This is a genomic window from Aeribacillus sp. FSL K6-8394, assembly GCF_038008865.1.
Classification (GTDB): domain Bacteria; phylum Bacillota; class Bacilli; order Bacillales; family Aeribacillaceae; genus Aeribacillus; species Aeribacillus composti.
In genome coordinates, this window is the sequence record NZ_JBBPAA010000004.1 from 1 (window position 1) to 57,671 (window position 57,671).

Annotated in this window: 56 protein-coding genes and 4 pseudogenes (1 of these 60 running past the window's edge); 28 read left to right on the forward strand and 32 right to left on the reverse strand. The window is 40.6% G+C overall.

Translation table 11 applies throughout. The features are described 5' to 3' along the window. The first annotated feature begins 42 nt into the window (after positions 1-42). Positions 43-1,047 carry a RepA protein gene (locus NSR00_RS17290; protein WP_340789967.1) on the forward strand — a complete coding sequence of 335 codons (1,005 nt, stop codon included), beginning with the start codon at positions 43-45 and terminating at the stop codon, positions 1,045-1,047. A 76-nt stretch (positions 1,048-1,123) separates the two neighbouring features. Here the strand turns inward: NSR00_RS17290 and NSR00_RS17295 are convergent, their stop codons facing one another. Together NSR00_RS17295 and NSR00_RS17300 are read right to left on the reverse strand one after the other, a co-directional pair. Then, a complete protein-coding gene (locus NSR00_RS17295; protein WP_340789968.1) occupies positions 1,124-1,543 on the reverse strand; it encodes an endonuclease domain-containing protein in 420 nt (139 codons plus the stop codon). Then, a complete protein-coding gene (locus NSR00_RS17300) occupies positions 1,540-1,770 on the reverse strand; it encodes a helix-turn-helix domain-containing protein (RefSeq protein WP_042409949.1) in 231 nt (76 codons plus the stop codon). Before NSR00_RS17300 ends, NSR00_RS17295 begins: the two co-directional genes overlap by 4 nt. Before the next feature lie 357 nt (positions 1,771-2,127). Between NSR00_RS17300 and NSR00_RS17305 the strand changes: the two genes are divergently transcribed. The 4 genes from NSR00_RS17305 to NSR00_RS17320 all read left to right on the forward strand — a co-directional run bounded on the left by NSR00_RS17305 (position 2,128) and on the right by NSR00_RS17320 (position 4,875). Next, positions 2,128-2,460, forward strand: coding sequence for a hypothetical protein (locus tag NSR00_RS17305; protein WP_289666614.1), 333 nt, complete (start codon positions 2,128-2,130; stop codon positions 2,458-2,460). 13 nt (positions 2,461-2,473) lie between these two features. Continuing rightward, positions 2,474-3,631 (forward strand): FtsK/SpoIIIE domain-containing protein, encoded by a 1,158-nt coding sequence (locus NSR00_RS17310; RefSeq protein ID WP_289666615.1) that lies wholly within the window; start codon positions 2,474-2,476, stop codon positions 3,629-3,631. A gap of 1 nt (position 3,632) precedes the next feature. Then, the gene (locus NSR00_RS17315) at positions 3,633-4,361 is read left to right on the forward strand and encodes a replication-relaxation family protein (RefSeq protein WP_340789969.1); all 729 of its coding nucleotides are present in this window, start codon (positions 3,633-3,635) and stop codon (positions 4,359-4,361) included. Between the two features lie 106 nt (positions 4,362-4,467). Further along, positions 4,468-4,875 carry a CopG family transcriptional regulator gene (locus tag NSR00_RS17320; RefSeq protein ID WP_340789971.1) on the forward strand — a complete coding sequence of 136 codons (408 nt, stop codon included), beginning with the start codon at positions 4,468-4,470 and terminating at the stop codon, positions 4,873-4,875. A gap of 45 nt (positions 4,876-4,920) precedes the next feature. On the opposite strand, the gene NSR00_RS17325 is transcribed toward NSR00_RS17320, so the two are convergent. Then, positions 4,921-5,292 (reverse strand): hypothetical protein, encoded by a 372-nt coding sequence (locus NSR00_RS17325; protein WP_340789973.1) that lies wholly within the window; start codon positions 5,290-5,292, stop codon positions 4,921-4,923. A gap of 18 nt (positions 5,293-5,310) precedes the next feature. Next, on the reverse strand, positions 5,311-6,462 hold the full coding sequence (locus tag NSR00_RS17330; RefSeq protein WP_340789976.1) for a ParM/StbA family protein: 1,152 nt from the start codon (positions 6,460-6,462) through the stop codon (positions 5,311-5,313). 510 nt (positions 6,463-6,972) lie between these two features. On the opposite strand from NSR00_RS17330, the gene NSR00_RS17335 reads away from it, so the two are divergent. Next, positions 6,973-7,518 carry a cupin domain-containing protein gene (locus NSR00_RS17335; protein WP_008881732.1) on the forward strand — a complete coding sequence of 182 codons (546 nt, stop codon included), beginning with the start codon at positions 6,973-6,975 and terminating at the stop codon, positions 7,516-7,518. Positions 7,519-7,579: 61 nt separating this feature from the next. On the opposite strand, the gene NSR00_RS17340 is transcribed toward NSR00_RS17335, so the two are convergent. From NSR00_RS17340 to NSR00_RS17350, 3 genes are read right to left on the reverse strand one after another with little or no spacing between them, the layout of a single operon-like run. After that, positions 7,580-8,227, reverse strand: coding sequence for a hypothetical protein (locus NSR00_RS17340; protein WP_340789979.1), 648 nt, complete (start codon positions 8,225-8,227; stop codon positions 7,580-7,582). A 16-nt stretch (positions 8,228-8,243) separates the two neighbouring features. Next, the gene (locus NSR00_RS17345; protein WP_042385881.1) at positions 8,244-8,498 is read right to left on the reverse strand and encodes a hypothetical protein; all 255 of its coding nucleotides are present in this window, start codon (positions 8,496-8,498) and stop codon (positions 8,244-8,246) included. Further along, positions 8,473-8,724, reverse strand: coding sequence for a hypothetical protein (locus NSR00_RS17350; RefSeq protein WP_340789984.1), 252 nt, complete (start codon positions 8,722-8,724; stop codon positions 8,473-8,475). Before NSR00_RS17350 ends, NSR00_RS17345 begins: the two co-directional genes overlap by 26 nt. 226 nt (positions 8,725-8,950) lie before the next feature. Here NSR00_RS17350 and mobQ point away from each other — a divergent pair, with 226 nt between their 5' ends. From mobQ to NSR00_RS17385, 7 genes are read left to right on the forward strand one after another with little or no spacing between them, the layout of a single operon-like run. Continuing rightward, positions 8,951-10,882, forward strand: a complete 1,932-nt coding sequence (mobQ, locus tag NSR00_RS17355) for a MobQ family relaxase (protein WP_340789985.1) — start codon at positions 8,951-8,953, stop codon at positions 10,880-10,882. Between the two features lie 18 nt (positions 10,883-10,900). Next, on the forward strand, positions 10,901-13,036 hold the full coding sequence (locus tag NSR00_RS17360; protein WP_340789987.1) for a VirD4-like conjugal transfer protein, CD1115 family: 2,136 nt from the start codon (positions 10,901-10,903) through the stop codon (positions 13,034-13,036). Positions 13,037-13,057: 21 nt separating this feature from the next. After that, a complete protein-coding gene (locus NSR00_RS17365) occupies positions 13,058-15,178 on the forward strand; it encodes a type IA DNA topoisomerase (RefSeq protein WP_340789989.1) in 2,121 nt (706 codons plus the stop codon). Positions 15,179-15,211: 33 nt separating this feature from the next. Next, positions 15,212-15,406 (forward strand): hypothetical protein, encoded by a 195-nt coding sequence (locus NSR00_RS17370; RefSeq protein WP_041265042.1) that lies wholly within the window; start codon positions 15,212-15,214, stop codon positions 15,404-15,406. After that, positions 15,403-16,395 (forward strand): ArdC family protein, encoded by a 993-nt coding sequence (locus tag NSR00_RS17375; RefSeq protein WP_044736726.1) that lies wholly within the window; start codon positions 15,403-15,405, stop codon positions 16,393-16,395. Before NSR00_RS17370 ends, NSR00_RS17375 begins: the two co-directional genes overlap by 4 nt. Before the next feature lie 16 nt (positions 16,396-16,411). Beyond that, positions 16,412-16,768 carry a hypothetical protein gene (locus NSR00_RS17380; protein WP_033017425.1) on the forward strand — a complete coding sequence of 119 codons (357 nt, stop codon included), beginning with the start codon at positions 16,412-16,414 and terminating at the stop codon, positions 16,766-16,768. After that, positions 16,761-17,603 (forward strand): hypothetical protein, encoded by an 843-nt coding sequence (locus NSR00_RS17385; RefSeq protein WP_340789996.1) that lies wholly within the window; start codon positions 16,761-16,763, stop codon positions 17,601-17,603. The genes NSR00_RS17380 and NSR00_RS17385 overlap by 8 nt, the downstream gene beginning before the upstream one ends. 711 nt (positions 17,604-18,314) lie before the next feature. Here NSR00_RS17385 and NSR00_RS17390 read toward each other — a convergent pair. Both NSR00_RS17390 and NSR00_RS17395 read right to left on the reverse strand, forming a co-directional pair. Then, a complete protein-coding gene (locus NSR00_RS17390) occupies positions 18,315-19,553 on the reverse strand; it encodes an esterase/lipase family protein (RefSeq protein WP_445659543.1) in 1,239 nt (412 codons plus the stop codon). 30 nt (positions 19,554-19,583) lie between these two features. After that, positions 19,584-20,023 (reverse strand): annotated as a pseudogene (locus NSR00_RS17395) (site-specific integrase); the annotation flags it as partial. Between the two features lie 85 nt (positions 20,024-20,108). On the opposite strand from NSR00_RS17395, the gene NSR00_RS17400 reads away from it, so the two are divergent. Continuing rightward, a complete protein-coding gene (locus NSR00_RS17400; protein WP_340789998.1) occupies positions 20,109-20,837 on the forward strand; it encodes a M48 family metallopeptidase in 729 nt (242 codons plus the stop codon). A gap of 24 nt (positions 20,838-20,861) precedes the next feature. Here the strand turns inward: NSR00_RS17400 and NSR00_RS17405 are convergent, their stop codons facing one another. The 3 genes from NSR00_RS17405 to NSR00_RS17415 are packed head-to-tail and all read right to left on the reverse strand — an operon-like array spanning position 20,862 to position 26,561. Further along, positions 20,862-23,792 carry a type I restriction endonuclease subunit R gene (locus NSR00_RS17405; RefSeq protein WP_340790000.1) on the reverse strand — a complete coding sequence of 977 codons (2,931 nt, stop codon included), beginning with the start codon at positions 23,790-23,792 and terminating at the stop codon, positions 20,862-20,864. Beyond that, entirely contained in the window at positions 23,789-25,075 is a 1,287-nt protein-coding gene (locus tag NSR00_RS17410) for a restriction endonuclease subunit S (protein WP_340790001.1), read from the reverse strand. The genes NSR00_RS17405 and NSR00_RS17410 overlap by 4 nt, the downstream gene beginning before the upstream one ends. Next, complete coding sequence (locus tag NSR00_RS17415) at positions 25,065-26,561, reverse strand: class I SAM-dependent DNA methyltransferase (RefSeq protein ID WP_340790002.1); 1,497 nt, start codon at positions 26,559-26,561, stop codon at positions 25,065-25,067. Before NSR00_RS17415 ends, NSR00_RS17410 begins: the two co-directional genes overlap by 11 nt. Positions 26,562-26,860: 299 nt before the next feature. Between NSR00_RS17415 and NSR00_RS17420 the strand changes: the two genes are divergently transcribed. From NSR00_RS17420 to NSR00_RS17435, 4 genes are all read left to right on the forward strand, one after another. Continuing rightward, on the forward strand, positions 26,861-27,091 hold the full coding sequence (locus tag NSR00_RS17420) for a hypothetical protein (RefSeq protein WP_340790004.1): 231 nt from the start codon (positions 26,861-26,863) through the stop codon (positions 27,089-27,091). Continuing rightward, positions 27,045-27,611, forward strand: coding sequence for a hypothetical protein (locus NSR00_RS17425; protein WP_340790006.1), 567 nt, complete (start codon positions 27,045-27,047; stop codon positions 27,609-27,611). Before NSR00_RS17420 ends, NSR00_RS17425 begins: the two co-directional genes overlap by 47 nt. Positions 27,612-27,725: 114 nt before the next feature. Next, positions 27,726-28,907: an IS701 family transposase gene (locus tag NSR00_RS17430; RefSeq protein WP_108898838.1), complete on the forward strand. Its 1,182-nt coding sequence runs from the start codon at positions 27,726-27,728 to the stop codon at positions 28,905-28,907. A gap of 205 nt (positions 28,908-29,112) precedes the next feature. Then, positions 29,113-29,775: a hypothetical protein gene (locus NSR00_RS17435; RefSeq protein ID WP_340790009.1), complete on the forward strand. Its 663-nt coding sequence runs from the start codon at positions 29,113-29,115 to the stop codon at positions 29,773-29,775. 922 nt (positions 29,776-30,697) lie between these two features. On the opposite strand, the gene NSR00_RS17440 is transcribed toward NSR00_RS17435, so the two are convergent. The 3 genes from NSR00_RS17440 to NSR00_RS17450 all read right to left on the reverse strand — a co-directional run bounded on the left by NSR00_RS17440 (position 30,698) and on the right by NSR00_RS17450 (position 34,349). Beyond that, complete coding sequence (locus tag NSR00_RS17440; RefSeq protein WP_340790011.1) at positions 30,698-31,666, reverse strand: IS4 family transposase; 969 nt, start codon at positions 31,664-31,666, stop codon at positions 30,698-30,700. A gap of 488 nt (positions 31,667-32,154) precedes the next feature. Continuing rightward, the gene (locus NSR00_RS17445; protein WP_445659544.1) at positions 32,155-32,853 is read right to left on the reverse strand and encodes a hypothetical protein; all 699 of its coding nucleotides are present in this window, start codon (positions 32,851-32,853) and stop codon (positions 32,155-32,157) included. Positions 32,854-32,945: 92 nt separating this feature from the next. After that, positions 32,946-34,349 carry an alkaline phosphatase gene (locus NSR00_RS17450; protein WP_340790015.1) on the reverse strand — a complete coding sequence of 468 codons (1,404 nt, stop codon included), beginning with the start codon at positions 34,347-34,349 and terminating at the stop codon, positions 32,946-32,948. A gap of 593 nt (positions 34,350-34,942) precedes the next feature. Here NSR00_RS17450 and NSR00_RS17455 point away from each other — a divergent pair. Then, a complete protein-coding gene (locus tag NSR00_RS17455; RefSeq protein ID WP_340790017.1) occupies positions 34,943-35,473 on the forward strand; it encodes a helix-turn-helix domain-containing protein in 531 nt (176 codons plus the stop codon). 20 nt (positions 35,474-35,493) lie between these two features. Further along, positions 35,494-35,751, forward strand: coding sequence for a transposase (locus tag NSR00_RS17460; RefSeq protein ID WP_340790019.1), 258 nt, complete (start codon positions 35,494-35,496; stop codon positions 35,749-35,751). Positions 35,752-35,913: 162 nt separating this feature from the next. Here the strand turns inward: NSR00_RS17460 and NSR00_RS17465 are convergent. Together NSR00_RS17465 and NSR00_RS18200 are read right to left on the reverse strand one after the other, a co-directional pair. Continuing rightward, positions 35,914-36,210: pseudogene (locus NSR00_RS17465) on the reverse strand (tyrosine-type recombinase/integrase); the annotation flags it as partial. Next, positions 36,150-36,329 carry a DNA-damage repair protein gene (locus NSR00_RS18200; protein ID WP_012301082.1) on the reverse strand — a complete coding sequence of 60 codons (180 nt, stop codon included), beginning with the start codon at positions 36,327-36,329 and terminating at the stop codon, positions 36,150-36,152. The gene NSR00_RS18200 and the pseudogene NSR00_RS17465, both read right to left, overlap by 61 nt. Positions 36,330-36,822: 493 nt before the next feature. Here NSR00_RS18200 and NSR00_RS17470 point away from each other — a divergent pair, with 493 nt between their 5' ends. Both NSR00_RS17470 and NSR00_RS17475 read left to right on the forward strand, forming a co-directional pair. After that, positions 36,823-38,721 carry a Dam family site-specific DNA-(adenine-N6)-methyltransferase gene (locus NSR00_RS17470; RefSeq protein WP_340790021.1) on the forward strand — a complete coding sequence of 633 codons (1,899 nt, stop codon included), beginning with the start codon at positions 36,823-36,825 and terminating at the stop codon, positions 38,719-38,721. A gap of 21 nt (positions 38,722-38,742) precedes the next feature. Further along, positions 38,743-40,437, forward strand: a complete 1,695-nt coding sequence (locus NSR00_RS17475) for an AlwI family type II restriction endonuclease (protein WP_340790022.1) — start codon at positions 38,743-38,745, stop codon at positions 40,435-40,437. A gap of 88 nt (positions 40,438-40,525) precedes the next feature. Here the strand turns inward: NSR00_RS17475 and NSR00_RS17480 are convergent, their stop codons facing one another. The 4 genes from NSR00_RS17480 to NSR00_RS17495 form a co-directional block, all read right to left on the reverse strand. Then, on the reverse strand, positions 40,526-42,292 hold the full coding sequence (locus NSR00_RS17480) for an ImmA/IrrE family metallo-endopeptidase (protein WP_340790023.1): 1,767 nt from the start codon (positions 42,290-42,292) through the stop codon (positions 40,526-40,528). A 19-nt stretch (positions 42,293-42,311) separates the two neighbouring features. Then, a complete protein-coding gene (locus tag NSR00_RS17485) occupies positions 42,312-42,848 on the reverse strand; it encodes a hypothetical protein (protein ID WP_011229485.1) in 537 nt (178 codons plus the stop codon). 183 nt (positions 42,849-43,031) lie between these two features. After that, complete coding sequence (locus NSR00_RS17490; RefSeq protein WP_012301086.1) at positions 43,032-43,286, reverse strand: hypothetical protein; 255 nt, start codon at positions 43,284-43,286, stop codon at positions 43,032-43,034. A gap of 38 nt (positions 43,287-43,324) precedes the next feature. Then, positions 43,325-44,239 carry a tyrosine-type recombinase/integrase gene (locus NSR00_RS17495; protein WP_340790024.1) on the reverse strand — a complete coding sequence of 305 codons (915 nt, stop codon included), beginning with the start codon at positions 44,237-44,239 and terminating at the stop codon, positions 43,325-43,327. A 348-nt stretch (positions 44,240-44,587) separates the two neighbouring features. Between NSR00_RS17495 and NSR00_RS17500 the strand changes: the two are divergent. Next, positions 44,588-44,707: pseudogene (locus NSR00_RS17500) on the forward strand (helix-turn-helix domain-containing protein); the annotation flags it as partial. A gap of 102 nt (positions 44,708-44,809) precedes the next feature. On the opposite strand, the gene NSR00_RS17505 reads toward NSR00_RS17500, so the two are convergent. The 7 genes and pseudogenes from NSR00_RS17505 to NSR00_RS17535 form a co-directional block, all read right to left on the reverse strand. After that, positions 44,810-45,991, reverse strand: coding sequence for an IS701 family transposase (locus NSR00_RS17505; RefSeq protein ID WP_108898838.1), 1,182 nt, complete (start codon positions 45,989-45,991; stop codon positions 44,810-44,812). Between the two features lie 247 nt (positions 45,992-46,238). Beyond that, the gene (locus NSR00_RS17510; protein ID WP_089096854.1) at positions 46,239-46,583 is read right to left on the reverse strand and encodes a DMT family transporter; all 345 of its coding nucleotides are present in this window, start codon (positions 46,581-46,583) and stop codon (positions 46,239-46,241) included. A gap of 25 nt (positions 46,584-46,608) precedes the next feature. Next, positions 46,609-46,932 (reverse strand): DMT family transporter, encoded by a 324-nt coding sequence (locus NSR00_RS17515; RefSeq protein ID WP_340790025.1) that lies wholly within the window; start codon positions 46,930-46,932, stop codon positions 46,609-46,611. A 384-nt stretch (positions 46,933-47,316) separates the two neighbouring features. Continuing rightward, a complete protein-coding gene (locus NSR00_RS17520; RefSeq protein WP_340786644.1) occupies positions 47,317-48,594 on the reverse strand; it encodes an IS110 family transposase in 1,278 nt (425 codons plus the stop codon). 102 nt (positions 48,595-48,696) lie between these two features. Next, the gene (locus NSR00_RS17525) at positions 48,697-49,251 is read right to left on the reverse strand and encodes a TetR/AcrR family transcriptional regulator (RefSeq protein WP_340790026.1); all 555 of its coding nucleotides are present in this window, start codon (positions 49,249-49,251) and stop codon (positions 48,697-48,699) included. Positions 49,252-49,412: 161 nt separating this feature from the next. Then, positions 49,413-49,634: pseudogene (locus tag NSR00_RS17530) on the reverse strand (GNAT family N-acetyltransferase); the annotation flags it as partial. A gap of 65 nt (positions 49,635-49,699) precedes the next feature. After that, positions 49,700-50,881, reverse strand: coding sequence for an IS701-like element ISBsm1 family transposase (locus NSR00_RS17535; protein WP_062678816.1), 1,182 nt, complete (start codon positions 50,879-50,881; stop codon positions 49,700-49,702). A 150-nt stretch (positions 50,882-51,031) separates the two neighbouring features. Between NSR00_RS17535 and NSR00_RS17540 the strand changes: the two genes are divergently transcribed. The 3 genes from NSR00_RS17540 (at position 51,032) to NSR00_RS17550 (ending at position 52,892) form a co-directional block, all read left to right on the forward strand. After that, on the forward strand, positions 51,032-51,172 hold the full coding sequence (locus NSR00_RS17540) for a hypothetical protein (RefSeq protein ID WP_012749540.1): 141 nt from the start codon (positions 51,032-51,034) through the stop codon (positions 51,170-51,172). A gap of 599 nt (positions 51,173-51,771) precedes the next feature. Next, on the forward strand, positions 51,772-52,212 hold the full coding sequence (locus NSR00_RS17545; protein WP_289666603.1) for a JAB domain-containing protein: 441 nt from the start codon (positions 51,772-51,774) through the stop codon (positions 52,210-52,212). Between the two features lie 191 nt (positions 52,213-52,403). Continuing rightward, entirely contained in the window at positions 52,404-52,892 is a 489-nt protein-coding gene (locus NSR00_RS17550; protein ID WP_340790034.1) for a hypothetical protein, read from the forward strand. A gap of 294 nt (positions 52,893-53,186) precedes the next feature. Here the strand turns inward: NSR00_RS17550 and NSR00_RS17555 are convergent, their stop codons facing one another. From NSR00_RS17555 to NSR00_RS17565, 3 genes are all read right to left on the reverse strand, one after another. Then, positions 53,187-54,161, reverse strand: a complete 975-nt coding sequence (locus tag NSR00_RS17555) for a tyrosine-type recombinase/integrase (protein ID WP_042385840.1) — start codon at positions 54,159-54,161, stop codon at positions 53,187-53,189. 183 nt (positions 54,162-54,344) lie between these two features. After that, entirely contained in the window at positions 54,345-54,983 is a 639-nt protein-coding gene (locus NSR00_RS17560; protein ID WP_042385843.1) for a Fic/DOC family protein, read from the reverse strand. Then, the gene (locus NSR00_RS17565) at positions 54,980-55,162 is read right to left on the reverse strand and encodes a hypothetical protein (RefSeq protein ID WP_042385846.1); all 183 of its coding nucleotides are present in this window, start codon (positions 55,160-55,162) and stop codon (positions 54,980-54,982) included. The genes NSR00_RS17560 and NSR00_RS17565 overlap by 4 nt, the downstream gene beginning before the upstream one ends. Positions 55,163-55,399: 237 nt before the next feature. Here NSR00_RS17565 and NSR00_RS18205 point away from each other — a divergent pair, with 237 nt between their 5' ends. Together NSR00_RS18205 and NSR00_RS17570 are read left to right on the forward strand one after the other, a co-directional pair. Further along, on the forward strand, positions 55,400-55,483 hold the full coding sequence (locus NSR00_RS18205; RefSeq protein WP_353391810.1) for a putative holin-like toxin: 84 nt from the start codon (positions 55,400-55,402) through the stop codon (positions 55,481-55,483). Between the two features lie 462 nt (positions 55,484-55,945). Beyond that, positions 55,946-56,377, forward strand: a complete 432-nt coding sequence (locus NSR00_RS17570; RefSeq protein WP_340790040.1) for a hypothetical protein — start codon at positions 55,946-55,948, stop codon at positions 56,375-56,377. Between the two features lie 18 nt (positions 56,378-56,395). Here the strand turns inward: NSR00_RS17570 and NSR00_RS17575 are convergent, their stop codons facing one another. After that, positions 56,396-57,671, reverse strand: partial view of a hypothetical protein gene (locus tag NSR00_RS17575; protein WP_340790041.1) — the 3' portion only. Its footprint extends 236 nt past the window's final position; only the last 1,276 of its 1,512 coding nucleotides appear in the window; its start codon lies beyond the right edge, outside the window; its stop codon occupies positions 56,396-56,398.

Genomic DNA, 57,671 nt, shown 5'->3' on the forward strand with positions numbered 1-57,671 from the left:
TTGTTTGTCCCAAATTTCGGGAGAAACAGGAGGAGAATATATATGGCAAAAGTAGAGTTTACTAAGGCGAAGAAAAATAGAAACGAATTGCAGCTTCCAATTCTTCATTTTGTTGTTGCTGATGATTGGATTGATAAACTTGGTCCTGAAGCCTTCGCGGCTTGGCTAAAATTCTATAGTTGGTGTGATCGTTCAGATCAGCGAAAAGACAAAGATAATGATGTGATTCCTTCAAGCCTTTCCAAAGTCATGAAACGTTTAGGGGTTGGAAAGAAAAAATTCTACAATGAGATCATCCGGCCTTTATGGAATTATGGTTTGATTGATCTTGTCACATATGAAGATAGCGAACAGCCAGGTAACAAACCTGTAAATATTGTAGTTTATGAGTATCCGCAAAACGACATTCAAAAGAAATATCAGCCACTTGAAAAGATTCGTGATTACGATACTGAATATGAAACAAGCAGCAGAACTTTTGCCAAAAAAGGCGGCAGAAAACAGAACGAAAGTTCGGATGGTTTCCTACAGAAACCAGGGGTGGTTTCCCACGGAAACCAGGGGTGGTTTCCCACGGAAACCAGGGGTGGTTTCGAAGAGAAACCTAATAATGATTCAAATGATATAAATAATGATTCAAATGATATAAATAATGATTCAAATCATCATCATCCCTTGATCGAAGGATTCAACCAGCAACAATCCGACTTGATCCATGAGTTTCTACAAGCCAACAAGATTGATGATGATGACTTGAAAAACAAACTGTTGGAGAAACTAAAAGGAAAACGATTCAAATACATGGCCTACATAGAAAAGACATTTGAAACCGTTAAGAAAATGGTAGACTCTAATTCTAGCGAAGGGCAAAACATTCAGAAACCGACACGTAAAGAATTAGTACCGGATTGGTTGAAGATGGACTACAACCAACCGAAGGATGATGAGGATTTCGACATTGAACAGGCACGACGGGAACTTGAGGAACGGTTGAAAAAATATAGAAGGCTAAATCCGAAAAAGTTCGCCGCAAGCCAACCGAGGTGACAGACTATAAACCTGCCGGCTTAATATTTGGTACGATGTCACGAAGGAACCGGCGAGCGCCAGCTTTTGCCTGGAGCTACTTCTGTATTTCCTTTTCAATCTGCGCAATCACTTTCGGCAAGTCGTGGTAGATCATGCGCCCACTAAACCGTAGAACTTTCCAGCCATTTTTGCGCAAATAAGCGTCTTTTCGCCGATCATGGGCTTTTTGCTCAGGCGTGGAGTGATATGCTTTGCCGTCGCACTCTATGGCGATTTTATACACTGGTAATGCTAGGTCAATGCGGTACTTGCCGCAAGGTACTTGTGTTTGTACATAATAACCTAGTATTCGAAGTGTATCGTAAAGGTGGCGTTCGATCGGGCTTTCGCATTTTAAACGCTCTTGATCGACCAAAATGGTTTGTGTTTGTGGTCTCCTCAAATCGAGTACAAAGAAGACAATACCAACGATAATTAACCCGAAAAAGACAACGTACTCAATCATAGCTATCACACGTTAAAAAAGTCGTCCGGTACGTTTTTACCGAGTTGTTTCAGCGCTTTTTTAATCTTTGCTATCGTCGAGTGTTTAGGCCGATACGAGTCATCGTTACACAACCGCGAGATAGTACCGCGACTTAGCTTTGACCGCCTTTCCAGTTCTAATTGTGATATTCCCTCGCGGTCAAGCCATTTGCCGAATTTACTTCGTTTCTTTCCAAGTCCTAGCCAATTGAACATAGTTATAAACCTCCTCGGTACCATTCTTGTCCGAGATGTCATTTTTTAAACCTAACGCAAAAAAGTGACAACTTGGACAAGCAGTGTCGCATAGGCTATTAACACAAAAGTGACGAAGCAATAACGTTGTAGCTTTCTCGTCGAATACTCGTTAAGATCTGCCAATCAACGAAAAAGCAACATTGTAGCAACGTTTCAATAACAATGTTTCGGAAATGTATTGCGACACAAAAATAAGAGCAGAAACGCCGCAATAGCGCCAAAAAGCCGATTTGTTAAAAGAGAGAGTGAACGCGAACGACGGAAGGGGGAGCGCGAGGGGGAAACCAAACCATTTTTTCTAAAGGGGCGATAGTGATGTTCCGCAAAAATAAAATCGAGGCGATTGACTTTCGCGAGTTCATGGCCGGCAACCATCACACGCAAAAACAATCGCCTCGTACTAAAAATGTACGCGCTATGTCAGCGTTTTTTCCTGTAATTACGCCAGGCTCATTTTTTCCGATTCACGACCCTGTGTTTGCGCTATTCCTAGCCGGAAGTGCTGCGATTGCTGGCTCCGCCTTTTTCCAGCACTTTGCTGCAAAAAGTGGCTCACCAGCGATTTCGGAAGCCATCGGAGTAATTAGTAGATTTGTGTTTCCGGTCATCGTTTACAGTGCGATTTTTTGGTTTTTCTTCACGTTATAAGGAGGGGGCGCAATTGCAAAAAGTCTTAGAATTTATTCGGCGCCAACGGGCAAGATTTGCTCTCAAAAAGGCATTTTATAGCGCCGGTCTGTTTATCCCGTACAAAAATGGTGATAAGACATATAGGATATTCCCGAAGATTCACAGCGTTAAAATTGACGACGACCAAACGGAATACGTGTTTACATTGATAAACGGGATGGACCCGAAAGAGGTTAGCAAAAAAGAATATGTATTTATGCAACATTTCGGCGCAAATATCGAGCTAGACGGCGATCACAAAACGTTTACTCTCACCGTTTACCGTAAGACGTTTCCGAAGGAACTGAAATATAATTACGACACTTTTTTTCCGGTAATCGATGAACTGGACTTGCCAATAGTAGCAGGAATGGACCGACATGGTCAATGGCACGTTTTCGACGCAATTAATGAGCCAGGATTGCTTATATCCGGTGAACCAGGCGCAGGAAAAAGCTCACAAGTCCGCAGCATTATAACCACCTTAATTCAATACAAGAAGCCTCGCGAACTCGAAATTTATCTCGGTGACCTCAAAATGAGCGAATTTCACCTCTTCTACAACATCGAACACGTTAAGAGTGTTTGTATTTACCCAGAGGATTTGCAAAAGATGCTCACATACTTAACCGAAGAAATGAAACGGAGAGGGGAGCTGTTAAACAAATACCGCGTGACGCACGTTAACAAGCTGCCGGAATCGGAAAAAGTACCATACATTCTCATTTGCATAGACGAATTTGTCATGATTATGGACGACAAGGACATGAAAGCGATGTTGATTCAGCTCGTAGCGCTAGGTCGTGCGCTGGGCATAGTTTGCATATTGAGCTTGCAACGACCGAGCCACGACATTCTTGACACGAAGATTCGGAGCTGCTTAACGGTCCGCATGGGCTTCCGTGTCAGCGACTTTTCTAACGCTAAAATAATTGGAACACCTGGCGCCGAGAAAATCGCAAAGGAGACTCCAGGTCGTTTCCTTCTTAAACGAAGCGATATTATCGAGCTGCAAGCGCCATTTCTTGACGAGAAACACGCCGAAAAGATTCTAGCGACTTATAAGTCTTCCGACTGGAAAAATCGTTTTACGGGCGATTCTAGGCCATCTAGCGAGCCGTTAACGGACGACATTTTGGGGGGACTGTAAAATGCGCCTATCACAACGCGACAAGGCGATTATTCGCGACATTAATCGATTTCGTGTGATGGACCGCGACTCTATTGCCGAGCTTCATTTTGCGGGACTTAAACGACCTGTAAACAGCGCAAACTCTGTCCTAAAACGACTAGTGACCAATGGACATATTCGCCGATCAACGAAATTCGGGGCACCTTATTTGTATTTGAGCAAAGAAACCTTATTACGTGAGGACTCCGCAAAGATCGGTCATTACCTCGCGATCTTGGATGTTTACAAAGACATTCTTCGTCACGGAACACTTGACGTCTTTCAAGTCGAGCCGAAGTATGGAAGTAAGGGAAATGTTGAGCCAGACATGTTTTGCATATTCCGAAAGCACGGTATAACTGGCCGGACTCCGTTTTTTATCGAGGTACAAAATACGTTCTATTCGCAAAAAGTCATGACACAAAAGCTAAAGCGATACGAGGAGCTTTACCGGAGTGGATTAATCGCGCAGGAACCGTGGCAGCCGGCCGACCGTCCGCCCGTTTTTCCGATCGTTCTAATCATATCGGAACATCGGTATGCGATAGACGGGAGTTATCCGTTTCGGGTGATACAAGCGCAATCGTTCACGCAATTTATGCAGTCGTTGAAGCCAGCGAAGCCGAAGGAAGAACAACGACCGAAACCAAAGACAGCGTCCCAACTGAAATATAGTGGAGGGATCAAGATTAATTTAGGTGTTAAATAAAAGAGCGTAGTCCTCGTTTTATATGTCGTAGTAGGTGATGTCTCGCATTCTATTTTTTTGTGATAATATAGAAATAAATTTACGTCAGACAAAAAAGGTGATTTTTATGAGAGAAGGACGATGCTATGAACAATATGATTTTCAGGTATTGATCTTATCCCAGTTTGCCCAACGCCGACCGTCTACAGAAAAGGAAAAATGGGAGCTACAACAAGAATATTTGCGCCTGATTCGTGAAATTCCTCAAATGTGGGAAGAATTCGTGCGGAAAAATCAAAACATTTATGATCGCTTTGGATATTTAGATGTCGTGGTATATGATGATTTAACGTATGAACGGAAAAAGCTAAAACAGGGACGCCCTAAAGAGGAAAATACGCTATCGCATCGTGTAACCGTCCGGTTGGACGATGAGAGTTATCAGTTGTTGAAACAATATTGTCAGACAAAAAATATTACCGAATCAGCAGCGATTCGGGAGTTAATCCAAACACTGAAATCGAAAATATGGTGAATATAAAACAGGCTGACCTAAAGGTCAAAACCTTGGTCAGCCTGTTTAGAAAAGATTGTTTATATCCACGTTTTTATAGAGATCATTATCATCATCTTGGTTTTCTTTATCTCGGTCTTTTTTCGAATCCGGATCGTTTAAGGATCTCGTGTCTGTTTCCCCTGTTCCTTCATTTTGGTTTGAGGCTGTTTTGTTCTTTAATGAGGACTCTTTGGATGTACCAGAAGAAAACTCTTGATACAGTACTTTTTGTATGTCGTAGTCGGTGATGTCTCGCATTCCGAAACGGTCGATTATGTGTAAAACGATGTTAGTGAGAGATACTTGAATATTCTTCTGCTTGTCCAGCCATTCATTAATCAAGTCACTTTGGGGGGTATCAGCCACCCTCCAAGTGACGATTTTTCGTTTTGCCATATCGTATCACTTCTTTCATTATTTTTGTTTTTTGAACAAGATTTTCTCATTGATGACATGCAATCCGTTTACGTTCATATCCACTGCGTATTTTTCCGGAATCCAAAGAACTTCACAGTGGACGTTATTTGCAAAGTCCAATAAATCCTCATAAAGTTCTTCTTTGAACTGGATGCTGCCACCACCATATACAGCAATTACATCAACGTTTCCGGCTATGTCGCTGTATTTTTCCTGAATGTCCTCTAAAATGCGTTGAGCTTGTGAATAACGTGCTTCTTGCATGAAGCGAACGGCTAAATCGTGAAGATGATGGGATGGATCTAAAAAAATATTCATAAACTGCTGGCGATTTAGGTTCAAAAAGCCGCCAACTTCCTCTTTCAGCAATTGAGTAGCTTCTTCCGTGGCATGACCCACTCCTCGTTTTTCCCCTGAACAAACATCTGTTACAGGATTCATTCCAACAGTATAGATATATTCCGTTGTTCCATCGCCAATATCTACGTGGAGAATTCGTTTGTTAGCGAAGTCTTTTGGTACAGCTTGTTTTTTATAGTGCTCGTTATAATTCTTCAGAATTTCATTGTCACGTTCCAATAAGGCATATAGAGCTGGAATGCCTTCTTGAGTGACTTTCACAGTCTGAAAATGGAGTGTGACGGTCACAGGAGTTTCTCCGACATATACAATCACCACATGATCGTTGCTTGTGAAACGTCCTTCAAGGTATCTGGCTTGATCGGCACTATATTCTGACGCAGGGATTGCTGTTGTCATTGAGACATCTACTGAAATTGATGAAGGAAGCTCTTGATTTTCTTGATATGCTAATTGAACCGATCGAGCAGCAAGCATCGATAGCGTCATTAGGACTGGAATATCGTGTTTTGATTTATTCCCTAATTTGATATTCATATTTTCTACTTTATCGGCCGTTATATTGGCGCGTTTTCCGATGAAGTATAGGCCACTTCGTTTAATAGCGTTACTTGTTACATGAACAATCAATTCATCCAATAAATTAGCAATGTTTTTTTCCACATTTGTTTCCATCACATTTGGCTTGGATAACAGACGTTTGACCACCGATGGTTGTTTTATGAGCGTATCGTTCACGATCATTTTTGTTTCCGAATTCCCAATATCATTAGCCACCACTATTTTCATTTAAACTCCCCCTAATAATTCATTTTACATTCAAATTAAATTTATAATTAATTCTTATCTACATTATAAAGCATTAATGTTATATAATCAATCAAAATGAATTTAAAAAATAAATATTTTTGAATGTATTTTAAATGTAAATTTAATTTATATAAGATTCACTATTATTTTTCATTCATATTTAATTTATTTTAAATTCATTATTCATTTATTAGGGGTATTATCATTCTATATTCATTCAAATTGAATGTTTTATTCATTCATTTATAAAATGGAGAGGCCTATCAGAATGAATGAAAATCAACAGAAAGAGGATCAGAGAGGTAAAAATAAAGGAGAACACATATTATTCATGTGTAATATGTGTTCTCCTTTTATTAAAGGGTCATTTAATTGAGTAAAGTGTTTTGGGTTAACAACGATTTCTTAAATAAGTCCCCCTGAATCTAAGTAAATTCCCTAAACATAATGCATAGGATTATTTTGTAAATATGCAAGGAGGTGAGAAAAATGTACTATGTTCCTTACCCATATCCATATCCTTATTATGTTAACGTGCCAATGTATAACTATGGAAGACAGCCTGTTTACTGGACTATTCCTAATGAGATAGAGTATGCTAAACAACTAGGTTTGGGAAGAGGTAAAATCAAGTTAAAAGATTATGGACCAGAACCGTTTGTAGTTAATATCAATGCGGCTGCAAAGCAAAACAATACGTATCGTACTGCTTTATGGACAGGAAAACATTTGCAAGTCACATTGATGAGTATCAATGTTGGAGAAGATATTGGTTTGGAAATTCACCCTAACGTTGATCAATTCTTACGTATTGAACAAGGTCAAGGAATTGTTCAAATGGGCAGAAGTAAAGATAATTTAAACTTTGAAAGAAAAGTCTATGATGACTCTGCCATTATGATACCTGCTGGAACATGGCACAACGTAATCAATACAGGTAATATCCCGCTAAAACTTTACTCGATATATGCACCTCCACAGCATCCACATGGTACTGTACATGTAACAAAAGCCGATGCTATGGCAGCTGAATAAAAGAGCCAAAAATAAATACCTAAAAAAACGGCTTCTCAGATTGGTGTATAAAAGAAAAGGATCATCGGATTAACTCTAAATCCTTTTCTTTAGTTTTAGCTTTTTCTTGCGTTCGTTTTTCTTCTAACTCTTGTTTTAGTCTTGCTTCCAATTCGTTGAAGCGCTGAAGCTCTTCCTTGTATCGTTTAGGATTTTTTTCAATATACATGATGGCTCTTCTAAGTGTTTTTAACCGAGCGTTTTCGATTTTTTGATTCAGCCGTTGTTCCAGTTTATCCATTCGCTGCAATTCGGCTTTGTATCGCCGAGGATTTTCCTGTAGTTTTGTTTTCAAAATCATTAACCTGTCTTTAGCTTCCACTAAACGAAAAACGGTTCGTTTTGGGTCTTTTTTTAACGAAGTTAGCGCTCTTGCGATTTCTCGTCTCTCTGCTTTTCGAATACTCACTTCTAGTTTCGATTCTATGCGTTGTAGGCGTTCCAATTCTTTTTTATTCTTTTTCGGGTTTTCCATCAGCTTCTGTTTAAGATCGTTCAGGTTTTCTTTTGCCTTCAGTAGAGTTTTAAGTGATTTTTCGTTTGATTTAGTTTCTTCCAATTCGCTTTTTTCAAGAGAGGGAGGATTTAACTTTCGTGACCGTTTAGCCTTTTCCAAAATCTCTTCAAGTATCTCATACAAACTTTGGTTGATGTGATCTCGGGAGTCCATATTAACCGTGGCCTCCTTATTCTTTTTTCTTAAATTTATCCGGCTTTTTTTCGTTAATGTAGTTCGCGAAAATCTTAAACAATTCTTCTCGTTCTGGGATTGTCAAGTGTTCCAATTCAAAGTACTTTTCCGCTAGTGCGCCGGTTTGTATCAATCGATGCGCTCTTTTTTTACGTTCACGTTCTTTTGCCAATCTTAATATTTGTCGTTTTCTTTCTTCCAGTTGTTCAATTCGTTTTTGCAGATCACTGATCGGACGTTTTTTGTCCATTGGATTCCTCCGTGTTTTGAGCACTATCGAAATATTTTTTTGCTTCTTCTTTGAATTTGTCAATCAACAATTTCGCCTGCTCGATATCTTCAATATCCCACGTTTCCATTAGATACTGACCGATTTCTTTTTGGGCTTGCTCGATGTATTTTCGCTGCTTCTCCTGCAATTTTTTGATCTGTTCCTCAATCTCTTGTGCTCTGGACAAAGGGTCTTTTCTTGCCATTTCATTCACCCTTTCTTCTTTGAATATTTCTTAAGAATATTTTACATGATGAGGAATTTTATGTCTATCCAAAATAAGAAAATTATGGTACAATGAAGTCACGAATGAAATGAGTGCCCATTTATACCCCTTTCAGGGGTAAATGGGAACTCGCTTCGCTCGATAAAAAGTTTGTCTTCGACAAATGACCCGCAGGGGCTAAAAAATTAAGAAAGGAGGAATGACGATGGCATACTTTCTATTCCGTACACAAATCATCAATAAAGCAGATCGTTCAGCCGTTGCTTGTGCTGCCTATCGAAGTGGAGAAGCATTGTATTCAGAACGGGATGGATTAACGAAAAAATACGGCCATCGTGACATTCCTCCGGAAACTTATATTCTTGCGCCAAAACATGCTCCAGAGTGGGTATACAATCGCGAACGCTTGTGGAATGAAGTCGAGAAAGTAGAGAAACAACATAATGCTCAATTAGCCAGAGAAATCATTGTTGCTCTTCCAACACAATTAACCAATGAAGAGCAAACACAATTGCTTTTGGATTTCTGCAAAGAGAATTTTTCGGATGAAGGAATGGTGGCAGATATCGCCATTCACCGTGATAAAAAACACAATCCACACGCTCACATCATGTTAACGATGCGTCCGTTTAATGAAGATGGAACGTGGGGGAAGAAACGTAAAAAAGTGAACGGAAAATCCGTTCATTTAACAAACTGGAATGATAAAGAAACGCTGCTGAAATGGAGAAAAAATTTCGCCGATCGGATCAACGAAAAATTTAAAGAAAAAGGAATCGATGATCGCGTTTCTCATGAAAGCTATGAGAAACAAGGAATCGATAAAGTGCCTCAAATTCGTCTTTCTCGTGAGGCATATCAATACGAACAACGAATGAAAAGAGAAGCTGAGAAACAAGGGAAACCATATGAACCAGTTACCTATTATGGAAAGCTAAATCAAGAAATTCAGCGCATCAACCAAGAACTAAAAGCACTAAAACAAAAAGAAAAAGTTGTATCCATTTCTGATTATCAAGAAGAAAAATCGCTCAATGAAACGATCGAATCTATTCGCAAAAATGCTTCTCTAAACGATGTAGAAAAAGCATCACTGCTTTTGGTTGCCAAGCGAGCAAAATCGTATGTTGATTTTGCTGTAGCAAGACGTGTATATCATGATCTCGCTGAAGGCAATTGGAAGAAAAAAATCGACAGCCAGCAGCTGAAGCTGCGAGCGCTTAAGAATGTCATCAATAAGGCGTATCATGTGTATCAGCAAGAACCAAAACAAGTGATTCAGTACGGCTTCCATCCAGGAAAATTTAATGAGCAACTAAGAGGAAAAATCGCTCAACTTAAAGAGATGGAGAAATCCTTTGAAAACGAGTTAACCAAATACGAAGCTGTTCTGAAGAAAGCCGAATTAGCACTGGAAGTGCAAAAACGGCTAACAGAAGAAGAGTTCCGAGTCTTGTATCCTCATGCCGGAGCTGACTTCCGGATTGAAGAAAAATATCATGCCGTTCAATACTTTAAGGACACAGGGGGTGTGTTGTCAGAGAGTGAAATTCCTGCTTATGCGGCGAAGAAAGAGCAAGAGATTCATCGGATGCCGACCTTCGCGGAGCAAACCCGAAACATGTATCAAAGTCTCTTCGTTTTGAATCGCACGATTCAAAAGCAATCAAAAGAGCGCATGGAGGCGTTGAAGGCAAGAGACTTTGAGCAGGCCTTTGAAGCGAGCCGGAAGACCGAGCAATGCATGTTAAGAAAAGAAAAGATGAGCAAGGAGCTTGAGGAAAACAAAGCCGTCTTGCAAGCCATTTTGAGCGAGCATTACGGCAGAGATGTATCGATCACGAACACGGCAGCCTTGTTGCGGTTGCATGAGCTGGTGGAACGCGGCGAAAGCAGCAAAGACTTTGAAGCAGATTTACGCCGTATCCACGTTAGCGAACAACAAAAACTTGAACGTATGCCAAAACCTGAAACAGAAGTGCAGATCATGGAGTATCAATACCGGCAACATGTGGCTGATGGCTTGTTAGAAGCGATAGAAGAAGCACAACGAGCGAATGATCGCAAGAAATATGAGAAAGACCCAACGAAGAAACGACAACGCAGAAGATATCGTGGTCAAGAATTTGAACGCTAAGGGGGAGAGGAAATCACGATGAACTTTAAAAAAGATGCCTGGAAGCCAATATTCGCTAGTGTTGTGTTGACCGTTATAGCTGCCTATGTTCTGATGGGATTGTTTTATATGATCGGGAACGGAGGCGACTTAAAAGAAATTTTATTAAGACCGAAAGAGTTAATCACATTTGTTTACACGGAAGAGAACTTAAAAACGGTTTTCTCATTGGCTCCGTTTGTGATTTTAGCAGCGCTGCTATACACTTTTCGGTCATCCATTATTGTTCCGAAGTTAGAATATGCTAGCGACTTTGGCTTGCATGGAACTTCCCGGTGGGGAACGCCGGATGAAGTCATCGACGGCAAGATGTTCTCGAAAAACAACTCGTATACGACAGACCCTGTTGACGCTTTTCAGATGGAAAAAGGGATTATCGTTGGCAAAGTGCCAAAAAAACGGGAACTTCTCATCATTCCGAGAAACACGACGATCGATAACCGAAATGTCTTGGTCATTGGTTCGTCGGGGTCTGGGAAAGGTCAATCATTCGTCTTTCCTAACATGATTAACCATACGGAAGAAACTATTATTGTGACAGACCCGAAAGGGGAAATATATGAAGCTACCCATCAGATCAAAAGGGACCAAGGATACAAAGTCTATCAGGTGGACTTTATCAATTTCGTCAATTGCGATCGATACAATCCATTAGACTACGTCGAAGATGATGAAGATGCTAGGACAATTGCTAATACGATCGCTTCTAACTCGGTTGACGAAGGAAAACGCGATTTCTGGAGTGAATCAGCTGTCGCCTTTCTGTCAGCATTCATCCTGTACGTGAAGGAAAAATACAAAGACAAAGCCAATATGCGCCATGTCGTTGAAATGGTGGCAAGAGCAGGAAAAGACGAAGAATATTTGGATGAAATCATTAAAAACATGTCTCCAGACCATCCGGCTTATCATATGTTCACCCTTGCAAACATGAGCAGTGGGAACACTAGAGCCGGCATCATGGCGACCTTGGCGCAACAAATCTCCATTTTTTCGATGCAAAAGATCGCAAAAATGACCGCCAAAAGCGATTTCAAATTTCATGACTTGCAGAGAGAAAAATCCGTTTTGTACATCAAGATTCGCATGGATGAAAATCCTTTTGTGCAATTGACCGCCACGTTCTTTGAACAGTTGATCGCTGTTCTGTACGACATTGCTGACAAGAATCACTCGAAGTTACCGATTCCCACTATCTTTCTGTTGGACGAATTCGCCAACATCGGCACGATCAACAAATATCCGCGAGTATTGGCAACCTGTCGCGGACTTGGTATGGCCATGATGACGATTATCCAGGACATCGGACAGCTAGAGGACAAAAACCGATATGGCCCGGAAATGGCTCGTTCGATCATCAATAACCACGATACTCAGTTGTTTCTGCGAACGAAAGACACGAAAACAGCGAAATACTTTAGCGAACTCGCCGGAGAGACTACGGTGAAGCACAAACAGAAAAGTGCTTCCTATGGACGTAAGGAAGGCAGCAAAAGCATTTCAGAGCAATATGTAAAGCGCTCATTGATTACGCCGGGCGAACTTATGAACATGGACAAAAACACTTGTTATTTATTCGTATCTGGGGCTTACCCGATGAAGCTAGAAAAAGCGTGGCAGTTCGATATTTACGGCGATTTATTGAGCAACTATGAAAAATACCGAAGCCGTTTAGGATATACTGCGCCGTTGTGGAATGGAGAATGGGTATGGGATGAAGAAGATTCGGCTGCCCAAGACATCCAAGAAGTCAAGCAAGAGTTAGAAGAGTCGGATGTGGTATTGCTTAACGAAATGATCGATGAGATCAATAAGATTGACGAAGAAGAAGAGGACGAAGAGATTACCGAAGAGGAATTGAGGGTATTACTTGGCAACGTTGAGGATGAAAACGAAGATGAAGAAAACGAATCCGAAGAAGTGGGAGAAGCAGAAGAACTACAATCGATTTTAGATGAAATTGAGGAAGAATTAGACGCATTCGATGAAATGGAAGATGAGATCACCGAGGAGGACTTAATGGAGATCATTGAAGAATTCAGCGAATTCAGCGATGACAGCGAAGGAGAGCAAGAAGAAAGCAATCAGAAAATCGCCGACGAGCTGCCAATTTGAAATCGATAGGGGGATGCTTTCATGATCGTCATTCTTGCAGAAAAACCCGACCAGGCACGAAAACTCGCATCACCGTTTCCACATACCAAAGGAAACGGTTTTCTTTCTATTCAGTCGTGTAAAGAATTTCCGAACGGGGCAACAGTGACCTGGGCAATTGGCCATCTAGTCGAGCTAAAAGAGCCAGAGGAATACCGTCCGGAATGGAAAAAATGGGACTTGGCCACTTTGCCGATTATTCCTGGGCAGTTTGAGTACAAAGTGTCGAAGGATAAAGCCAAACAGTTTCAAACCGTTAAGAAGCTGCTTAAAGAGGCTGATGAAATCATTATTGCGACCGATCCAGCCAGGGAAGGAGAAAATATCGCTCGTCTGCTTATCCTCATGGCCGGATGCTCAAAAAAACGGATTAAGCGCTTTTGGACATCATCTCTAACCGAAAATGCCATTCGAAAAGGGTTTGCTGAACTGAAAGACGGGAAAGAAACCATCCATTTGTTTCATGAAGCCCAGGCGAGACAGATCGCCGACTGGCTAGTAGGAATGAATGCTAGTCGGCTCTATACGCTGCTTCTTCAGCAAAAGGGCATCCGGGATGTATTTAGCGTCGGACGGGTGCAGACTCCTGTTTTGAAACTGATTTACGATCGCCAAAAAGAAATTGAACAATTTCGACCGGAACCGTTTTACGAATTAGAGGGACAGTTTACAGTCAAGAACGGAACGTACCGAGGGAAACTGAACAAGCGTTTTTCGTCTCCCGATGAATTGTACGAAGCTGTCCGTCCCGACATCACGAAAGAGCAACAGACGTACCAAGCAGTGATTAAGAGCGTGCGAATCAGCGAAAAACGAACACCAGCTCCGAAACTGCATAGTTTATCGACACTGCAAAGCAAGCTCAACCGAACCAAAAAGTTCAGTCCAACGAAAGTATTGGAGCTTGTGCAATCTTTATACGAGAAAGGATATGTATCGTATCCTCGAACCGATTCGCAATATATCACCGAGGAAGAATACACCTACTTACAAAAGCATGTGGACCAATATCAACAGTGTCTAGGCATTCATGTTCCTATTCGTTCGCTTCAGCCTTCTAAACGCTATGTAAATCCAGAGAAAGTGAGCGATCACTACGCCATTATTCCAACAGAAAAAGTCCCTGACACTAAGGCGTTTGAAACTTTTTCGTCTGACGAAAAAGAAGTGTATTACGAAATATTAAAAAGCGCCCTGGCTATGTTCATGACTGATTATGTTTATGACGAAACCGTCATCATTACTTCTGTTGGAAAACAAGAATTTGTCACTAAAGGACAAACAGAGAAAGAGATGGGATGGAAGGCTCTGTATCAAAACGAAAAAGACGAAGAAAGTGAAGGGGAACAAGTAGCTATTTTACCTGAAGTTAAAGAAGGAGAATCGGCTAAAGCCGATATTTCCGTTAAGCAGGGGATGACTCAACCACCAAAGCCGTATACCCAAGGACAGCTTATCACACTAATGAAAACAGCCGGAAAGTACGTAGAAGATCGGGAGATGAAAGAAGCGCTGAATCAGGTTGAGGGGTTAGGAACCGAAGCCACAAGAGCAGCCATTATTGATACCTTGATTCAACGGCGACTAATCGAAGTAAAGAAAAACCAAGTGTTTGTGACGAAGAAAGGAGAAATCCTTTGCGAAGCAGTCAAAGGAACTATCCTATCCAAACCAGAAATGACGGCCAAATGGGAGCTTTTTTTGCAAGAAATCGGGAAAGGCAACCGATCAAAAGAGGTGTTTATTGAGCAGGCGAAAAAGCTATGTTATGCACTGATTCAACAGGCTTCTCAGGATGTTGAACGTATCGATGCCAAACAGGCGCTTGAAGAGATCAAGAAGGAAAATACGATCGCCCCATGCCCTCGTTGTCAAAAAGGATACATTGTCGATCGAAAGACATTCTACGGATGTACAGAGTATGCCAACGGGTGTAAGCAGACATTTCCGAAGTCCATTTTAGGAAAAACCATCACTAAGACACACGTTAAGCAGCTTTGTGAAAAAGGAAAAACCAATAAGATCAAGGGATTCAAAGGGAAAAAGACCTTTGACGCCTATTTGACACTCCAAAAAGGGGAAATCCAGTTCACATTCCAATAAACCAAGGACCATTTGAAGAAAGGATGACCAATTATGTACGAGTACCATGAAATCCTGGGCAGCGAAAAGCCGATTTATCGCACTAAGCCGCCGGGTCTTAAGACCATTTCTGAGATTCCTTCAGGAGAATTTCTCATTGATTATGAGATAGTAGGGTATCTGGAATATGAAGAGAACGGGAAAAAACTGTATGAGCCACTGTACGCCATAGTGAGGGATGAATCATGAGTTATTACCAACAATCGAATGAATACAAAGAAAAGCTGAACAAAATCCAAAAAGAAGTTGATCGAGCCATTGAGCGCATTTTCAAGAATGGAGAGTTTCAACGATACCTAGAGGTGGTTGCGAGGTTTCCAAAGTACAGCCTTCACAATGTCATGATGATTTTATCACAGAAACCCAATGCCACGTTGGTTATGGGATACAAAGCGTGGCAGGAGCTTGGCAGACACGTTCAAAAAGGCGAAAAGGCCATTAAGATTTTTGCGCCGATCTTCGAGAAGAAGTTGCAACCCAAAATTGATCCTGAAACGAACGAGCCTGTCCGTGATGAAAAGGGGCGAACAGTGATGGAAAAGAAAGAAATTCTAAAAGGTTTTCGCTTTGTCAACGTCTTTGATATTAGCCAAACCCAAGGAAAAGAGCTGTTTGATATCCGAAAATTGATTCGTGAAGATTTAAAAGAAAGCGAGCACATTCAGTCGCTTTACAAGCATTTTCTGGCTCATTTGAATAAAAACAGAATTGAGGTGAAAGAAGAGGTATTGGACGACCCGAATACAAAGGGGTACTATGATCGAGCAAAGCACCTTATTCGTATTAATGCGTCTGTTGAAAATACTTCATTGAAATTCAAAACGCTCATTCACGAATACGCCCACGCTCAATTGCATCATAAAGACAGTGACATGCAAAAATTGCCTAGAGGACACAAAGAAGCACAAGCTGAAGCTGTTGCATTTATCGTCTCCAAATATTACGGATTGGACACAGAACCATACAGCGCTGGATATATTGCGACCTGGGCTAAAGACATTCAGTTGGCGAAACAGGCCATGAAAGAGATTCAGCATGTCGCCCAGGGTATTATCCAAGAAATTGACGAGTTGATGAAAGAACGAATCAAAGAATTGCGTCAGATGCATGAGTCATCTAAAGATCAAGACAAAAACAATAAAAACGAAAAAGATAAAGAGATGCAGCTGCAACGTTAATAATGAGGTGATGAATATGGAAAAGACAAAACCGTTCTGCAAAATGACCCCAGACGAATATTATGATTTTTTATGGAGTTACACGACCTTTGATAAAACAAGAGAGCAACTGATCGAAGACTTAGAAATTACGGAGGAAGAAGAAAAGTATCTTGACGAGGCCTTGAACTATTTAAAATCAAGGGTGGAAATCCATGAGAAAGAGGGACGTCCGAATCCTTCGTATGCTTTTTACTTAGTTGAGTATTTAGAAGAAGCTGTAGATGAAGGAGTACCAGAAGAAACAGTGAGAGAGATCGAAAAAGCGTTGGACGAAAACGATGAAGAAAAATTAGCCGACGCCGTAAAGAAAGCGTGGGGAATCCGTGAATAAGAATGATTGGATGTCCATTCGTACAGGAGATATTGTGTTAGTGAGGGACTATCCCAATCTTCAATATAAAGAAGCACACGCCGCCCCTACGAAAACCCGTTTTGCTGTTGTGATCGGAAATTTCAGGGGCGGATACGCCACTCTTCCTGCCCACGCCATTGTCACTAAAGGAGGAAAAACAGAGCAGCACTATTATCGATTAAAGGAAAACGAATTAAGAGTACCTGCCAATATTATTAGCGATCGAGCTGATATTGCTTTAAAAGGGGTGATTAAAGCTCATCGTTTTCCCCTTATCCGAAAGGAACAAATGATATTAAAAGTTGGCAGCTTGCCCTTAGAAACGAAGATACAATTAATTGATATTCACGAAACGATCAGGAATCGCCCGATTCATGTTCTTGAAATGGAGAAAGAAAATCCTTATTATGCAAAATTCATGGGTTTTTTCAAAGAAGTCACACTGGCCGAGAAAATGCAGTTTATGCGAGATGATCGCGGGAATCATCAATACGAGTTTGTGAGAAACGAAGAATTTAGAGTGAAGGCGATTCAATTGTTGGGAAAGAGGAATCATTTACATATTCTATCCGTACAGTTAGAAGGAGATAAAGGCACTTTCACGCACACTTTTGCCACAAAGAAATCGTTGCAAGAAATTCGAGAAGATTGGAAAGAACCGAAGAAAGCCAAAGAATGGATTCGGGAGGATGTGAAATTTTATGCTTTATGGAAGAATCCGTTCTTGCAATTAAAACCTGACCCACAACCCCATCCCGATAAATATCAATCATTAGAAAAATTCCGAGAAAAATCAAGCGTACTAGAACGATAAGTTTCTATACTTAAAAGGATTATCGATTTTGTTTTATTGATTATTTAGAACATAGTTTTAAATAATATATTGTTATGTGAAAAAATCGTATGAACAAAGAAGAAACTAATGATCGAAGAAAAGAAATTGTAGATTTTATTTAAGGGAGATTTTTTGCAACTCGTGCAAAAGTGCTTGAATTCGTTTTGCTGTCCAGCCCATTACGACGCGTGCTTTTCTTAGTCTTAATATGCGAAAATGGATTACCTGCTTATTCAAATAATCATTGCATGTAGAATATTTAATTATTAGGTTACCGCTTTCATAAATATTTATTTTTTAACTTAAAAGGTTTACGTTAAATCAAATAGTAACTATTCTCTAGGTTTTTTTTCTCACGTTGAATAAATAAAACTATATAAGTTGCAATAAAGATTTTCCGATTGTTCGATTCTGTTTTCCTTCATAACAAGTCATTTTGATAGAATGCAGCGGGCGTTCTACTGGATGTAAAACAAAGTTTCAACTTATATAGTTTGTAGCAAACGATACACTTCCGATCACGCAATAATTAATAATTGCTCGAGAATTTTTCAAATCAAGTAGATTTACTTTTAACAAGCATAGCAATAGATTAAAAATAAATCACTAATCTCCCTTACTAACTAATAGACACCCAAGAATGTTGACCAATAATAACATTCTTGGGTGTCTGCTTCCAATTCCAGTATATTATTTAGGTAACGAATGTACTCGATTTGCTACTTCATTATAATATCCGTAAATGGAAGAATAACCGGGTGTATTGGATCCATTAATAAAATCCTGATGATCCCAGCCTTCCATTACAGGGAATGAATTCCAAACACCTTGTTTTATCTTACCGTCATATGGGCTATTTGGATGACCAAACGGATATTTTGCAGATACAACATTTACAAGTCCATCATTTGGTAACCAGCTGCGATCAATGACAGGTGCCGGGCTTTGTCTGGTATATGAGCCCATTTGCATACTAATCTGTTTATACAATGGATACATTGTTCTTATTGGATAATAGTTTCCGGTAACAACCCCGCGATAAGAAGCGTTTCCTGTGTAAGACAAATAATAAACATCCGGATACGTTTTCACCCATTGATTCAATTCTTGAGCCCCAAAGGTAGTTAAGTCATAGGCACTAATATCACTACTTTGCCAAATCGGACTTTTCATTACACGATTCATATATGCACGAAAAGATTCACCCGGTTGACGTTTTAATCCCCATTGGTCTAATTTAAAATCATAGATTAAACTTTCTTGTTTCTGCCCGGCTGCACTTGCCAGATGAATAATGAAATCTTTAATAAAGGAAGCGATTTGTTCTTGGTCTGCAAAAGTTGAACCATTATGCGGAGTTGCCAGGCTCGTTACACTGTGAACCCAATTTTTTCCACCTGTAAATAAAGGAGAGATTCCTTCTTCAGGATGTTGGCTGTAATATTCTTGTTCCTTTTGACTACCACTTTTCAGCAATTCTACTAACATTCTAGATGTTTGTCCACCCATACTGTGACCAATCAGATGAATTTTATTCGTTTCATCCCATTGGCCGTATATTCCCGGATATGTTCGTCCAAATCGAGCATGACCGTGTTCCTTTGCGTGAGCAGCACCATAATCAACCTTACCGCCTTTAATATAATAATAGAGTTCTACTGCACGGTCCCAGTTACTTGAAACCGGACCAACTGTTGCTACATACGTTCTATGACCGGTTTGGTTTAAATAAAACTCAATATCTTTCAATCCTCCCCAGTACCGATAACCTAAAAATTCACCTTTTCCCCACCCTCCTAAACCGTGAACGAGGACAATCGGATAATCATTTCCACTCGTTTCCGCACGGACTTGTTGTTCCGGCTGAATAGATAAGGAAACGGCAAAAACAGAAAATAAGAACACAGCTGTAATGAATAGTTTCTGCAATGTTTTCAAATTAAAACCTCCTCTACTATTTTAATTTTTAGGATATACAGTACTAATAATAACTATTTTTGGAAGCGGTTTCAACATTAAATTTAACATCCACTTACAAAATGTATGCCGGAACATATGGAGCGTGAGCTTTTTATTCGGTAGGATGTAGCTTTCAATCATTCGCTGCATTCCCCTTAGTAAGAATTTCAGTGATCGTTGACTATAAAAGACATATGGAGATGCTGCAACATAAAGTTTCTTTTTTTGTCATTACCACTCGAAACTTCAACTAATCCTCTAGTTCGGCTAATAAAATCTTCCGAGATAGGTACTACTTTCATTATTTTGTCTACAATACGAATTCGTTTTAACTCGAGATTCAGGTCTGTTATTTTCAAATTGGAAATTTCTTCAACACATAGACACGCGTATGTACGAAGGTAAATGATTACATGGACGCATCGGTATTTATGTAGTGGGATTTTGGGGGATAAATCCAGTGAAAAAGTGGATAACTGGCTTGTATAATAGGGGTATCACTTGATATTTTGGGGGACGTGTTTTATGCCTACCTTTCAGTTTGGGAAGACAGCTATTGAGTACACATTGCAGCAGGTGAAAGGGAAAGAAGATATTTCTATTGTTGTAGAGTGGATGGAGGGGGTTACAGTGGTAGCTCCCGATCATCTAGTTCTGGAAGAAATAGACCGAGTTTTGCGTAAGAAGGCAACGTGGATTTTAGATAAGTGGAACTCTTTGAATAAGATTAAGCGACCACCGGCTCCGTTAGAATTTGTTAGTGGAGAGAAATTACCGTATTTAGGACGGTATTATCGAATTAAGGTGAAACAAAATCAAGATATCGATAAGGTAAAAGTGTTATTTCATCAAGGGAAATTTTATATTGAAACGCCAACATCAGCCAATGATATAGAGCATGTGCCTATGATTCGTGAAGCATTAAAATCTTGGTATATCCAGCGGGCGCAGGTGAAAGCGGAAGAACGGGTGAAACGTTATGCACAGCGTCTAGGGGTAACGCCGGCGAAGCTTGCGGTAAAAGAGCAGAAGTTTCGCTGGGGAACGTGCACACCACAGGAAGCGATTTATTTGAATTGGCGTCTTTTTCTGGCCCCAATGCGCGTTGTTGATTATGTGATTGTGCATGAATTAGCCCATCTGCGTTACGCGGATCATTCGAAAAATTTCTGGAATCTGGTACGTTCGATTTTGCCGGATTATGAGGAACGTAAAGAATGGCTGCGTGTGAACGGCCCGACGCTAACGATATAGAAAAAAGCACCCATGAAGGGTGCCTTATTTTTTGTAATGGATTTCCGCCAGTTCAACGATTTGCTGAGCAAGTGGCTCGATTTTATCGGACGGGCATTTGCTTGTCCGGAGCTGGCGCTTGATTTTTTTACGCATTTCGCGTTTGACGTCTTCTTTGTTAACCCAGTCGATGACGACGAGGCCTTCGATATGTTCCACAATGATCTGGGTGATTTCTTTTAGCCGTTCTTTCTCTTCTTCTTGATCGGTCCATTCCTTTTGCAACAATTGAAAAATCGGATAGGATTGCGGCGTCAGGCCTTCTTCTTCAATGGTTTTAGATTGTCCGCGCATCTCCTCAATCAATTTTTCCAACTCAAATGCGAGCTGGGCGTCATTTATTCGCTTCTCTTTTCTCGCTTGAATGAGCTGTTCGAGTCGTTCCTTCAGCGATGTGTAATACACCGGATTTTCGTTGATTTTCACTCGAATTTCATGGCGGATCGCGTGTTCCATTTCCGACGCTTTCGCTTGGTCAGTAGATAAATTTTTCACGTGAGCATCGAAATTTTTTTCTAGGATGCTGACTGGGCGATGAAGCGCTTTTATATCGGTTGCGTAGATGTGATCGTAAATGAGTCTCTTCACTTTTTCGCCGCAGTCAGAGATGTCCATCTGCTCGTCTCGGAAGCGGTTGCGCGCGTATTGACGCACTTTTCCTAAAAATTTAAGGTCCTCATGATATGGCTTTGCTGCTGGATTTGGCATAATCATGTCCATACTTTCGGAGAAGCGTTTAAACGCTCGGTCAAAGGCGTGTCTCACGTCTTCGGGTTCTAGGATTTTCATGCACGCTTCAATGTCGTCGCGATTGACGCCGTCAAAAAAGCGCATGGCGGCGCGATGTCGCGACTGCAGTCGCGGTATCTCTGACTGGATCGACGTCATCGCTCCCTGGATGTCCGTCGGGTTAAAAATGGCTAATGCTTGCTTAAGGAACGCGGACACGCCGTAATAGTCGACGATGAGGCCATATGTCTTCTTGTCGTAGGTCCGATTCGTTCTTGCGATCGCCTGGAGCAAGTTATGTTCCTTTAGCGGCTTATCGAGGTACATTACTTGCTCGATCGGCGCGTCAAACCCCGTCAACAACATATCGCACACGATAATGAACGCCAGCTTGTCCTCATGTAGCGGCTTTTTAAAGCGTTCGATGTAATGTTTTTGCTGTTCTTTGGTTAAATGATATTTTTTGAGCCTTTCATCGTCGTTGTTGTTAGGAGATATGATAACTACCGATTCTGGTCCGTTTAGTTCATCGAGAATTTCTTTGTACAGCACGGCAGTTTCGCGGTTAATCGCGACAATTTGTGCTTTGAAGCCATTTGGCGCGATATGTTTCTCGTAATGTTCAATGATGTCAAGACAGATCCGGCGAATGCGCTGCGGTGCTCCGATAATTGCCTCCTCTGTCGCGTATTTCTTCTTGATCTGTTCCCGTTCCTCTTTGGAATAGTCTTGGAAGACGCGTTCAAAAATTGCGTCCAGCGACTCGCCCTCAACCCGTAACTCCGGTAGGCGGCTTTCGTAATAGATCGGGACTGTCGCCCCGTCCTCAACGGCCTGTTGGATGGTGTATGTGTCAATGTACGTACCAAATGTTTGGACCGTACTACGGTCTTCTTTGTCAATTGGTGTGCCTGTAAATCCGATGTATACCGCATTTGGAAGAGATGCTCTCATATTCATCGCCAGTCCACCGTAATTGGTGCGGTGCGACTCATCGACGAGGACAAAGATATTGTCGGCGTCATTTAAAAGCAAATCTTCTCCGTCGTCAGCGTGATCTTGGAATTTTTGGATTGTCGTCATGATGGTCGCGCCTGTTGCGGTTCGTAATAATTCACGCAAATCTTTGACGCTTTCAGCACGTTGCGGATTCGGGAAACCGCAGCGACGGAACGTATTGGTGATTTGCTCGTCCAAATCGGTACGATCTGTAACGATGACAATGGACGGGTTACGCAATTCTTTCAGACGCCGCAACTTAACGGATAGATATAGCATCGTCAAACTTTTTCCTGATCCTTGTGTTGCCCATACGACGCCGCCCCGTTCCTTCGGCGTCTTTCCTGTTAAAATCCGTTCAACTGCTTTGTTCGCGGCGCGGAATTGCTGATAGCGACACACTTTTTTGATCGTGCGTCCGCCTTCCGCCTCGTAGACGACAAAGTTTTGGATCATATCAAGCAGGTTCTTCTTCGAGAACATTCCCGCCACTAACACATCTTGACGTGTCGGATTGTCACCAATATCGCTAACTTTGAGCGGATACGGGTCTTTCCATTCTCCAAAGTGTCGCAGTCTTGCGCCAATAGATCCGAATTTAGCTTGTTCATTGCACGTCGCCACGACGACATGGTTGTAGTGGAAGAGACGCTCTGCTTCTTGTTGGTAGCGAAGAAGCTGCTGAACCGCCTCATTGATTGGATGTGTCTTAGTAGGGCTTTTGCATTCAATGACGACAAGCGGCAGACCGTTGACAAACAAGACGATATCCGGAATGATGGTCGTCATCGGCCCACTGATTTTCAATTGGTTCACCACTAAAAATTCGTTGTTGTCAGGGTTGTCAAAGTCAATCAACTTGACCGTCTGGCTTTTCTTCCCTTTCCCGAGGTCTTGCTGAATGGACACATAGTTCACGACCATGTCGTAGAACTTCTCATTAGCCTCCATGACGCTCGCGGCGTTGATATGCGTCACCATGCGCACGACTTTATGCAGGTTGATGTCGTCGATCCACGGGTTCAGGCGCTGAATCGCCTGACGCAGTCGTCCTTCGAGCACGACATCCCGGTAGGACGCGCGCTCGGAATCCAGCGCGCTCCCCGGAAGGTACGTATATCCCAGGCCTTCTAGCTGTCTGATGAGCCGATACTCTACCGGCCGTTCTTTTGCCCATTCGTAACTCACGACGACACCACCTCGTCATCTACCTTTACTCGGACTTTACCGGTGAGTAGGACTTGCATGAGGCCTTGTTTTATCTCTATCAAGGGATTTAGCTTTTCTTTTTCTCTGTGAATTTTAGTTTCTATTGACTGTAATATATCTCCTATCTTCTTTTGTTCCTCTAGAGGAGGGACAGGGATTTTGATTTGTTTGATGTTAGTTTTTGAAATTCCGTATACAGTTGCGCCAGTTGCAATTCTTACAAATTGTTTTCTTACAAATGGATTAGAAAAACAGTATTGTTTATAACCTAAATCCAGTATAGGTTTTTTTTCTTTTGCAATGATGGTATGAAGACCTGAAACAAATAATTTCTTTTCATCATTTATGATTACTACACTTTTTCCGATTCCTTCTGTATCTTCGGAAGCATCTACAAAAACAATGTCACCTGTATTTAGAAGACTATATTCTTTGATTTCTCTCTTATCAATATCTAGTCGGGGAAGCCATTTGGAGTCGGAATATATGTTAAAAACCCTTTTATCAGTTTTGTGTATATCCCCATAGTGTAGGTAGAAAACACCTTCTTCTCCCAAAGCAGAACGTGAAAATGGCATTCCTCCATAAAAATCAAATATACTATCTAATTGTTTAACCTCCCACTCCTCCGGAATCTCGCCAATCTCCGTCTTTTTAAATTTCGTATGTCCGATTCCTTTGGTGAGGAGTTGCTGCATCAGTCCTTTTTTTACTTTTTCCGTTTGCTCGATGATGGCTTCTGTTTTTTCAATCGCCTCATCGACAGATGAAAGGATGGCAGCGATTTTGCGTTGTTCGTTAATTGGTGGGACTGGTATTGATACATTTGAAAAAGTCTTTTTATTAATAATAGGAACAGCAGTAGTACCTGCTAATGTTTGAAGATAAGGAATTTGGTTACTGATAGCATAATACAAAAACTCATGATTATAATCCTTGTACGGAATTATAGTATTTATTTGTTGATTAGTTATGCATTCTTGGCTTGAAATTGCTAATTTTCCGATGGAAGCAATACATGTAACCATAACACTATTTTTAGGAATTATTCTTCCTACTTGGGCACCCTTATACGTAACAGTCCGTTCTGTATTTTTAATATATCTTGTTCCCTTCATATCCGTTGGGGAAACAAAGGGTATATCTCCATTCCAATATTCATCAACATTTGTGTTTGGGGTTGAACCTGTAACAATTTCACCTAAATCTCCTATTCTTTTTAAATCCCATGTATTTGGAATTTTTTTGTTTTTAATCACCATACCCCAACTCCTTCAAATACTCATACATCACTTTTTCGATTTCCCCACGTTCCTTTTCCAACTGACGGAGTTGGCGAAGAGCTCCGGCAATGTCGATTTGTTCTTCCTCTTCAGTAGTGTCGACATATCGAGCGATGTTTAGGTTGTAGTCATTTTCTTTGATTTCTTCGAGAGAAACGACGCGACAATATTTGTCCTGGTCTTCCCATTTTTCAAAGGCAGATACAATTTTGTCAATGTCCTGGTCACGAAGGACATTTTGGTTCTTTCCTTCTTGATAGTCGCGCGATGCGTCAATGAACAGCACGTGTCCTTTTCGTTCCGGCGTTTTGTTGCGATTTAGAATAAGGATACATGCCGGAATACCCGTTCCATAGAACAAGTTGGCCGGTAGACCGATCACTGCTTCTAACAAGTCTTCTTCAAGAATACCTTGGCGAATTTTCCCTTCAGCACCTCCACGGAACAAAACGCCGTGTGGCATAACGACCCCAGCGATTCCCCGATGATTGAGAGTCGCGATCATATGCTGGACGAACGCATAGTCTCCCGCGTTTTTCGGTGGTAAACCGAATCGGAAACGACCGTACGGATCGGCTTCGGCTTCTTCGCGCCCCCAGTTTTTCAAAGAAAATGGCGGATTAGCGATGACTCGGTCATATAAAAGCAATTCTCCGTTTTCATCGAGCAATTTTGGTTCGCGGATCGTATCACCTTTTTCAATATGATGATCGCTTAAGCCGTGCAAAAGTAAGTTCATTTTTGCAATGGCCCATGTGTTTAAGTTCTTTTCTTGTCCATGTAGTGTGAGGTTGCGAGGGTTGCCGCCCTTTTCTTTGATGTAGTCTACCGATTGAATGAGCATCCCTGCGCTTCCTACCGTCGGATCGCATATACGCATCCCTTCTTCTGGTCTAATGAGTTTGACGATTAGACGAACAACTTGGGAAGGCGTATAGAACTCGCCACCTTTTTTCCCTGCGTCGTCGGCGAATTGTTTAATGAGATATTCGTAAGCACGTCCGAGAATGTCCGGATCGGATAAGTTTTCGTTGCGCAAGTCGATTTTGCTGAAGTGTTGAAGCAGCTGCATTAGCAGCTTATCCGGCAGTTTTTCTTTATCATTAAAGTCGATGCTCGCAAGGACGCCTTCGAGGGATGGATTTTCCTCCTCCAGTTCTTCGAATGCCTTATTGATTGCCGCACCGATGTCCTGAGTAAGAGAGGTGATATACGACCAGCGCGCACGTTCCGGCACAAAAAATTGGTGCTCGTCGCGGTCGTACCATCCGTAGTCTTCTCCTTCTTCGCGCTCGATGCGCTCCGCAGTTTCGACGAACACGTCATTTAGTCGTTTCAAAAACAATAGACCGAATATGTAGTTTTTATAATCGGAGCTATCGATTGACCCCCGTAGTATATTGGCAGATTCCCATAAATGAGACTCTAGTTGTTGCAGTGTCAGTTTCTGTTTTGTCGGTTCCATCGTGTACCCCCTGTGAGTAGTCAATATGGTCTAATTTTATTTTACAGATGATGTAAGGTTTTGTCTTGAAATAACGTGAAAAGTTCAATTTTCTAGTGAATGGTAATTTTTATATACATATTTTATGCTTGACATAAAAATATCGATATTTAAGAACACTAGAAATTGTGTTTAATCCACAAATTCACAAGTTGAGTTTTTTCGTTAGATTACCATATGATAGAAAATGAAAGTGTAATTTTTCGTCAATATCAAATTAATCTAATAAAATTAAAAAATTAAATTATAGGAGCATTTATATGGATTTATCTACTTTCATATGGTCTGTTTTAGCTGGTATTGTAGCTACTGCATTAATAGGAACTGCTACATATAAAATCATAAACAGAAATAAGAACTTAAATAAGATTAATCAGGAAGGGAATAATAATAACGCATACATGAATTCAACTATTAATATTAATTACGAGAAAGGTGAACGCAATGATAAACAAAAAGATAGAAACCATAAATCAAAAGGGCAATCGTAATATAGCCATCCAGAACTCTCATATTACTATTTATTATTACTCCAAATTTGACGAATTTAAGAGATTAGCTGAAAAAGGAGACTATAATGGTGCTGTACAGATACTGGCAGAATTACATGAAGAGGCAGGCAAAATGCATCCATTTTACCCACACTACAGATATAAATTTGAAAATATTGGTGGACGCATAGTTGCTGAGCACGAACCCCTTACTAAAGAAGCAAAAGAGAAATATCCTCTTACCTATCGAGGAAAATTTAAAATTCCAAAAGAGCGAATGAAAGGCTTTAAGGATATTCATGAACTTATTGAGGATGCTTTTTTCAAACAAGACGAAATTGAAATTGATATGGTCACATTGAATGCTTGGATAGGTGATGAACCAGTTCCTACTCCAAATCTAGGCGAATTTATCAAAGAAGGAAAATGGGTAATTAAACCTAAACAATTACCTGAACCAATGAAATTAAAATTCTATATTAAAGATGAACCAGAATTTTCTATTATTGACTGTAGATGAGCAAATTCACTAACATAAATTTACATCCATACAAAACAAAAAAGGAGACATGAACCCGATTCCTTGATTAGAATAGATGTGTCACCAAACCATTCTCAAGGAGGTTCATGTCTCATGAATAGACTACCACATCACCAAGGAATCGACAAGTTTTTCGCAATGTTGGGGCTGGCCCTTTATTTCTCTAAGCCGGTCATGAAGCATCTCATTCATATTATCGATGCGCTGACAACGAAAGGATTTGCGGGAACCTTGACCGATCTGCATCACGAGAGCTTTCATCCCAACCATCGAACGACACTGAGCCATTTTTTCACGAAAAGCCCTTGGGATGAAGAAATCTTGCTTCGCAAACTCCAGCAGTGGATGCTTCGTCATGTGGAACGAACGGCCAAGCGAGAGAATCACCCCATTTTTGTTTCGATCGATGATACGATCTGCCGAAAAACGAAGCCTTCGTCACAGGCGAAACACGCTATTGAAGGGTGTAATTGGCATTATTCTCACGCGGACAAAAAGTCGATTTGGGGACACTCTCTCGTCTGGCTCATGGTTCATACGATGACGCAAGCCTTTCCCTTTGCGTTTCGCCTCTACGACAAGGCGGATGGGAAAAGCAAGGGTCAATGGGCCATCGAGATGCTTTCTTCTTTGGATGTGCACGGTTCTGTTTATGTGCTGATGGATTCTTGGTACCCATCGAAAACACTCGTGGAAGCCTGCCTGAAAAAAGGATTCCACGTCATTGCGATGCTCAAGACGAATCGGGTTCTCTATCCAAAAGGCATTGCGATCCAAGCCAAGCAGTTTGCACGCTACATCGAACCGGAAGACACCCATCTCGTCACGGTGGGAGAAGAGCGTTATCGCGTGTATCGCTACGAGGGAGCGCTGAAAGGTCTCGATGATGCCGTTGTGTTGTTGGCTTGGAAAGCCGATCAGCCGATGACACCTGAACATCTTCACTGCGTCTTGAGCACCGACCGGGAGCTAAGCGATGAAGAGATCTTGCGCTACTATGCCCAGCGTTGGTCGATCGAATGCTTTTTTCGACAAGCGAAAGACCAGCTGAAGCTCGATGGGTACCGTGTTCGTCAGGTTCGGGCGGTGAAACGGTATTGGATCTTGGTGCAACTCGCTTATGTGTACAGTATGGTCGAATCCAACAGCGATTTCTCTACCGGGCTTGACTTCCTTCGAAAGAAGAAAGGACATAGCCTCGTGGAGTTTATTTACGATGCAGCGAAACAAGATATTCCCATTGATGTCGTTAAAAAACAGCTTCATGTGGCATAAGGGGTACTCCGTTTGTCTCTTTTTACATGGTAATTATTGTAATGAAAATTGCTCAACTACAGTTATTGATTATCTAGAAATGGGTATCAGAGGAATTGATCGAAATAACAATATTCTTACGCTAGATAACAGTAGACAAGAAAATTCAAAGCTTCTAGTGAGTATAACTTTCCCCTTAATCAATAATAAGAATGAGAATGGATTAATGAGTGTGCATAAAGCTAAGATTAATTTTAAGGTAAGAGATGAATATATCAATGATGTTGAAGCTAACCGAGATTTTTTAAAATTTTATATATATACAGAGGGTCAACAAGTAACTTTGGCATTCAAAGATTTAAAGTCTAATAAGGATTTTATAGTTTCTTCAAATTTTCATATTGATAATAAAGGTAATCATGATGACTTGCGTAAAAAATTTTCTTTTTTACAACATCTTTATGAATTAGAACAATTTTTTGGTGTTCGATTTACATTGCCTGACAAGATAACAAAGGAAGATAGGGAGGGTATTCGTGTATTAGATAGCATAAAAGAAAATACTACTATCAAAAAAAGATTCAATAATCTTACATGCACCATTACAGAAAAAGAAACTCTAAAAAACATTATTGATATTTATGAACAAAAAAATAATAAAGGATTAATACTAAAAGTAACTTCTTCAGGTGAAGAAGCAAGGGTTGAGCTATTCGGTGCTACTATTCCACTTGAAAAGATGGAAGCGACATATGATAACACAAAAATAGATGATTTGGAAAAATTAAAAAGAAAGTATGCAGACATGGAAGAAGGGGAAACAATTAAAGTTAAACTACTTCCAGATACTAATAATATAGTTGAGGAGAAATATTTCGTGAAAAAATAATCACTAATAATACTAATCGAGTAGGAGGGGGTGACTAACCACCGACCTCTCACACCACCGTACGTACCGTTCGGTATACGGCGGTTCAATTAAGATAATTGACGCAAGTCTTTATAACTTCCGTGAATAGCTGTTCTCTTTATGCCAGTGGTCACTCCACCCTCCAAGAGGTCTCCCACGGGATTCACCGCTTCCTCCCTCAAGTGAGGTACTACGTTTTCTGTGTTCATCATGACTCACTGAATGCCAAGGGCTATTCTCTCTTAATTGTTCGGTCCTTCTTAGTTGTTCTAGACCAACTAATACTATGACCTCTGCTGACTTCTGACTGTTCAGCTATCTATCACTAGATAGGTTACCAAGGTTACTTGGCGTGCCAGCCAGACCTCCCCGGGTAAGAGTGTAATCTTTCCTTCCATCCATCTGCTTCATTTACTCTGTATCACCTTCGGCAGAAAGGGCTTTGTTTTGTCTTGCAAACTCACCCAGTGATACCTAGCCTCATATGAAGTTCGTGTTCCTCAGACCGGAAGTTTGCCGCTCGCTTCCTTCAGATTCCGCGTCGCCACGGACACCCTTGCGTTAAGCTAACTGCTACTTCTGCCTTCGCAGCTCGGGACTTTCACCCTATAGATTACACCCATGCCGGGCGCACATGAAGAAGCTTCTCCCATTATTGGGAGAAGCTTCTATTATTTTAAAACGAAAGATATGTGCAATAAAGTAAATAACTAAATAATGATGTTTCCGGTAATTTAGTTTCGAATAATTAAGAACAGAACAATCATTAAATAATTTTACAGTTCACCAAATATGAGTAAGAATCATTTTGTTTTTGTGCTAAGCACTTATGTAGCGGTTTGTAGCCAGTAAAACACGTTTACTAAATAAAAATAGAATAAAGATAAAACACGGCTGTTGATTATCCAAAATTAGGAATACTTCTCCCGTAAAAATGGGCATGCTCAAATAAGACAGCTACCATCTCTGATTTCCAATCGAGAGGAAGTTGCCCAAATAAAACCCGACGAACGAAAGAAATGAACGTGAGGGTGGTTTGCGTTCGTTTCTCTGTTCGGTCATATAGCCATCTCAATAACACATAGGCAATGAACGCCGCAAACAGCTGATTGTAGACGGCGTTTTTTGTTGTCCCAAATAAGGTAGGTACATTCAAGTATTGCTTGATCCATCGAAAAAAGACCTCGACTGTCCAACGCTCTTGATACATGTCGGCAATCTTTTCTGCCGATACGTCAAAGACATTAGTTACGACGCGAATCTCCTTTCCATGGGCATCACGAAAGATGACCACTCGATGACGTTTCTTCGAACGGCATTGCTTCGTTCCTAGCTGACAAGTAAAATCAGTGATGACATTGGAATCGGAAGAAACAAGACGCTGTAAACGGTGACGACGATGAATCTCTACATTTTCTTTCATGCGAATGACAAAAAGTTGTCCATTTTCGGCAAATTGGTCGATCCGTTCGATTTTAAAATACGCCCGATCTTCCACAAGAATTTGCTTCGGATGTGTCAACGCTTCCCCGACAGGACCATCGTGGCGTAGACCGGTTGTTTCTATGGCATCCATTGGTGACTGGTGTTCAGGAGAATAAGCGACATGCAGTTTAATCCCTGACCGTTCCCCATGATAAGGCGCCCATGATAGGCGGTTCTTTCCGACTGTCACCGTTGTCGAAACATCGGCACCATGACGAAAACTCTTCCACTCATGGACAGCAGCGAGAAGGAAAAAGTCGATTAACGTACGTACGGTAAATTTACGAGATGAGTCGTGATAACCGACTGCTTCTGTGATGGTTTGCATGTCTTCGTCTGACACAATTTTTTGCATCAAATTCGGGAGTGTGGTATGCTTGTTCATAGAGAGCACCTCTTTCCTGGGTTTGTTGGTGTGGTTACTTACATTCTATAGGAAAGGTGCTCTTTTTTCTATGCTCTTTGGATTTTATTGGATAATCAACACGCCTGATAATATATTATGTATTTCCAACTGTTTCACATACTTGATGAATGCAATAAGTTTTTCGATAATTCATCGATAAAAGCTTTTTTTCTTGCTGTATCTAAATTTTGATCCAGGAATGCTTCAAATTTGCGTTTTAAACATAATCCTTTATCATGATAAATCCAGTCGAAAATTCCTTAATGGTTTTTCTGCCGCTCATATATAAACGAATATGTTTTTCGTTTTTAGTTAAGTACACTTCAAATCCTCGAGCTTTTAAATGATTCTCTAATACCGCCAAAAATCCAAAGCTTCAACCAAGCTGTTTCTGCATCTGTAATCGCCTGTCTCGTAGCCTTGATGCCTCTGTTGAAGATTGGTGTTCATGGTAGTAAGGAATTCATTTAAAATTCCAATCTTATTTCTTTTGCTTTACTGATGATTTTCTTGTTTGGGTCAACGACGTCACTCGTAATCATTTTCACCCATTGCACATCTTCCCCGTTCGGCTCTTTTAGAATAAACCCTAGATTACCTTGTTTCGTGCCGTTTCCTTCAATTTCCCCATGTAAGTTTTCAAGATAAATATCTTTTTCCCAATCAAACTTCTCGCCTGTGCTTGATTCCAATAAAGCTACCGGCGCGAAATTTACTTTCTGTGAAGATGTATTTTTGATCTCTACGAATACTTTGATAAAGTCGAACTGTTCCTCATGCGTTAAGGCGTGAAAATAATCAATAAGGCTGTAATCAGGAATTAAATGAATCACTTTCACGTCTTTAACTGTAAGTTGAATTGGTCCAACATTGTATGTCTTGTTTACGATTTTTATTTTCTTTAAAGTAGCTTCTCCCTTTTCATCTACATAATAATCACCTGGTCTTTGTAAATTCTGGTCATCTGTTACCTGCGGGTTTGAAATATATTCGTTTGTCTCTTTTGGTAGCTTATCTTGCTTTGTATCTTTGGTCGACTTATCCATTAGTTCGTTTTTTGTTTGCTGTTGAGTATTTGAATGAGGAGCCTTGTTTCCGTGATCTATATGTTGGCCGCATCCGACAAGCAAAGTTATCAGACTTGTAAGCAAAAATAGTTTTTTCATCATCGTTTGAACCTCCATATGCATATCAAAAAAGTTCCCGTTGCTTGAGTGGGCAACGGGATGGGTGTTCTTTTTCAATACTTTTTTGATCACTACTTATCTTCAATGACAATGTTTTGTTTTCCTTTTCCTAAAATATCAAAGATGATTTTGGCATGATCCGTGTTCTCTATTTGTCCAACGAAACGTTCACTTCCCGGACCGTATGCATAAACAGGAACGTCTTCCCCAGTATGGCCGCTTGTTGTCCAGCCAGTATGTGAACGTTTGTCAAAAATATGTTCGATCGCATCATCGACTCTTTTTACACCTTTATCCTTGTCCGCTTTCCCTTGTTCAGCGGCATCTTTCACAGATTGTATTTCTTCAGCCGTCAATTCCAAATCGATATACTTTTTCAACGTCTCTTCAACATCGGCGCCATTGGCAATCGCTTGTGCCATAAAGTCGGGCGTGCGTTTTGCCGCTTTAATTGGCGCACCGAACCAATTATAAATGCCGTCTGCTCCAATGGAGTAACCACCGGTAGAGTGGTCAGCTGTAGCGATAACAAGCGTATGCTTGTCCTTTTTTGCAAACTCTATAGCCGCTTTGAATGCTTTTTCAAAATCCTCCATTTCACTCATCGCAGAAACAATATCGTTGTCGTGTCCCGCCCAGTCAATCTGGCTTCCTTCCACCATCAAGAAGAAACCATCTTTATCTTTGCTTAAACGCTTAATCGCCGATTTTGTCATTTCTTCCAGGGAAGGAATGTCTTCAGTTCGGTCGATCATTTTCGGAAGTCCTCTTGCCGCAAACAAACCAAGAACTTGTTCGTTTTGATCTTTTAATAATTCATTGCGATTCGTCACATAGCTGTATCCGTCTTTTTTGAATTCTTCCACAAGGTTACGATCCTCACGGATAAATAGATCGGTTCCTCCCCCTAGCAAAACATCGACTTTATGCTCGCCATTGATTAATTCATCATAGTAGTCATTGGCAATAGCATTCATATTTTTACGATGTTCATCATGAGCACCGAATGCTGCAGGAGTTGCGTGTGTAATTTCAGAAGTGGCTACAAGACCAGTTGCTTTACCTGCTGCTTTTGCAGCTTCAAGTACGGTTTTTACTTCTGAACCATCATTATCCACAGCAATGGCTGCATTATATGTTTTAATTCCAGCTGCCATCGCTGTCGCAGCGGAAGCAGAATCAGTTATATTTTCTGCAGGGTCTTCAGGATAAGTCATCTGTTGACCGACAAGATATTTGTCAAACTCTGTTCGCTCAACGAATTTTGTGTTTGGGTTGTCTTTTAAATAACGATATGCGGAAGTATAAGATACACCCATTCCGTCACCAATCATAAAAATGATATTTTTTACTTTTCCATGGTCATAATCTTTCTTTTCTTTTGCATCTGTTTCTGTGACGCTTCCCATTCCTAATAAACTTCCTAAAGCAATGGTAGAAACAACTGCCAAGGGTAAGATTTTTTTTCTGAACAATTTTAAACCCTCCTCAAAAATTTTCAAGAACAATTGTATTGGAGAAATGTTAAGTCTTGTTTAATCGAGTTTAATAATTGTGTAAAAAAGGGAATAATAGGAATTTTGAATCACAAAAGGATTTCTTTTACTTGGTCTTACCCTGTCAAGTAGACAAAATAAAATATCGAAACTTTCTGTTTTACCAGATGGAAATATGAATTTTAACATGTGAATTTGCAAGGTGACAGTTCAGTTGGTGATTTCCATGAGTTTTCTTATGGCTGATAGTTAATTCCTAAGCCAAACCAAATCATTCCCATACAAGAAATGATTAGGATGAAGTGAAGGATGCCGCCTAAATAGGAGTAGAATCGATCTTCTTTTAGGAGGCCAAGCAAGCATATGAGCATTCCGAACAATGAAATCCAAATGAAACTGATATCAAAAACGGGAATCTCCGCTATAATTTGCACATTTAACAAAATAAGCAAAAATATAGCCACCAATGTATTTATATACATGCTCATTGAAAAGTTAACCTTCGCATAAGTGGTGCCCACTCCGGTTATACTGCTCCTAAGGAAAAGCATGGAAAAGGAGCGGAATCAGACATGAAACGGCTGAAAATCACCCATGATCACGGATGGACGCCTCGGAAACTCCGCAAGCAGGAACGGAAGATCAAAAACGCTCATCTCCGCCAACGTGTGATGGCAGTCCACCTTGTCATGGAAGGCTATTTGGGCAAAGAGGTTGCTTCCATGGTCAATGTGTGCCGCCAAACCGTTTCCCATTATGTGTCGCTTTTTAACGAAGGCGGCCTTGAACTCCTGCTTCATCGGGATTTTGCCCCTGGGCGGGAGCCGTTTCTCACCGAAGAACAGCAGGAAGAGATCAAACACCTCGTGTTGACCACGACACCCGCGGAGCTGGGCTGGGACATCGCTTCGGCGTGGAATACGAACATCCTTCAATCCTATGTGTACCACCATTACGGCATATCCATTTCCCGCGAAGCATTACGAAAGCTCTTGCATCGAAAAGGGCTTTCTTGGACCCGGCCGACCTACACGTTGGCGAAAGGAGATCCGAACCGGCAAAAAAACTTCGAGAAACAAATGGACCTGATAAAAAAAACTTAATGGATCCGGATTCCGTCCTGTTGTACATCGATGAAACGCATATCCGGTCGTATCATGTGTTGCGTACGACATGGTCAGAGGTTGGCCGTCAAAAGCAAGTGCCGACGTTCGGCCATCATGCCCACATATCGCTGTTTGGCGCCGTCAACGTCCACGATGGCGAAACGGTTCTTCATCAAGCAGGGGCAGCCAATGCTACAACGTTGAAGATAAAATACATCAGTCGTTTCAAGGAAACGAGTAAAAATTATGGAACGTATGAGGACGAATTTCAGTAACGAAATATCCTAATTAGTTTCATCATACTTAACACTGTAGAGTTAAAAATACTTGGATATATTCGGACAACAAGGCTGAGCCTCAATATCGAGAAAATATCCTAAAATTTACAAATTTAATTAGATATCCTCTTTAATATCAAACTGTTATCAGTCTTAATGTTAAAATTTCGGCAACGCCTCCACCGCATCCGCCAGATCGCTATAGCTGTCTTTTAAGTATCGAGACGTCGTGGCAATATTGCTATGACCTGCGAGTCTCCGCACTTTCTCGATATCGTTGTTCGTCGCTTTTAACATCCACTTACAAAATGTATGCCGGAACATATGGAGCGTGAGCTTTTTATTCGGTAGGATGTAGCTTTCAATCATTCGCTGCATTCCCCTTAGTAAGAATTTCAGTGATCGTTGACTATAAAAGACATATGGAGATGCTGCAACATAAAGTTTCTTTTTTTGGCCATTCCCACTCGAAACGGATCCAGTCCATGATCGACGCATTCGCAGCTGGCATAGAAACTTTTCATGTCGATACATAAAATTTTATTTTTTGGCAGACGAGAAATATCAAGCAACATCGACGCAAGACCCCCTTTTTAAGAACATATGTTCTATTTACGAATATATGTTCTTATATTTTGTTAAAAAAGTCAAGATGTTATTGGGAAAATAAGGTGTTATGATGAAGAGGAGCCATATGTTTATTAAAAAAGACCGGATACATCCGGTCTGGTGCTTATAGTACTTTATATCGGGAATTGCTTGTTTCGTATATGGTTCTGGTGCAAAGAACCTTAGGCTGATTGTAAGTAATTGTCAAACTTAGACATACTGATACTACTAATCTAAAAAAGGGCATGATTAGTATAGAAAAACAAAATTTATCCAAATAAAAACATCATCAGCCCTAAATCATCCATATTGCTCCATAATCCGTAAGTTAGCAGGAAATTCATGTCCTATGTTTTTTGTGAATTTTCTTCGCACCAGAACCGCATAATTCAATACATCCCATATATATGTTATTATTTTTGATAGAAAGATTACTGATAGTTGATAGGAGAAAACAGAATGAAACCACAGGCTTCAGAAGAAATTAGAACTATGGTGAAACCAAAACCAATATTGAAGTGGGCTGGCGGAAAGCAACAAATGCTAGACGTGTTGTTGCCACAAGTACCAAAACAATATAACCGATATATAGAACCGTTTTTTGGTGGAGGTGCTTTGTTCTTTGCACTCACCCCAAAAGACGCAATTATTGCGGATTCTAATCCTGAACTGATAAACCTGTATCGTGTCGTTGCTGACAATGTCGAAGAACTGATTTCAATTTTGAAAGAAATGAAAAATGACGAATCTTTCTATTATGAGGTTCGAGGTCTTGACCCAGATTTACTGTCTCCGGTTGAAAGAGCAGCTCGAACTATATATTTGAATCGGACTTGCTACAACGGATTATATCGAGTGAATCGAAAAGGACAATTCAATGTTCCTTATGGGAAATACAAAAATCCAAAAATCTGTGATGAAGAAAATCTTCGTGCGGCTAGTAACGCACTTCAAGACGTCCTCATTGTTGAAGGCGATTATAAAGACGTTTTGAGAGAACACGCGAGACCGGGCGATTTTATTTTTCTCGACCCGCCGTATCTGCCCGTTGGAAAGTATTCTGACTTCAAAAGATATACGAAGGAACAGTTTTACGAAGAAGATCATATTGAACTTGCCCAAGAAGTTGACAGGCTTCATGAGTTAGGGTGTTATGTAATACTGACAAACTCGAATCACCCTTTAGTTCATGAACTGTATGGAAAATACGCAATTAGCGTTCATAAGACTCGGAGAAACATAAATAGCGACGCTTCAAAAAGGACAGGAGAGGACGTCATGGTAAAGGTCGAACCAAAACAACGTATTTTTATCGTTCCAGAACCCGTCAAACTCCCAAGCCAAATGGACAAATATCCTCCGACTCGTTTTATGGGGAGCAAACAGAACCTTTTAGAACATATCTGGTCTGTTGCTTCTCATTTCCAGTTCGATAGCGTTCTGGATCTGTTCAGCGGAAGTGGCGTAGTTAGTTATATGTTTAAAACTCAAGGAAAGCAGGTTTTCAGCAATGACTATATGGCCTTTTCGCATTACTTTACAAAAGCGATGGTCGAGAATAGTTTTGTAACCTTAACCGATCAAGATATAGAGCTTTTGTTTGATAAGTCAACTCCACGTGATAACTTTGTTTCCGAGACATTCAAGGACCTGTATTTCAACGATGAGGATAATGAGTTTATTGATACTATTCGTGCAAATTTAGACAGATTAAAAAACGAATATAAACGAGCTATTGCTATATCAGCACTAGTCAGAGCGTGTCTTAAAAAACGTCCTCGAGGTATTTTTACTTATACGGGATATCGTTACGACGACGGTAGACGCGATTTAACTCTGACTTTACAGCAACAATTTCTCGAGGCGGTAACACAAGTGAATGGAGCAGTTTTTGATAATGGGAAAATGAGTAAATCTCGTTATGGTGATGCAATGGATTGTCGACAAAAAGCAGATTTAGTTTATATTGATCCACCTTACTACAGTCCATTGTCAGATAACGATTATGTTCGTCGCTATCATTTTGTTGAAGGAATCGCTCGGAACTGGAAAGGAGTAGAAATGCAATGGCATACAAAAACAAAGAAATTCAAGAGCTACCCTACTCCATTTAGTTCCATCAAAGGTGCTCATGATGCTTTTGATCTTTTGTTCAAACGCCATCAAAACAGCATCTTGATAGTATCCTATTCCTCTAACTCGTTACCTACAAAAGACGAAATGCTTGCTTTGATGGCTAAATACAAAAAAAGAGTCGAAGTTGTGTCCATAGATCATAGATACTCGTTTGGCAACCAAGGACATAAAGTTGGAGACAACAACAACCAAGTTCAAGAGTATCTATTTGTCGGATTTTAGGTTTTATCGGGGGAACAATTCATGACGCAAAAAGCATGGTACATCGGCAATACAACTGTGCGCAACGCTAAACGTTTGAAAGATGGATTGAGAGTCCTCTTGAACTCTCCACTGCATGGGAACCTAATCGGAAGAGAAAAAGAGCAGGAGTTTGCCAAACTCCTTCATAATGAAGGTATCGTTTTTGTTAAAAGACTCAATGATTCACCAAGTAGTGATGCCAGCGACGTAGGAAGAAAATGGCGTGCTGCTTTAATGCAGCTTGGATTTATCAAACCCTTTTTTGCAGATGATCCATTTACGATCACTCCAAATGGAATGAGACTCGTGGAATCAAGGACTATGCCTAGTGAACAGGAATGTTTTTTGCGAGCATTACTAGCCTATCAAATTCCTTCAGACATCGAAAGATCTTTTCACGAACCTATTTTTAGCCCGCTTCGCATAGTCCTGGAAATAATAGCTGCGTTAGAACGTCGGGGGTTAGAAGCTGAAATTAGCAAGCACGAGATGGCCTCAATTGTTCAACTAACAACGTCTTTAGAAGAAATTGATGATGTGGTCAATCGCATTGTTAGATATCGTGAGAAACTTGCTACAGCTACTAGTGCAAGGATGAGAAAAGAGTTAATTCGAGAACATCTACAATCAGTTGTAACTGCGAGTCAAAGCGCAAATACGCTTATGGATTATGCTGACTCGAACTTCCGATATTTGAAGTTAACCGGTATTTTTGTAGAAAAGGGAAACAAACTTCGTTTTGCAAGCCATAAAAAAACCATCATTGAGCAAATTCTTGAAGAACCGTACACTCCGATACCAGAAAGTGAGTATCTTGAGACACTTTGGAATGGAGCAAAGCTACCTACCGACAATGCTCCTAAGGCTATCGAGGTGATTCAGACAACAGCTCAGCTTCTCACAGAAAGTGGCCAAACAGTAGAACTTCCTAACCTTGAAGAGATGGGAGTACCTGATCTCTCTCGTTTGCGCCTTGAATTGGAAGATGATTGGTTGAAAGTTCTTGAAAAGCAGTATGCGCAAGATCAGGCTAATCAATGGCAGGATATATTGCAGTATCTTCAAGCCTTAACTCAACCAATTCGACGTAATAGTATAATTCCACAAGGAGAAGGTGCTGCATATTTCGAATGGTCAATTTGGCGAGCCTTTTTAGCAATAAATTCGCTTTGTAATGAGCCGTGGGAAGCAAGGAGATTTAAAGTTGACCAAGACTTTCTGCCATTACATCCAGCCCCTGGTAATGGACCAGATATGATTTTTGAATTCGATGATTTCGTTATAGTAGTTGAGGTCACTCTAACGCAGTCTTCACGTCAAGAGGCTGCGGAAGGGGAACCAGTACGTAGGCATGTTGCGGAAATAGTAGATCACTATGAACAACATGGGAAGCGAGTTTATGGACTATTCCTTGCAAATAAAATCGATACAAATGCTGCCGAAACCTTCCGAATCGGTGTGTGGTATCGACCAGACGATTCGCGAATGGCCTTAAGAATTGTTCCTTTAACCTTAGAACAGTTTATCCATTTATTTGAAACTGGATTCCGAATAAACGGACGATTGGATTATAAATTGTTAGAACAAGTGCTTCGTGACTGTCTCGTTGAAAGCAATAATGACGCTCCAGAATGGAAACGGAGAATACAACAACAAATCGATCGGACCGTACAACGCTTAAACTCCATTACTTAACAAATTGATCAAATCACAAAGAAATGAGAGCAGCAAGAATTGACGTTAGCTCTCATTTCTTCTTTTAATATTACACTTTATTTAAACTTTACTTATACAAAAATGTATACACTTTTCCATAACCAGTGGCAAATACTTCTTCTTTTAGAAAGATATCATCTGCTTCCTTACACCAAATATTTAAATTCGTTTGACCTGGCCGCGATGTATAACTAAATTTTTCACAGTAGATGAAATCATACGTAAGAGAATTATCAGGGACAGTACAATTCTTTAATGACACTGTTTCTCCTTCCCAGGAAGGTGAAACTTGACAAAATACAATATCCCCATTTTCTGAGATAATAAGTATCATCTCTATATCTGTAACAGAAATTAGTCTCGATGATAAGACACTCATAGAAATTCCCCATTTTTTTGAAAAAAACGATATATTGCTTACAAAATTGGATTGAATCCTTTTTAACTGCTTTTCTTCAATCGATCCCGTAGGTAATAACAAACGATGCGCAAAATCGTTTGCATCCCTTTCCCATTGCAGATTAACATATTGATTCCACGGTGTATATTGATTAGAAAGCAACTCTTCTACACGTTCATCCACTAAAACATTAGTTCCATTTGGAAAGGAGTGTTTTAGAAGATGACCGATCTCATGTGCTAACGTAAACTTTTGCCTATTTGTTTCTCGAAAATTACAATTCAGTACAATCATTCCCTTATCAGCCGATTCACTTTTGATAGTAAATGCTTCTATGTTATGAGGTAATTCTACTGTCTTAACCAATATATTTAATTGATCGCATAATTCAAACGGATCAATAGGTGATTGTACTTTTGTTTCTCTTAACAGTGATCTGACAATCATATCATTTGTAAATCCTTCTGGATATTGAAGTTTCTTTATACTGTGATTACTTTTTATTTCAGTATGAAAGGCATGAAGAATTTCCTTCCATACCTCAGGCTTGATTTGGCTGTAGTCTTCATTCATATAACGGTTTGATCGTGCTACCAACTTTAAAGGAATTGGAATATCCTCTGCCAAATCACTTATTTCTTTTGCTGTATTATATAATAAAGCTCCAAGGGGAGACGGAGCATCTACAGAAGAACTAAAAAAAACTCTGGCAATGTGTGATGGTTCAACTCGTTCTTTTATTTTTTTCATTGTCAATAGTTGAAAAGCTAACATACGTGTAGTTAATTTCAAATTATTGTTTGGAATTGCTGACAGCAATTCATTGATAAAATGATTACTAATTTCCTCGCTATTGTTCACTAAACCGATTATCTGTTTGGTAAGAAGGTTCAAAGATCGATCCAGTTCAGGTTTGAGAAAGTAATCTATCTGCTCTATTTTACATGTCTGTACTCCTTTTATCATGGTCAAACAAAGATGTAAGATAGTTTCTAAAGATGAATCTCCCCATTTTAATTGTATATCACCTTTGAATCGTCCATAATCAGTTAATATTTTTATCCATTCTTTACGATTTTGAGGGAAACGATTAAATACATAAGCCAGTACTTTATCGTCCTTAAAATCTCGTTGACACCAGATAGTCAATGCCCGTTGAGCGAATCCAATTGGTACAGGAGGATATTTTTCTTTTATTTCTGCCAATAATAAAAAAGCCCCAATTGAAGTTTCTTCTGCATTTGCTGATCGGAAAAGTTCCCACAACAAATCCTCATAAGATACTCCTCTTTCATCTTTTGCAAACCAGCTTGCAAATGGGATTATTCCATAATATATATATGTATATTTACATATATTGGATAATATCTTCTTTTTATCAATAGGATTCTTTTTATTAAAGAAATCATCAATAATTCCTTTTCCTGTTATCATTATTTTCTCCCCTCCTTTCTTACCAGTCTAAGTAAAGCTGAAACAAAACCCCATCATCTACACTTACCATTTTTTTATCACCTATTGTTTGTACTGTATGCTTGCAAGAACGCACAACCCCTCCGGTTTTATATATTTTTCGAAATACACTTTCATCAAGACAAACATATGTAGCGCGGTGTTTTCTATAAGAAATTCCGTGACTTTTTTTCACCTCTTCATGGGTAGCATTATCAAACAATTGCTTGTGTTGGGTCAAATATACACCATCGCCATAATGTGGTTCATCAGTTTGTAAAGTTTCCAACAAACATGATTCACATAAGTTCTTGAATTTTGCTTTAGGTGCGCTCCCGTCATCTATAAATTTTAAAGTATCTTCTTCGTAATAGTAGTACAGCTCTATACCCTTATACAACTCTGTTGCTTCTGCTTTATAGCTTATAGGATCAAGCATATTCAGATCACTTACTTTACCTGTTAATTCTATTTGTTCTTGATCAAAATCTATAGGTACTGTATGTCCACATGCACAAATTTTTGTTTGCTTTGCCAATCTTACTCCCCTCTCTATCTAACAAGTTAATTTCTTTATAATTATTACATTATTTCATCGACTTCTCCCTTATCTCCTTCACAGAAAGGAGAAAAATCTATTGAGGCGTCGGCTTATGATTCAGTAAATGACGAGTTTGGGTCATTCACCAGATTCCCTAAATGAAACACCGTTTTTCGCTGTTTATTCCTTTTCATCAAGCTTCTCCGCAATCATGAATAGCTCTTTTTTCAGCTGCCGATTGAGCTCCACAGGAACGTGGAGCACGGTGTTGGGACCTAGCGTGAAAGAAAAAGGCTCGTTTTCATCGATCAATCGTGCCAAGGAACGCAAGCCGGCGGCCTTGAAGCGACCTTCTAACGGAAATCCAGCCACGCTGCGCATATAAAACTCCTTATTGCTAAAATACCCGTCAATGATTTGCAATGAATCCATCATCGATTGGTTTTCTCCCTTCTGAAACAAATTTGCTTAGGTTAGAACTTCGGCAGCGCCTCGACTGCATCAGCCAAATCACTATAGCTGTCTTTTAAGTATCGAGACGTCGTGGCAATATTGCTATGTCCGGCAAGCCTCCGCACTTTCTCGATATCGTTGTTCGTCGCCTTTAACATCCACTTGCAAAACGTATGTCGGAACATATGTGGAGTTAATTTTTTATTCGGCAGGCTGTAGCTTTCGATCATTCGCTGAATGCCTCGGACCGAAAACTTCGGCGAGCGTTGGCTGTAAAAGACGTATGGCGATGCGGCCACATGCGGTTTCTTTTTCGCCATTTCCGCACGAAACTTCAGCCAATCCTCGAGTTCTGCCAGCAAGATATTCGAGATCGGTACCGTCCGAACCTTCATCCCCTTTCCCACGATCCGAATTCGTTTCATCTCTAAATCTAAGTCCGTCAATTTTAAGTTTGATAACTCCTCTACTCGCAATCCTGCATAGGTAAGCAGGTACACCACTGCACGGTCCCGACGATATTTCTCTTCAGGATCGACTCCCCGGCTTTGCACCGGTTTTTTCCGCATCCGATGCAATAAGTCCTCGAATTCTTCTTCTGTGAGCCACATGATTTTTTCGTTATCTTCATCGGCTGATTTTAAATCCTGGATGTCTTTCATTGGGTTCTGTTCAATCTTATGGTGTTCCACCGCCCACGCATAGAAGCTTCGCAGCGAATTCATACGGCGATTGATCGTAGAGATAGCCAACGGTTTCCCTTCTACCGGATTCAACATTTGCTGAATCCATTTGCGTATGTCGGCCGACGTGACGTAATCGCCTGGACGAAGATGCAAGTCTTTCAAAAACTGATTCACGTCATTGAGATAGGAGATCACGGTGTTAGGAGAAAACCCCTTCTCTTGCAAATATGTTTCATATTCGTGCAGCATCTTTTTCATCCTTTCACTTATACGACGAGTTTAAAAGGATTCGAAGAGCAAATAATCGCTTCGAAAAATAAAATTATATGACGAGTATATCATAAAAAAGACGAGATTGTTAGACATATAATGTATATTATATGTCTAGTTTAATCATATAAAAGAGACAAAGAAAAACCCAGTTTCGTTTTGTCAGATATCGATGAATGCAACATATTGTCAAAGTCTATTATTTTTTCCAAAAATCGTCCGTTTAAAATTCCTATGTTAAAGCCGATGATAAAATCCCCAATATAGCCGGAATAGAATTCCCCACTTACAATAGAACCATAGTGTCAATGAGAGGAGCTATGGTTCATGATTACGAGAGGGGAATTTTTTATGATCAAAGAGATGTATGAAAGGGGAATGAGTATTTCCGATATTGCGAGGGAGTTGGGGATTGATCGAAAAACAGTCCGAAAATATATTCACTCTAAATAGTCGATATCTTATGTTAATGTTATTGTATAAATAACTGTAGTTGAGCAATTTTCATTACAATAATTACCATGTAAAAAGAGACAAACGGAGTACCCCTTATGCCACATGAAGCTGTTTTTTAACGACATCAATGGGAATATCTTGTTTCGCTGCATCGTAAATAAACTCCACGAGGCTATGTCCTTTCTTCTTTCGAAGGAAGTCAAGCCCGGTAGAGAAATCGCTGTTGGATTCGACCATACTGTACACATAAGCGAGTTGCACCAAGATCCAATACCGTTTCACCGCCCGAACCTGACGAACACGGTACCCATCGAGCTTCAGCTGGTCTTTCGCTTGTCGAAAAAAGCATTCGATCGACCAACGCTGGGCATAGTAGCGCAAGATCTCTTCATCGCTTAGCTCCCGGTCGGTGCTCAAGACGCAGTGAAGATGTTCAGGTGTCATCGGCTGATCGGCTTTCCAAGCCAACAACACAACGGCATCATCGAGACCTTTCAGCGCTCCCTCGTAGCGATACACGCGATAACGCTCTTCTCCCACCGTGACGAGATGGGTGTCTTCCGGTTCGATGTAGCGTGCAAACTGCTTGGCTTGGATCGCAATGCCTTTTGGATAGAGAACCCGATTCGTCTTGAGCATCGCAATGACGTGGAATCCTTTTTTCAGGCAGGCTTCCACGAGTGTTTTCGATGGGTACCAAGAATCCATCAGCACATAAACAGAACCGTGCACATCCAAAGAAGAAAGCATCTCGATGGCCCATTGACCCTTGCTTTTCCCATCCGCCTTGTCGTAGAGGCGAAACGCAAAGGGAAAGGCTTGCGTCATCGTATGAACCATGAGCCAGACGAGAGAGTGTCCCCAAATCGACTTTTTGTCCGCGTGAGAATAATGCCAATTACACCCTTCAATAGCGTGTTTCGCCTGTGACGAAGGCTTCGTTTTTCGGCAGATCGTATCATCGATCGAAACAAAAATGGGGTGATTCTCTCGCTTGGCCGTTCGTTCCACATGACGAAGCATCCACTGCTGGAGTTTGCGAAGCAAGATTTCTTCATCCCAAGGGCTTTTCGTGAAAAAATGGCTCAGTGTCGTTCGATGGTTGGGATGAAAGCTCTCGTGATGCAGATCGGTCAAGGTTCCCGCAAATCCTTTCGTTGTCAGCGCATCGATAATATGAATGAGATGCTTCATGACCGGCTTAGAGAAATAAAGGGCCAGCCCCAACATTGCGAAAAACTTGTCGATTCCTTGGTGATGTGGTAGTCTATTCATGAGACATGAACCTCCTTGAGAATGGTTTGGTGACACATCTATTCTAATCAAGGAATCGGGTTCATGTCTCCTTTTTTGTTTTGTATGGATGTAAATTTATGTTAGTGAATTTGCTCATCTACAGATGATAATTTACAGTTAGGATTTACAAGAAATTCTTAACTTCATGGAGATAACTGATTGGGAGCCTGCTGTTCCATAATCTTCCTGACTTTCCGATGCGTCTACAAGTTGATTTTAAACATAATCAGGATGGTTTCCTCACATTTTCTGGACTTTTAGAAGTATTTAATAAGACTACCCCTCCAATTATTAATACTAAGCCAACTAATGTAATGATACTAAATGGATCTCTCCATAACAGTACACCAATTAACGCTGTTAAAGCTGTGCCCATCCCTGACCAAATAGCGTAAGCTAAGCTTAACGGAACTGTCTTAAGACATAATGATAAGCAATAAAATGATAATCCAAAACCAACAATCACTCCAATGGATGGGAATAAATTTGTAAATCCTTCCGACAATTTAAGCATTGTCGTACCAAATATTTCGCTGAAAATGGCCATTCCTAAAGCTATATAACCTTTCATACGATTACCTCCGACTCTCAAAGAGTTAATGAGAACTACTGAGTTTCAAAACAATAACTCCACAAATGATTAGAACTAAACCTAAACATTTTTTAAGATTAATACTTTCTTTATAAACGATAACACCAACTAATGCGGTTAAAGTCGTACCTACACCTGACCATATAGCATAAGCCGTACCCAGCGGTATTGCTTTAAGAGATAAAGATAGGAGGTAAAAAGCTGCACCATATCCAATTACTACTCCGATGGAAGGGAACAACTTTTTAAATCCGTTTGATACTTTTAGCATCGAGCTCCCAAACACTTCACTTATGATGGATACTGCCAAAATTACATATGCATTCAAAATGAATCCTCCCTCTATAAATGTTGATATATCAACGGTTGTAGCCGTTTCAGGGGTGTCAAAAAAATATTTTTCGACAAAGTTCCTAACATTATTTCTTAAATATGTGTATATCTTACATTGACTGGGTACGCTTCGCGGCCACTACTGGTTAAATTTGGTTGTAGTGGGGGAAGCGTATGGGATGCACCGTGGATCTCTGCATCGCTGATGATGACGAACCCTCCCATGTCTCTTGGCATCCTTGCGCCTACATTCCTTCGTTCGGTCTAGTCATCAGGCAGAGGCCGGCTAAGCTCCTTTAGGGACTCAAGGTCGAATGGATGATATCGCGCCAGCTTCTCCGTGTCATCCTTGTTGTCTAGAGAATCGAGACTATAGGCATCAAGCAGCCGTTTCGAGGCCAAAGATGTCCTGCATCATTCGCTTCGCATCGAACGCTTGGTGCTTCGTACATACAGCGTGCAATACCTTCAATAATTTTCCGCATAACACCACAATCGATTGCTTCTTCCGCAACGGATTATCAGGACGTGTCGTGTAATAGTCGTGCAGCTGCCGAAACGCTTCGTTGTGGCGGATCATCGGCATCATCACGCGGAAGAGGAGGGCGCGCAACCGCCTTCTTCCACGCTTGGAGATCCGTTTTTGCCCTTTGTGTTGGCCGGAGGAATGTTCCCGCAGCGTCAGGCCCGCTAATTTGATAAGCTGCCGCGGATCCTGATAATGGGAGAAACTCCCGATCTCTGATAACAGTTCTACGATGGTCGCATCGCCTAAGCCCGGAACGGTCTTCAGCCATTCGTATTCGACGGAGGTTTGAACTAGTTCAATCAGCTGTTCTGTCAATGCCTCGATCTCTTTTTCCAGCTGGCGATATCGGCGGACAAGCGTGGCAATTTCGATACGGGCCATCTGTTGTCCTTCCGTTACGCCAATGGAGTGTTGGGCCAATTCCATCAACTTCTTCGCTTTCGGTTTTTGTGGCGATTGTAATCCCTCACTTTGCCGGTAAAGGGCCAGCACCTCTTCCAGCTCTTTTCCTGCCAGATCACTCGGAAATGGCGTATATTCCAGCACCGCGAGCGCCATTTTCCCAAATGACGGGAAGACTTGGGAAAACTCTGGAAAATATCGATCAAGCCAGCGAATCATTTGATTTCGAATCGCTCCCTGTTCTTCCACCAATTTGGAGCGAAATGTCGCTCCAACGCGCAGTTCGGCCTCCATCCCTTTCAGAATGCGCGGATAGCTGAATCGGCCGTCTTTCACTAACCGGGCAATGACGAGCGCGTCTTTCGCATCATGCTTGGTTGGAAGATTGTCGTCCAGCTCTTTGGAGCGCTTCACGTGCATCGGGTTTGTCATGACGAGAGGAATGCCCTTCTCGTCAAGAAAGTAAGCGAGATTGAGCCAATAATGTCCCGTTGGCTCGATGCCAACGATCACTTCCGTTTTTTCAAATTCCTCCATCGCTTTCACGATGCACTGGTACAACCATTCCAACCCTTCTCTGGATTGCGGAACGGGAAACGATTTTTTCAGCACCCTCCCTCGCTCATCCACAAAGCAGGCGTAATGCTTCTTTTTCGCGATATCCATGCCAACGACGAGCGTTTGATCGGTGACTTGATTAATCTTCTTGTTTGAGATAGAATTCATGTATAGTCCTCCTTGGTATCCAAATTAGGGGTCAATTCGTGCGATTGACACCCCCGAATCATACCAAGAGGGCTTTTTTTATTCAAGTCCCCGAAAAAACTTCTAACAGGAATGCTCCTTTTTTGTCATATTTATTAATTGCTGGAATACTTTTTCACGTAATTTGTCATCCAAGGGAGCTATATTAAAAAATTCTGAGTAATAAAGACCATCTATTGCTAACCGAATAATAGTTGCTGTTACAGGGTTTATACCATCCTGATCCACTTTGTTTTGCATAAACTGATAAATTTGGGACATACTTTTTAATAAATCTGGACTTAACATAGAAGCAGCAATTATTCCCACATATAACTCGGCGTTATGTTCCAGATCCTTTTTTGTTACCTCAATTAAAGCACGGCACCATTTACCTTTTTCTAATGGGTCTTTCTTAGCCTGATCCTCAATTAGCGTAATGAATTCTTCGAAAATATATTGTGCTAGTCCTATCAATAATGCTTCTTTATTTGGGAAGTGATATAATAAACCGCCTTTACTGATTCCCGCCTGTGTTGCCACAGAATCCAAAGTTAATTCATTAAAACCATTTTTGAGAATGAATTCTTTTGCAGATTTTAAGATATGCTGACGCTTTATTGTAGCTTTTGATTCCACATGCCTCACTCCTTAAAATAACCGTCTGGACGGTTTTATTATACCGTCTGGACGTTTTTTTTTCAAGACGGTTTTTTTTCAAAACGAAGAAAAGCCAAGCAAGGATCAGGCATGAAGCCTGACTGTAAATTAGCACATTATTTCAGAATCCCTTTTTCAAATTATTTCAGGCGTATTCGGAAATAATGTGCAAAATTAAACTCATTCCATTCCTCACGAAGAATACCCATTCGGATGGAATCATAGTATTCACCATTATAGTAGCGGCATTTTCTCATTCTACCTTCTAATCGCATTCCCAATTTTTCCGCACATCTGATCATTCGTGGATTTCCAGACCAAGTCGTCAGACCCACTCTCTCGATGGTTAGATTTTCAAAGAGATACTGTAGATGAGCAATTTTCATAACAATAATTACCATGTAAAAAGAAACAAACAGGGTACCCCTTATGCCACATGGAGCTGTTTTTTCACGGTATCAATGGGAATATTTTGTTTCGCTGCACAGTAAATGAACTCCACGAGGCTATGTCCTTTTCTCTTGCGCAAGAGATCGAGCCCATCAGAAAAATCGCTGTTCGACTCGAATAGGCTGTATACGTAAGCAAGCTGCACCAAGATCCAGTAGCGTTTCACCGCCCGAACCTGACGAACACGGTACCCATCGAGCTTCAGCTGGTCTTTCGCTTGTCGAAAAAAGCATTCGATCGACCAGCGTTGGGCATAGTGGCGCAAGATGTCTTCATCGCTTAGCTCCCGGTCGGTGCTCAAGACGCAGTGAAGATGTTCCGATGTCATCGGCTGATTGGCTTTCCAAGCGAGCAGCACCACCGCATGGTCGAGACCGTTGAGCGCTCCTTCGTAACGATAGACGCGATAATGCTCTTCTCCCACCGTGACGAGGTGAGTGTCATTCGGTTCGATGGAGCGGGCCAACTGCTTCGCTTGGACGGCAACGCCGTTCGGATAGAGAATCCGGTTCGTCTTGAGCATCGCGATGACGTGGAATCCTTTTTTCAGACAAGCTTCCACGAGCGCTTTCGATGGATACCACGAATCCATCAGCACATAAACGGGACGGCGTACATCCAACGAAGAAAGCATCTCGATCGCGAGTTCCCCTTTGCTTTTTCCCGCCGTCTTGTCGTAGAGGCGGAAGGCAAAGGGAAACGCCTGGGTTGCAGTATGAACCATGAACCAAACAAGAGAATGGCCCCAAATCGATTTTTTCTCTGAGTGAGAGTAGTGCCAATCACATCCCTGAATCGCGTGTGTTGCCCGTGACGAAGGCTTGGTTTTTTGGCAAATCGTATCATCGATCGAAACAAACAAGGGTTGATTCTCCTGTTTGGCGATGCGTTCGACACGACGAAGGATCCACTGCTGGAGTTTGCGAAGCAGTGTCTCTTCCTCCCACGGACTTTTCGTGAAAAAATGGCTGAGTGTCGTGCGGTGGTTCGGATGAAAGCTCCCATGATGAAGATCGGTCAATGTTCCCGAAAAGCCCTTCGTGATCATCGCATCCACGATATGAACGAGATGCTTCATAACAGGTTTTGAAAAATAAAGGGTCAACCCCAACATCGTGAAAAACTTGTGAATTCCTTGATGATGTGCTAATCTATTCATGAGACATGAACCTCCTTGTGAATGGTTTGGTAGCACATCTATTCTAACCAAGGAATCGGGTTCATGTCTCCTTTTTTGTTTCGATGTAAATTTATGTTAGTGATTTTGCTCATCTACAGTAAATAATAAAGATTTATGGAGGAATTCAATATGAAAGTATTGGATTTAATTATCGATTTTGTTAACCGTCAGGATACATTTATTAGAATAGGATTTTATGTAGGGGCATCTTTTATTATTTTATTAGCAGGGTATTTAGTAGGAGGATTTATTGCTAGAATAACGGGGTAGGGGAAAGAAAGATGATTTGGGTTGTTGGTTTGATTTTTTTTATTGTTACTGTATTAAGTATTATCTTTTATTTTAAATGGAATGACAAAAAATATCTGATTTTAGGTGGTATTTCTCTTTTTCTAACCTCTTTTGTTATTGGTTATATAAGTAGTTAGTGGAGTTTTGTTTTATGGACTGTTCGAACGCAACACGATGGAATTTACTGCTTATAATCTTGATTATGTTGCATTCCAAGATTGAAAAAGTTTGTCTTTGCGCATTTTTAGGCCGTTGTATTTAAAAAAATGCAACAGGCTAAAAATGCGTTTTATTTTTTTACCTCCTTCCCAAGTACGCTCCTTCCTTTGCCTCACCCCATTATAATTTTTGCTTGTTAGGCGCGTAAAGGGTCTGCGCTCTTCGGACGGCTTAGGGAAGCCAAGTCGGCTAACCAAGCCTAAAAAGCATCGCTTTTAAGGCTTGCTAAGTCATTGGGCTTCCCACAAGCCGTCAACGAATCGCTTGATACTTCGTATGCTCCACTTCGTTCCGCACCCTTCTACCCACCTTCGCGCAAAAATTCCCCCACCGGCAAACAAAGAAAGGAGTGTTCAACCATGGAAAAAATCTACGAAATCCAACGCATCAAACAAATCGTTCAGGAGGTGGAAGAGCGATACAAAATCCGTTGTCCGGAGGATGCAGCAAAAGTGGCAGCACACTTCATCGGCGACGACGACAGAGAAGTGTTCTTCGTCATGTGCCTCAATACCAAAAACGAAGTCGTTGCCGTTCATCGCTGCCATATCGGTTCTCTCAACGCATCCATCGTTCACCCAAGAGAAGTCTTTAAGGCAGCAATCCTCAATAACTCAGCTAGCATCATCGTCGCACATCAGCATCCAAGTGGTGACGTAACTCCATCGAGAGAGGATGTTGAAATGACGAAACGGCTAGCAGAAGCCGGAAGGATACTAGGGATTGAAGTTCTCGATCACCTAGTCATCAACTACAAAGCAGAATACACTTCCCTCAAAGAAAGAGGGTTCTTTTCCTGAAGGAAGGTTTTCCTCCTTCCTTCTTCTTTTTCTTTCTTTCCCTTTCTCCATTTTTGAATAGCATCGAGCTTTTCAAAAATGGGCTGTTTTAAAGCGTTGCAATAAAACAGCCATTTATTTTAGGGAAAATGTTGTGATATACAACATTTTATGCTATTATTGTAGTAGCTTACAACAAAGAGGTGGATTAAATGAAAAATACTACACAAAAGATCATCAATCAATTTCCTCAATTAAAACCTTTACTGGATGAATCCAATAAAGAAGTATTGAAAACTTCCTCAACATTAAGTGAGTTAGAAAAAACATTTTTGCAATTGGCTCGATTCTTTGAAAAACATGAAGAAGCATTCTCGCTCCAATTACTATATCAGCACCTTGAAGATGAATGGCTGGAATTTGCGTTGCAACTAATCGTGGAGTTTTTCAGAAACGAAACGTATTTGATTAAAAACCCTAACTTCTCGATCATTAGAGACTCCCAGGACTACTACACCCAAAGTGATTTTGCGCGCTATCTAGAGGATAAAGGAATTCATTTCCCCCAAAACAAGATTGCTGTCTATCGCAAAAGAGGAAAGTTTCCAAAGGAAGACTTAGTAGTAGCCGGAACGCCATACTGGTCAAAATATACCGTTGAAAGCTTTGCTAAGCATTTATTGGAGCAACAGAAGAAATGATCAGGGAAAAAATATAGCAAAATTTTGATTGAACAAAAGGGGATACGTTTTAAAAAGCCATAAATGCCCTTTAGAGACGTTTTTCCTCTTCCGAATATAAAACCATTACTTTGTTATTTAAAACGCGTTATACGCCAATCTGAAAAGCCGTTTTTTTTAAAGGGGGCTGAAAAATTCAGGATATCTCCCCTTTTCGCCTTCCGTGAAAGTATCGCTCACAAGTCCACTACAAAACCATGAAAAAAGAGGGCCAATGCCCTCTAGATGACGAAATACAAATCATTCACTTTTCCTTTATCTTTCATCTTCACCCTTATTTTTTTTGTTTTCTGTTTGTCGATAGCGGCCTGAAGATAAAGACTCAACAGCAATTTTCATTTCCTTATCGCTTGTGGCCACGTACCTCCTGGTCGTATCTAAATCACTGTGACCCGCAAGATCGGCAACATAAGTAATAGGAAAACCTTTTTCAATAAGATCATGGCAAAAAGTGTGCCGTAGCACATGCGGTGTAAGTTCTTCAATTTTTAAGTCATGTCGAATCTTATTAAATAAGTTATTCACGCCAGATATGGTTAGATTGCCGCCTTTCTGAGAGACAAAGACTTTATTTGTATTCGTTTCTTTGGTTTTCCTTTCGCTTATCCATAGACTTAGGGCATGTTTTAGATCGCTGTTCATGGGAATACGTCTAGCCTTACCACCTTTACCATCACGTATATTGATATAACCATTTGCGAAATCAATATCCTCTAATTCCAGCTCTACAACCTCACTGACCCTCATTCCAGCGTGAAGCATACAGTAGATGATTGCTCGATTTCTCGCATAGCGCCACGGATTTTTCTTTTGCTTTTCCTTATCGTCAATGTAATGCAAAAGTTTATTTTTCTCAACACGTTCAAGCCAACGCGGTGATAATGGTGTTTGTTGTTTTTGTACTGAAAGAGAAGAAGCCGGATTATCTTTAATAATACCGGTATCATAAAGATACCGGAAATAAGCCTTCAGGCTCTCAATTTTGTTGTTAACGGTAGAAATCGTGAGTTTTTTCCTTTCCCCTGTTTTTGGATTTTCAATACGCGCAATATTTATTAAATAGTTCTTCCAGTCCTGGAGATCGATAGCAGACACATTTTTGGGATCGAAGGGAACTCCACCCGTCATTCCTTCGTACCATTGTTGAAATTCTTTTAGTACGGTTTTATAGCGACGGATGGTATGTTCACTTTTTCCTTGTTGCTGTAACCAATGAATGTATTTTTCCAATTTCCCTTCTCTCCTTTTGTAATTAATTGCCAGATATTCAAAATCTAAAAATTGTGATAATCTATTAGCGGCGGTTTCCTGGCAGGAGTTCGGCATAACGCCGATCTCTAATTTTCCGTTTGAGCGCTCTTAATAATCCAGGAGCCGCCTTCTTCATCTCCATATACCCACATTCATCTTTACCTACCTTTCTATCCCTCTTGCATTCTCAAATAACCTCATTAACTGTCTATCAGGCTCTCTGTTCACAATTGCTTTCTTTAATACATTAACTAAAGGCTGAATGTCAGTAATGGATCGTATTGAAGCACTTAATAATTCTTCACGATCAATTCGGCTCCATTCAAGAGAATATCCATTTTTAAGCGCTAAGGAACGAATAAACTCACGTTGTGTTCTTCCGTTTCCTTCTCGGAAAGGATGCAATACGTTAATCTCGGCCAAATAGTATGCTGCACGTTCGGAAAATTTTTCGAAGTCGTAACCCTTCAAATGCTTTTCATTGGCTAATTCCTTAAACAGCTGTTTCGCCGATTCCTCAATAAACTGTGCATTAGCAAAAGAAAAACCGCCTTTCGCAATGTTTTCATCCCTAATCTTTCCGGCAAAAGGATAAATGTCGCTAAAAAGAAATTTGTGTATTGCTTGTAAGTGTTTTAAATCAAACTTTCCATAAATCGGTTTTAGATATAGCTTTGCCAATCGTTCACCTGTAATAATACGCTCTAATGTTTCGAGTTTTTTAGGATCACGAATATTGAAATTATTGATCAATACTTCGGTCCCTGGATACCAGTATTTTGATTGCTTTGATTGCATCATTGGTTTTCAGCCAACTCTCTTGCTTTTTTTAGAAAGGTTGCTCGGCTAATATCTCCACTCAATGCAGCTTTAATTAGTTTTTCTTCTTCTTCAGTTATTTGCAAACCTTCAAAACTCAACGACGCTTTTACCTCCGGCAAAATTCCTTCAATTTTTTGGTTCATTGTATTCTTTTTCATAACAATCTCTCTCCTTTTAAAAAAATAGCCGAATTATCTTTCGTTTTTCTATTATATATTCTACCGAATTATCTCTCGTTTTTCAATGATTTCTAATAAAAAAACAGAAGATAATTCTTATTATCTTCTGTTTTTAGCAGCTGCAAATATATGGTATAATAGAAAGGCAATAGAACGGAAGAACTCAAGGGTGGGTCGGCATTGTACCCCTTCATATGAAGAAAGGGGGTGATGCCGATGACGGTATTTGAAGCGTTAATGTTTGCGATTGCTTTCGCAAGTCTCATCGTTTCAATACTGTCTTTCAACCAAAAGAAATAATCCACCCTTGAGTTAACGGCCGGTCGGGTGGATTATTTCCTCTCCGCTGCCGATCCCCCTTGTAGGGAACCGTTCTATTGCGAAGGACCGAGGGTGTTGCTGCACCGTCGGTCTTATTTTTATTTATATGGAGCTTCTATATATATTATACATGTTTGAATGATGAATGTATAGGTCTATTCGCTCAAAGGTGACTTCGCCAAACTAAAAATCAAAAATGTTGTAACTTACAACAATAGATGTTATAATAATTGTAGTAAGTTACAACAATATAGAGAGGGAGTCAGTATAAAATTAGTGAAAATCCAATTTTATGTAGAAAGGAGAGAAGGCGATTCCTCTCCAACTTTCGCTAACGCTTAGAAGTTGGAGTCTCCTCGCCAAGTTGTGATGAAAACTTGCCCGTACTGTGGAAGTGGGGTACAAAATCACCAACATCGTTATTATTGCGGCTTTTGCAAAATGAAGCTTGATCGAAACGAAGTTCAGGAGAACGGGAAAAGAAAAAATCTCCTTCCTCAACAGCACCCGACGATCGAAGACGCTAAAAAACCCACTCCTGAACTGATGAAACTCTCCACTGTCGAATTGCTTTACCTTCTTAAATTAGCTCGAAAAGAACGATCAGATACGTATAACAACCGGTACATTTTCATTCAGGCGATGAAGCAAGGAGCAAAGGAATTTTCCGATGCAGAACAATACACGTATAAGGAGTATGAGTACTGGACACGAAAATGCTTTGTCATCGAAAACCTCATTCGTGAACGAATCGGATTCATCCCTAAAAAAATCAATAAAGAGTTTATCCAAAACATGATGCAACGGATGCAGCAACCCGTGAAAGACATGAACATCCAGCCTCCCAAAAAAGAAGTGGAGAGGGTGAAATGATCGCCCCTCTCCACTTTTTTAGATGTTGTTGATCGCTGCTTCCAACTGCTTGATCTGTTCATTCAATTTTTTCACTTGTTCATCACGTTTTTTCACGTCTTTTTCATTTTTTTGCACCTGTTGCACCTGCATTTTCAAATCCTCGATTTGTTTTTTCTTCATCTCGAAATCCTGGACTTTCTGGCTCAGTTCAGGAGATTCCGCAGCCAATTTTTTAGCTTCATCCATTCTTCCCAAATGAAGATATGCGCTTAATAATTGGTTTTCCCGTCTGTCGGTCATTTTCACTTTGTCTTTTAATCGGACTACATCTTCCCATTTCTTATCTAAAAAAGCGACCTCGAAATTAACAACTGGATTATCAATTTTACTTTGCAGCGTTCGTAGATCGTCGTACTTTTGATTACTAACTAAGTCGTTCACGACTTTTTCTGCATATTCCGGCTTCAGCTTAATGGCTTTTTCGGGCTGTCCTGTCTCTTCATATAGACTCAACATCACTTTTTGGTCTTTCTTGCTTAGATTGTCATATCCGTATCGCTCTAACTGATCTAACGCTTCTTGTTCATTACCTGTTAATGCTTTCTGATAAACACCGACAAGCTTACTGGATGGAATGACTTCTGTTTGTTCTTGTTTAGCTTTTGCTTCTTCAGGTTTAGAAAAATCAAATGCCCCTGTTGAGTTTCCAATGAGAATGACAAAAGCGAGTGCCGAAGCAGAAAGATACACGTATTTATTATCCCAAATCGACTTTTTCTTTTCATATGGTGCCGAAAGATTCGATTTTTTCTTGGAGAAACGCCAGACTGGCTGTTCAACAGTAGCAGCCGTTTCTTTTTTCGCGTTCCACTTTTCCTTAAAGGCCGTAAGGACGTTGGATTTCGGCTGCTCTTTTTTCTCCTGTTCTAACTGACGTTCAATTTCCAAAATCGTATCTTCTACAACTCTCCCGATTTCACTAACAGATTTTCCGTGCAAAATGTTTTCCGCAAAACGGATGACGATCTCCCGTTGATCGATGAAATCAATCCGTCTTGGTTTCCCTAACACACGATGAAGCGTCGTCAAAGCCAGGATAATCGTTTCTTTTAGTCCGTCCACTGCATCTTGCGATACATGAATCGGGTGTTTATCGAACCCAAAGAGGAACGTTTTGATTTTTCCGTCCGTCAAGTCCACAAGAAGGCTATTTTTATCCCACAAAACTGGTATCTGTTCAATATTTTTCGCCAGTTCGACTAACGAACGAAGATAGTATAACTGTTCCTCAAACGGGAACTGCCGAATATAG

Coding starts and splice junctions, on each gene's coding strand:
- NSR00_RS17290 (WP_340789967.1), top strand. CDS start 43: ATGGCAAAAGTAGAGTTTACTAAGGCGAAGAAAAATAGAAACGAATTG.
- NSR00_RS17300 (WP_042409949.1), bottom strand. CDS start 1,770: ATGTTCAATTGGCTAGGACTTGGAAAGAAACGAAGTAAATTCGGCAAA.
- NSR00_RS17305 (WP_289666614.1), top strand. CDS start 2,128: ATGTTCCGCAAAAATAAAATCGAGGCGATTGACTTTCGCGAGTTCATG.
- NSR00_RS17315 (WP_340789969.1), top strand. CDS start 3,633: ATGCGCCTATCACAACGCGACAAGGCGATTATTCGCGACATTAATCGA.
- NSR00_RS17320 (WP_340789971.1), top strand. CDS start 4,468: ATGAGAGAAGGACGATGCTATGAACAATATGATTTTCAGGTATTGATC.
- NSR00_RS17325 (WP_340789973.1), bottom strand. CDS start 5,292: ATGGCAAAACGAAAAATCGTCACTTGGAGGGTGGCTGATACCCCCCAA.
- NSR00_RS17330 (WP_340789976.1), bottom strand. CDS start 6,462: ATGAAAATAGTGGTGGCTAATGATATTGGGAATTCGGAAACAAAAATG.
- NSR00_RS17335 (WP_008881732.1), top strand. CDS start 6,973: ATGTACTATGTTCCTTACCCATATCCATATCCTTATTATGTTAACGTG.
- NSR00_RS17340 (WP_340789979.1), bottom strand. CDS start 8,227: ATGGACTCCCGAGATCACATCAACCAAAGTTTGTATGAGATACTTGAA.
- NSR00_RS17345 (WP_042385881.1), bottom strand. CDS start 8,498: ATGGACAAAAAACGTCCGATCAGTGATCTGCAAAAACGAATTGAACAA.
- NSR00_RS17350 (WP_340789984.1), bottom strand. CDS start 8,724: ATGGCAAGAAAAGACCCTTTGTCCAGAGCACAAGAGATTGAGGAACAG.
- mobQ (WP_340789985.1), top strand. CDS start 8,951: ATGGCATACTTTCTATTCCGTACACAAATCATCAATAAAGCAGATCGT.
- NSR00_RS17360 (WP_340789987.1), top strand. CDS start 10,901: ATGAACTTTAAAAAAGATGCCTGGAAGCCAATATTCGCTAGTGTTGTG.
- NSR00_RS17365 (WP_340789989.1), top strand. CDS start 13,058: ATGATCGTCATTCTTGCAGAAAAACCCGACCAGGCACGAAAACTCGCA.
- NSR00_RS17370 (WP_041265042.1), top strand. CDS start 15,212: ATGTACGAGTACCATGAAATCCTGGGCAGCGAAAAGCCGATTTATCGC.
- NSR00_RS17375 (WP_044736726.1), top strand. CDS start 15,403: ATGAGTTATTACCAACAATCGAATGAATACAAAGAAAAGCTGAACAAA.
- NSR00_RS17380 (WP_033017425.1), top strand. CDS start 16,412: ATGGAAAAGACAAAACCGTTCTGCAAAATGACCCCAGACGAATATTAT.
- NSR00_RS17400 (WP_340789998.1), top strand. CDS start 20,109: ATGCCTACCTTTCAGTTTGGGAAGACAGCTATTGAGTACACATTGCAG.
- NSR00_RS17410 (WP_340790001.1), bottom strand. CDS start 25,075: ATGGTGATTAAAAACAAAAAAATTCCAAATACATGGGATTTAAAAAGA.
- NSR00_RS17415 (WP_340790002.1), bottom strand. CDS start 26,561: ATGGAACCGACAAAACAGAAACTGACACTGCAACAACTAGAGTCTCAT.
- NSR00_RS17420 (WP_340790004.1), top strand. CDS start 26,861: ATGGATTTATCTACTTTCATATGGTCTGTTTTAGCTGGTATTGTAGCT.
- NSR00_RS17425 (WP_340790006.1), top strand. CDS start 27,045: ATGATAAACAAAAAGATAGAAACCATAAATCAAAAGGGCAATCGTAAT.
- NSR00_RS17430 (WP_108898838.1), top strand. CDS start 27,726: ATGAATAGACTACCACATCACCAAGGAATCGACAAGTTTTTCGCAATG.
- NSR00_RS17435 (WP_340790009.1), top strand. CDS start 29,113: ATGAGTGTGCATAAAGCTAAGATTAATTTTAAGGTAAGAGATGAATAT.
- NSR00_RS17440 (WP_340790011.1), bottom strand. CDS start 31,666: ATGAACAAGCATACCACACTCCCGAATTTGATGCAAAAAATTGTGTCA.
- NSR00_RS17445 (WP_445659544.1), bottom strand. CDS start 32,853: ATGAAAAAACTATTTTTGCTTACAAGTCTGATAACTTTGCTTGTCGGA.
- NSR00_RS17455 (WP_340790017.1), top strand. CDS start 34,943: ATGAAACGGCTGAAAATCACCCATGATCACGGATGGACGCCTCGGAAA.
- NSR00_RS18200 (WP_012301082.1), bottom strand. CDS start 36,329: ATGTTGCTTGATATTTCTCGTCTGCCAAAAAATAAAATTTTATGTATC.
- NSR00_RS17470 (WP_340790021.1), top strand. CDS start 36,823: ATGAAACCACAGGCTTCAGAAGAAATTAGAACTATGGTGAAACCAAAA.
- NSR00_RS17475 (WP_340790022.1), top strand. CDS start 38,743: ATGACGCAAAAAGCATGGTACATCGGCAATACAACTGTGCGCAACGCT.
- NSR00_RS17480 (WP_340790023.1), bottom strand. CDS start 42,292: ATGATAACAGGAAAAGGAATTATTGATGATTTCTTTAATAAAAAGAAT.
- NSR00_RS17490 (WP_012301086.1), bottom strand. CDS start 43,286: ATGATGGATTCATTGCAAATCATTGACGGGTATTTTAGCAATAAGGAG.
- NSR00_RS17495 (WP_340790024.1), bottom strand. CDS start 44,239: ATGCTGCACGAATATGAAACATATTTGCAAGAGAAGGGGTTTTCTCCT.
- NSR00_RS17505 (WP_108898838.1), bottom strand. CDS start 45,991: ATGAATAGACTACCACATCACCAAGGAATCGACAAGTTTTTCGCAATG.
- NSR00_RS17510 (WP_089096854.1), bottom strand. CDS start 46,583: ATGAAAGGTTATATAGCTTTAGGAATGGCCATTTTCAGCGAAATATTT.
- NSR00_RS17520 (WP_340786644.1), bottom strand. CDS start 48,594: ATGAATTCTATCTCAAACAAGAAGATTAATCAAGTCACCGATCAAACG.
- NSR00_RS17535 (WP_062678816.1), bottom strand. CDS start 50,881: ATGAATAGATTAGCACATCATCAAGGAATTCACAAGTTTTTCACGATG.
- NSR00_RS17540 (WP_012749540.1), top strand. CDS start 51,032: ATGAAAGTATTGGATTTAATTATCGATTTTGTTAACCGTCAGGATACA.
- NSR00_RS17545 (WP_289666603.1), top strand. CDS start 51,772: ATGGAAAAAATCTACGAAATCCAACGCATCAAACAAATCGTTCAGGAG.
- NSR00_RS17550 (WP_340790034.1), top strand. CDS start 52,404: ATGAAAAATACTACACAAAAGATCATCAATCAATTTCCTCAATTAAAA.
- NSR00_RS17560 (WP_042385843.1), bottom strand. CDS start 54,983: ATGATGCAATCAAAGCAATCAAAATACTGGTATCCAGGGACCGAAGTA.
- NSR00_RS17565 (WP_042385846.1), bottom strand. CDS start 55,162: ATGAAAAAGAATACAATGAACCAAAAAATTGAAGGAATTTTGCCGGAG.
- NSR00_RS18205 (WP_353391810.1), top strand. CDS start 55,400: ATGACGGTATTTGAAGCGTTAATGTTTGCGATTGCTTTCGCAAGTCTC.
- NSR00_RS17570 (WP_340790040.1), top strand. CDS start 55,946: ATGAAGCTTGATCGAAACGAAGTTCAGGAGAACGGGAAAAGAAAAAAT.